50 protein-coding genes, 1 tRNA gene, 1 other RNA gene and 1 pseudogene (1 of these 53 running past the window's edge) are annotated in these 57,671 nt (G+C 48.0%); 34 read left to right on the top strand and 19 right to left on the bottom strand.

Features of this window, described 5'->3' with window-relative positions:
- The 7 genes from CMR00_04375 to CMR00_04345 form a co-directional block, all read left to right on the top strand.
- Nucleotides 1–1,513, top strand: the 3' portion of a protein-coding gene (locus tag CMR00_04375; protein PIO48537.1) for a hypothetical protein. It extends 23 nt beyond the left edge of the window; only the last 1,513 of its 1,536 coding nucleotides appear in the window; its start codon lies off the left edge, out of view; it ends in the stop codon at nucleotides 1,511–1,513.
- Nucleotides 1,514–1,869: 356 nt separating this feature from the next.
- Nucleotides 1,870–3,765 (top strand): hypothetical protein, encoded by a 1,896-nt coding sequence (locus CMR00_04370; protein PIO48536.1) that lies wholly within the window; start codon nucleotides 1,870–1,872, stop codon nucleotides 3,763–3,765.
- A complete protein-coding gene (locus tag CMR00_04365; GenBank protein ID PIO48535.1) occupies nucleotides 3,657–4,742 on the top strand; it encodes a hypothetical protein in 1,086 nt (361 codons plus the stop codon). Before CMR00_04370 ends, CMR00_04365 begins: the two co-directional genes overlap by 109 nt.
- Nucleotides 4,743–4,749: 7 nt before the next feature.
- A complete protein-coding gene (locus CMR00_04360) occupies nucleotides 4,750–5,511 on the top strand; it encodes a hypothetical protein (GenBank protein PIO48534.1) in 762 nt (253 codons plus the stop codon).
- Entirely contained in the window at nucleotides 5,492–6,322 is an 831-nt protein-coding gene (locus tag CMR00_04355) for a hypothetical protein (protein ID PIO48533.1), read from the top strand. The genes CMR00_04360 and CMR00_04355 overlap by 20 nt, the downstream gene beginning before the upstream one ends.
- Nucleotides 6,323–6,350: 28 nt before the next feature.
- Nucleotides 6,351–7,163: a hypothetical protein gene (locus CMR00_04350; GenBank protein PIO48532.1), complete on the top strand. Its 813-nt coding sequence runs from the start codon at nucleotides 6,351–6,353 to the stop codon at nucleotides 7,161–7,163.
- Nucleotides 7,164–7,424: 261 nt separating this feature from the next.
- Nucleotides 7,425–8,699 (top strand): hypothetical protein, encoded by a 1,275-nt coding sequence (locus tag CMR00_04345; GenBank protein PIO48531.1) that lies wholly within the window; start codon nucleotides 7,425–7,427, stop codon nucleotides 8,697–8,699.
- Here CMR00_04345 and CMR00_04340 read toward each other — a convergent pair.
- Nucleotides 8,696–9,564: pseudogene (locus CMR00_04340) on the bottom strand (ubiquinone biosynthesis protein UbiA). The gene CMR00_04345 and the pseudogene CMR00_04340 sit on opposite strands and share 4 nt — an antisense overlap.
- A 187-nt stretch (nucleotides 9,565–9,751) precedes the next feature.
- On the opposite strand from CMR00_04340, the gene CMR00_04335 reads away from it, so the two are divergent.
- The 5 genes from CMR00_04335 to CMR00_04315 all read left to right on the top strand — a co-directional run bounded on the left by CMR00_04335 (nucleotide 9,752) and on the right by CMR00_04315 (nucleotide 14,315).
- Nucleotides 9,752–10,078, top strand: coding sequence for a Clp protease ClpS (locus CMR00_04335; GenBank protein ID PIO48571.1), 327 nt, complete (start codon nucleotides 9,752–9,754; stop codon nucleotides 10,076–10,078).
- A 31-nt stretch (nucleotides 10,079–10,109) separates the two neighbouring features.
- Nucleotides 10,110–10,901 carry an alpha/beta hydrolase gene (locus CMR00_04330; protein PIO48530.1) on the top strand — a complete coding sequence of 264 codons (792 nt, stop codon included), beginning with the start codon at nucleotides 10,110–10,112 and terminating at the stop codon, nucleotides 10,899–10,901.
- Between the two features lie 193 nt (nucleotides 10,902–11,094).
- A complete protein-coding gene (locus tag CMR00_04325) occupies nucleotides 11,095–11,562 on the top strand; it encodes a tRNA (adenosine(37)-N6)-threonylcarbamoyltransferase complex ATPase subunit type 1 TsaE (protein PIO48529.1) in 468 nt (155 codons plus the stop codon).
- 227 nt (nucleotides 11,563–11,789) lie between these two features.
- Entirely contained in the window at nucleotides 11,790–13,703 is a 1,914-nt protein-coding gene (locus tag CMR00_04320) for a phosphoenolpyruvate carboxykinase (GTP) (protein PIO48528.1), read from the top strand.
- A gap of 87 nt (nucleotides 13,704–13,790) precedes the next feature.
- Nucleotides 13,791–14,315 carry a DoxX family protein gene (locus CMR00_04315; GenBank protein ID PIO48527.1) on the top strand — a complete coding sequence of 175 codons (525 nt, stop codon included), beginning with the start codon at nucleotides 13,791–13,793 and terminating at the stop codon, nucleotides 14,313–14,315.
- A 16-nt stretch (nucleotides 14,316–14,331) separates the two neighbouring features.
- Here CMR00_04315 and CMR00_04310 read toward each other — a convergent pair whose 3' ends face one another.
- A complete protein-coding gene (locus tag CMR00_04310; protein ID PIO48570.1) occupies nucleotides 14,332–15,975 on the bottom strand; it encodes a transporter in 1,644 nt (547 codons plus the stop codon).
- A gap of 167 nt (nucleotides 15,976–16,142) precedes the next feature.
- Here CMR00_04310 and hpt point away from each other — a divergent pair, with 167 nt between their 5' ends.
- The 4 genes from hpt (at nucleotide 16,143) to CMR00_04290 (ending at nucleotide 20,211) form a co-directional block, all read left to right on the top strand.
- The gene (gene hpt, locus CMR00_04305) at nucleotides 16,143–16,718 is read left to right on the top strand and encodes a hypoxanthine phosphoribosyltransferase (protein ID PIO48526.1); all 576 of its coding nucleotides are present in this window, start codon (nucleotides 16,143–16,145) and stop codon (nucleotides 16,716–16,718) included.
- A 228-nt stretch (nucleotides 16,719–16,946) separates the two neighbouring features.
- Nucleotides 16,947–18,941 carry a cell division protein FtsH gene (locus CMR00_04300; protein PIO48525.1) on the top strand — a complete coding sequence of 665 codons (1,995 nt, stop codon included), beginning with the start codon at nucleotides 16,947–16,949 and terminating at the stop codon, nucleotides 18,939–18,941.
- Between the two features lie 27 nt (nucleotides 18,942–18,968).
- A complete protein-coding gene (locus CMR00_04295) occupies nucleotides 18,969–19,277 on the top strand; it encodes an integration host factor subunit beta (GenBank protein PIO48524.1) in 309 nt (102 codons plus the stop codon).
- Entirely contained in the window at nucleotides 19,270–20,211 is a 942-nt protein-coding gene (locus CMR00_04290) for a hypothetical protein (protein ID PIO48523.1), read from the top strand. Before CMR00_04295 ends, CMR00_04290 begins: the two co-directional genes overlap by 8 nt.
- Before the next feature lie 86 nt (nucleotides 20,212–20,297).
- On the opposite strand, the gene CMR00_04285 is transcribed toward CMR00_04290, so the two are convergent.
- Nucleotides 20,298–20,912, bottom strand: a complete 615-nt coding sequence (locus tag CMR00_04285) for a hypothetical protein (protein ID PIO48522.1) — start codon at nucleotides 20,910–20,912, stop codon at nucleotides 20,298–20,300.
- A 329-nt stretch (nucleotides 20,913–21,241) separates the two neighbouring features.
- On the opposite strand from CMR00_04285, the gene CMR00_04280 reads away from it, so the two are divergent.
- Genes CMR00_04280 through CMR00_04270 form a run of 3 tightly spaced genes read left to right on the top strand, consistent with a single transcriptional unit; the run spans nucleotide 21,242 to nucleotide 24,863 of the window.
- Nucleotides 21,242–23,107: a hypothetical protein gene (locus CMR00_04280; protein PIO48521.1), complete on the top strand. Its 1,866-nt coding sequence runs from the start codon at nucleotides 21,242–21,244 to the stop codon at nucleotides 23,105–23,107.
- Entirely contained in the window at nucleotides 23,073–23,834 is a 762-nt protein-coding gene (locus CMR00_04275; GenBank protein PIO48520.1) for a hypothetical protein, read from the top strand. Before CMR00_04280 ends, CMR00_04275 begins: the two co-directional genes overlap by 35 nt.
- 27 nt (nucleotides 23,835–23,861) lie before the next feature.
- Entirely contained in the window at nucleotides 23,862–24,863 is a 1,002-nt protein-coding gene (locus tag CMR00_04270; protein PIO48519.1) for a glycosyl hydrolase, read from the top strand.
- On the opposite strand, the gene CMR00_04265 is transcribed toward CMR00_04270, so the two are convergent.
- Nucleotides 24,844–25,077, bottom strand: a complete 234-nt coding sequence (locus CMR00_04265) for a hypothetical protein (protein ID PIO48518.1) — start codon at nucleotides 25,075–25,077, stop codon at nucleotides 24,844–24,846. The genes CMR00_04270 and CMR00_04265 overlap by 20 nt on opposite strands.
- Complete coding sequence (locus CMR00_04260) at nucleotides 25,074–25,754, bottom strand: hypothetical protein (GenBank protein ID PIO48517.1); 681 nt, start codon at nucleotides 25,752–25,754, stop codon at nucleotides 25,074–25,076. The genes CMR00_04265 and CMR00_04260 overlap by 4 nt, the downstream gene beginning before the upstream one ends.
- Before the next feature lie 328 nt (nucleotides 25,755–26,082).
- Between CMR00_04260 and CMR00_04255 the strand changes: the two genes are divergently transcribed.
- The 6 genes from CMR00_04255 (at nucleotide 26,083) to CMR00_04230 (ending at nucleotide 35,455) form a co-directional block, all read left to right on the top strand.
- Nucleotides 26,083–26,946 carry a hypothetical protein gene (locus tag CMR00_04255; GenBank protein PIO48516.1) on the top strand — a complete coding sequence of 288 codons (864 nt, stop codon included), beginning with the start codon at nucleotides 26,083–26,085 and terminating at the stop codon, nucleotides 26,944–26,946.
- Between the two features lie 49 nt (nucleotides 26,947–26,995).
- The gene (locus CMR00_04250) at nucleotides 26,996–28,441 is read left to right on the top strand and encodes a hypothetical protein (GenBank protein ID PIO48515.1); all 1,446 of its coding nucleotides are present in this window, start codon (nucleotides 26,996–26,998) and stop codon (nucleotides 28,439–28,441) included.
- Between the two features lie 92 nt (nucleotides 28,442–28,533).
- Nucleotides 28,534–29,544: an oxidoreductase gene (locus tag CMR00_04245; protein ID PIO48514.1), complete on the top strand. Its 1,011-nt coding sequence runs from the start codon at nucleotides 28,534–28,536 to the stop codon at nucleotides 29,542–29,544.
- A gap of 33 nt (nucleotides 29,545–29,577) precedes the next feature.
- On the top strand, nucleotides 29,578–30,057 hold the full coding sequence (locus tag CMR00_04240; protein PIO48513.1) for an N-acetyltransferase: 480 nt from the start codon (nucleotides 29,578–29,580) through the stop codon (nucleotides 30,055–30,057).
- 148 nt (nucleotides 30,058–30,205) lie between these two features.
- Nucleotides 30,206–33,781, top strand: a complete 3,576-nt coding sequence (locus tag CMR00_04235) for a peptidase S9 (GenBank protein PIO48512.1) — start codon at nucleotides 30,206–30,208, stop codon at nucleotides 33,779–33,781.
- Nucleotides 33,782–33,943: 162 nt separating this feature from the next.
- On the top strand, nucleotides 33,944–35,455 hold the full coding sequence (locus tag CMR00_04230) for a molybdenum cofactor biosynthesis protein MoeB (GenBank protein ID PIO48511.1): 1,512 nt from the start codon (nucleotides 33,944–33,946) through the stop codon (nucleotides 35,453–35,455).
- A gap of 200 nt (nucleotides 35,456–35,655) precedes the next feature.
- On the opposite strand, the gene CMR00_04225 is transcribed toward CMR00_04230, so the two are convergent.
- Entirely contained in the window at nucleotides 35,656–36,369 is a 714-nt protein-coding gene (locus CMR00_04225; GenBank protein PIO48510.1) for an esterase, read from the bottom strand.
- 184 nt (nucleotides 36,370–36,553) lie between these two features.
- Between CMR00_04225 and CMR00_04220 the strand changes: the two genes are divergently transcribed.
- The 5 genes from CMR00_04220 to CMR00_04200 all read left to right on the top strand — a co-directional run bounded on the left by CMR00_04220 (nucleotide 36,554) and on the right by CMR00_04200 (nucleotide 41,585).
- A complete protein-coding gene (locus tag CMR00_04220) occupies nucleotides 36,554–37,708 on the top strand; it encodes a hypothetical protein (GenBank protein ID PIO48509.1) in 1,155 nt (384 codons plus the stop codon).
- Nucleotides 37,709–37,836: 128 nt separating this feature from the next.
- A complete protein-coding gene (locus tag CMR00_04215) occupies nucleotides 37,837–38,505 on the top strand; it encodes a transcriptional regulator (protein PIO48508.1) in 669 nt (222 codons plus the stop codon).
- 204 nt (nucleotides 38,506–38,709) lie between these two features.
- Nucleotides 38,710–39,109, top strand: a transfer-messenger RNA (tmRNA) gene (gene ssrA, locus CMR00_04210).
- Nucleotides 39,110–39,189: 80 nt separating this feature from the next.
- Nucleotides 39,190–40,095, top strand: a complete 906-nt coding sequence (locus tag CMR00_04205) for a hypothetical protein (GenBank protein ID PIO48507.1) — start codon at nucleotides 39,190–39,192, stop codon at nucleotides 40,093–40,095.
- Between the two features lie 227 nt (nucleotides 40,096–40,322).
- Complete coding sequence (locus CMR00_04200) at nucleotides 40,323–41,585, top strand: hypothetical protein (protein PIO48506.1); 1,263 nt, start codon at nucleotides 40,323–40,325, stop codon at nucleotides 41,583–41,585.
- 31 nt (nucleotides 41,586–41,616) lie between these two features.
- Here CMR00_04200 and CMR00_04195 read toward each other — a convergent pair whose 3' ends face one another.
- The 13 genes from CMR00_04195 to CMR00_04135 form a co-directional block, all read right to left on the bottom strand.
- Nucleotides 41,617–42,699 carry a peptide chain release factor 1 gene (locus tag CMR00_04195; protein ID PIO48505.1) on the bottom strand — a complete coding sequence of 361 codons (1,083 nt, stop codon included), beginning with the start codon at nucleotides 42,697–42,699 and terminating at the stop codon, nucleotides 41,617–41,619.
- 76 nt (nucleotides 42,700–42,775) lie between these two features.
- On the bottom strand, nucleotides 42,776–44,536 hold the full coding sequence (locus CMR00_04190) for an amino acid transporter (GenBank protein ID PIO48504.1): 1,761 nt from the start codon (nucleotides 44,534–44,536) through the stop codon (nucleotides 42,776–42,778).
- A 208-nt stretch (nucleotides 44,537–44,744) separates the two neighbouring features.
- Nucleotides 44,745–45,614, bottom strand: a complete 870-nt coding sequence (locus tag CMR00_04185; GenBank protein PIO48503.1) for a hypothetical protein — start codon at nucleotides 45,612–45,614, stop codon at nucleotides 44,745–44,747.
- A gap of 63 nt (nucleotides 45,615–45,677) precedes the next feature.
- A complete protein-coding gene (locus CMR00_04180) occupies nucleotides 45,678–45,893 on the bottom strand; it encodes a hypothetical protein (protein PIO48502.1) in 216 nt (71 codons plus the stop codon).
- Nucleotides 45,890–46,816 (bottom strand): DNA polymerase III subunit delta, encoded by a 927-nt coding sequence (gene holA / locus CMR00_04175; GenBank protein PIO48501.1) that lies wholly within the window; start codon nucleotides 46,814–46,816, stop codon nucleotides 45,890–45,892. Before holA ends, CMR00_04180 begins: the two co-directional genes overlap by 4 nt.
- Nucleotides 46,810–46,883 (bottom strand) — tRNA-Val (locus CMR00_04170). Before CMR00_04170 ends, holA begins: the two co-directional genes overlap by 7 nt.
- Nucleotides 46,884–46,995: 112 nt before the next feature.
- Nucleotides 46,996–50,139 (bottom strand): hypothetical protein, encoded by a 3,144-nt coding sequence (locus CMR00_04165; GenBank protein PIO48500.1) that lies wholly within the window; start codon nucleotides 50,137–50,139, stop codon nucleotides 46,996–46,998.
- The gene (locus tag CMR00_04160) at nucleotides 50,139–51,302 is read right to left on the bottom strand and encodes a hypothetical protein (GenBank protein ID PIO48499.1); all 1,164 of its coding nucleotides are present in this window, start codon (nucleotides 51,300–51,302) and stop codon (nucleotides 50,139–50,141) included. Before CMR00_04160 ends, CMR00_04165 begins: the two co-directional genes overlap by 1 nt.
- An 86-nt stretch (nucleotides 51,303–51,388) precedes the next feature.
- Nucleotides 51,389–52,342 (bottom strand): alcohol dehydrogenase, encoded by a 954-nt coding sequence (locus tag CMR00_04155; protein ID PIO48569.1) that lies wholly within the window; start codon nucleotides 52,340–52,342, stop codon nucleotides 51,389–51,391.
- Nucleotides 52,343–52,434: 92 nt separating this feature from the next.
- On the bottom strand, nucleotides 52,435–53,121 hold the full coding sequence (locus CMR00_04150) for a hypothetical protein (protein PIO48498.1): 687 nt from the start codon (nucleotides 53,119–53,121) through the stop codon (nucleotides 52,435–52,437).
- The gene (locus CMR00_04145) at nucleotides 53,018–53,209 is read right to left on the bottom strand and encodes a hypothetical protein (GenBank protein ID PIO48497.1); all 192 of its coding nucleotides are present in this window, start codon (nucleotides 53,207–53,209) and stop codon (nucleotides 53,018–53,020) included. Before CMR00_04145 ends, CMR00_04150 begins: the two co-directional genes overlap by 104 nt.
- A gap of 212 nt (nucleotides 53,210–53,421) precedes the next feature.
- Nucleotides 53,422–53,739: an iron donor protein CyaY gene (gene cyaY / locus CMR00_04140; protein ID PIO48496.1), complete on the bottom strand. Its 318-nt coding sequence runs from the start codon at nucleotides 53,737–53,739 to the stop codon at nucleotides 53,422–53,424.
- 50 nt (nucleotides 53,740–53,789) lie between these two features.
- Nucleotides 53,790–54,200, bottom strand: coding sequence for a hypothetical protein (locus CMR00_04135; protein ID PIO48495.1), 411 nt, complete (start codon nucleotides 54,198–54,200; stop codon nucleotides 53,790–53,792).
- 369 nt (nucleotides 54,201–54,569) lie between these two features.
- Between CMR00_04135 and CMR00_04130 the strand changes: the two genes are divergently transcribed.
- The 4 genes from CMR00_04130 to CMR00_04115 all read left to right on the top strand — a co-directional run.
- Nucleotides 54,570–54,944: a hypothetical protein gene (locus CMR00_04130; GenBank protein PIO48494.1), complete on the top strand. Its 375-nt coding sequence runs from the start codon at nucleotides 54,570–54,572 to the stop codon at nucleotides 54,942–54,944.
- 37 nt (nucleotides 54,945–54,981) lie between these two features.
- Nucleotides 54,982–55,677: a lipase gene (locus CMR00_04125; protein ID PIO48493.1), complete on the top strand. Its 696-nt coding sequence runs from the start codon at nucleotides 54,982–54,984 to the stop codon at nucleotides 55,675–55,677.
- Between the two features lie 587 nt (nucleotides 55,678–56,264).
- Nucleotides 56,265–56,894: a hypothetical protein gene (locus CMR00_04120; GenBank protein PIO48492.1), complete on the top strand. Its 630-nt coding sequence runs from the start codon at nucleotides 56,265–56,267 to the stop codon at nucleotides 56,892–56,894.
- Between the two features lie 224 nt (nucleotides 56,895–57,118).
- Nucleotides 57,119–57,671: hypothetical protein (locus CMR00_04115; GenBank protein PIO48491.1), on the top strand; the 553-nt coding region annotated here is incomplete at its 3' end.

The following is a 57,671-nucleotide window of genomic DNA, read 5'->3' as shown; positions in this document are numbered from 1 at the left end:
CCTTGCTGCGGCAACCTTGCTCACGATGGCAAGTTGCGCTGACCTAAACGTCAATAACCCGAACAACCCTGATACACGCAGAGTGCTGGCAACACCTCAAGATTTGCAAGGTATTGTGGCGGGTGCGTTCGTAACACTCTATAACCCTTGGCAAGGCTACCAGCACAATGTCCACATGGAATGGACTGCAGACTATGTTACAATGACTAATGCGTTCCGAGGGTTCTGGAATTTCTTTAAAGTAGAGCCACGCGTACCATGGGATAATACGCTTGCAAATAGCAGTGGAGACATTACAAGCATTCCGTTCCAACGCTGGCATGCTGCCATCTCTAATGCGAATGATGTGATTCGCGCAATTGAAGTTGAAAGAAAAAGTGCAGGAACGCCAGCCGTCAATGCTGCAACACTCGCTGGGGCATGGTTTGTACGTGCAATGGCTCTGGGCTACCTTGCTACCTCCTTCGACAAAGCCTACATCGTCTCGCCAACTCAAGACCTAGGGCAACGGCTGGATTTTTCAAACTACCGAGAAGTTATGGCAGAGGCACAGAGAAGTTTTGATCGTGTCATAAAAATTTGTGACAGCGTGCAGTTTACTCTGCCAGCCTCTTTCATCAATACGCCAGTACCCTATAGCAATGTAAAGCTAGTTCGGCTGGCCAGAACATATGCAGCGAACTTCCTTGTGCAAAATGCTCGCAACAGTGCAGAAAATAGACAAACAAACTGGGCACGCGTGCTGGAACTCACGGCTCAGGGGATGACGGAAGATTATGTCATCAATCTTGATGGCAATAACTGGCAAAATTGGTTTGTAGAAATCGCAGGACTATCCTGGTATTGGCGTACCGATCATCGCGTGATTCGTCATATGGATCCGACCTATCCTACAGGCTATCCCTCCACAGGAACACTGGGACGAGCAGATACTACAAGGGATGCACGTGCGCGAGAGGCAACTGGATACTTCAAATATGAAAGCAGCTTAGCGTTCTTCCGCTTAGATAGAGGTCCTCAACTGCGTAGCCATTACCGTTTCAGCCGATACGATGACCTATATCTCTCAGATGGTATTGGACCATGCGTATTTCTCTATGCAGAAACGAATCGACTCTTGCGTGCAGAAGCCCTTGTCATGCAAGCTACACCAAACATTGGAGCAGCTGTTGAACTGCTGAATGCAGGTCGTAGGACAACAGTAGGTCGGTTGGCGCCGCTGCCAACAAATGCAACACGCGAAGAGGTACTCAACGCGATTTTCGTTGAGCGAGATCTTGAGCTGATGATGACCGATTTTGGTATCCACTTTAAGGACATGCGTCGTAGAGATGCTTTGCAGCGCGGGACGATCTTGCACTTCCCTGTCCCTGCTGTTGAACTTGCAGCACGTCAAGAAGCCCTTTACACGTATGGTGGCGGAGCTGGTGATGGAACAAACACCGCAAACGGCTCAAACTCTTGGCTCGGACCAACAGGTACACGCTTTACTGGTGGACAAACGCAGCCATAAGCCATCTAATCCTGATGTTAAAAAAGCCAGTCTAACTCAGACTGGCTTTTTCTTTCACTTTGCTGTTTGAAAGAAGTTAGTAACTAACTCCCAACAAAGTATAACTAAATCAGTCAAGACAAGAACGATAGCAAGTTTTTCGTTGAGTGATTTACCACCCCATGTGATTGCAGAATATCAATGATTTACTTTATATTAAAAAAACATTTTTCTGTCGCAACGCAAGAATAAAACAACCAAGGTCAGTTAAGAACATTTTCAGATTCATGTCATTCAACTTGCCGATATCCAAAGGCTGGACACGCTGAATTCCAGAGATAATTCAGGCTTTGAGCAACTAAAACCTTAAAAAAAGTATGAGAAGACAAACTACAAAAAGCTTGTTTGTGCTTGGCATGATAATGCTCTGTGTAGGTCTTGTGAGCGCACAAGCACAAACAGAAACAGGAGAAATTAGAGGTGTCGTTACAGATGCAAACGATGCGCAGAAGTTAATCGGTGCACAGATAACGATTTTAGATACGAGGATTGGAGCGGTAACAAATGTAAATGGTGAATATGTGCTGCGTCGAGTACCGCCTGGTGAATACACAGTTGTGGCAAAATATATTGGATATAAGTCTGCAACGAAGCAAGTTACTGTGGAGGCGGGAAAGACAGTAGAAGTAAATTTTGAACTTGTGCCTTCAGCGGTGAGTGCAGAAGAAGTGGTGGTAACAGGTCTAGCAGCAGCAACAGAAAAACGTAAGCTCTCTGCACCAGTTCAGTCAATCACCCCACAAATGATTCAAAATATAACGGTGCAGTCAATTGATCAGTTGTTGCAAGGGCAAATTGCTGGTGTCTCTGTTGGCATGGCTTCAGGACTGCCGGGCACGGGTTCGCGCATTCAATCTCGTGGGGTCAAAAGTGCTGCCAATAATTCCACGCCCGTGTTTTATGTGGATAATGTACGCGTTGATGTAGGCGATAACTTTGGGATTGGTACAGGCGGCACAGTCAGTTCCTCTATGGCACAGTTGGTAACAGGAGAAATTGAACGTGTGGAAGTTGCCTTAGGGGGCTCTGCTGCAACACTTTATGGCACACAGGCGGCAAACGGTGTTACACAAATTTTCACGAAAAAAGGCGTTCCGGGCACGCCAACCGTGAGGGTAGTGGCAACACTGGGTGCTGACAATCCTGAAACAAAATTTGTTCAAGAAGAGGTAACGCGCCGTCTCTTCTTCCAAACTGGCTTTTTCCAGAACTATACACTGAACCTCAATGGCGGTGGGGACATTTTTACCTATAACATTTCTGCAATGGCGCGCAGCACAAATGGATTTATCACCAGAAATCAAGCGCGTGATGATCTCTACAACATCGCTTTTGGGGCGCGTGCGATTTTCAACGATAAGTTAGATGCTGAAATCTCCACAACATTTATCCGCAATGGCTTTAGCCGTCTCAATCAGGGCAATAACATCTTTGCCCCACTGGGTGCAATGGAAACGGGCGTCGCATTCCGGGAACGGCGATTCACACCAGCAGGTACAGACAATCCAGATAGCCTACTTGCACTCTGGATGTTGCCTGAATACGATGAGAATGTCAACCGTATTATTACCTCGCTGACACTCAACTATGTGCCATTCAAATGGTTTACGAATCGAGTGACGATAGGCTTTGACTACAACAAGCGCGAAGCACGGTTCCTTACACCTATTGAAGCAAGCATTGCATTTGGCTCAGCCGTGCTGGGCAGCATCACGCGCGCTGACCGTGAGTTTATGCAGCCTATCATTAACTATGCAGGAAGTATCCGGCTACCGGAATTAGAAGTCGCAACCATTTCATTGAACTTCGGTGGTGAAGCGTTCCGTCAAGATATCCGCTCGATATTTGGCTCAGGTCAAAACCTGGCAGCAGGCACGCGTACCTTTAACCAAGCAGGTATTGTTACAGGCTCTGAAGGGGTCGGTTCGATTTTCTTAGCCGGTGCTTTTGCTGAAGTACGCGCAGAACTCTTAAAGCATATCTTCATTGATGGAGGAATGCGCTTTGACGGCAGTACCGCGTTTGGACGAAATGTGTCTTTCATACCACTGGCACGTGGCGGTATCGCTGCTATTCTCTCCGATTTTGAGTTTTATCCCTCAGAATGGAAAAATACGTCTCGTTTGTCAAACTGCGAGGCGCGCTCGGTCAAACAGGTAACTTCCCAGCCCCATTCCTCAGAGACCGCACGTTTAGCGCTCCGTCATTCTTAGGCTCAGCGGCGATCGCACCAGCAAACCCAGGAAATCCCGACATCAAGCCTGAGTTTGTAACCTCCCTCGAAGGCGGTGTAGAACTCGGTTTTCTTGAGGACCGAATCTCCTTCTCGGTAACATACAGTGCCACACAAACGACAGACGGACTGTTTGCCGTACCGAGTGATCCTGTAACAGGATTTGGGCTGGTACAGCGTAATGTCGGTTCGGTGTTCAATGGTGTGTGGGAACTCTCTCTGTCTGGGAATGTGATAAAAATTACAGACTTCGAGCTAAATGCGCGACTGAATATGGCGTTTGTAAGAAATGAAGTAACGGATATCGGTACGGTTGGCGGTAGACCCATTCCAGAATTTGGTGTCGGTGGCTTTGCGTTCTCAGGTCTGTTTGTGTCAAATGGACGACCGATTGGTGCTATTCGTGCTAATCGCTTAGCGCAAGAAGCTGACGGGACATATCGTGGGCGCTTTATTCCAAACCAGTTCAACGGTGCACAGTCCATTCCAACCTACTTTGGCTCTCTTACCCTGGAGGCGGTTGTCATAAGAGACATTACCGTCAGTGCGCTGTTTGAATACTCGGGCGGTAATGCCCTGATCAATACGCTACAAGTGCTTAGAATTGCCAATGGCTACCCCGACGCACGGGCGCGGATCCCCGGCTATGTGTCATTTAGCCAGAACTCTGTAGTAAATCCAGCGAACTTTGCTGCCTATGGCGCCTTCTTTGTCGAAGATGCGCGCTGGATTAAATGGCGTGATGTAACCGTGCGCTACCGCAATGCGTTTGGATTCCGAGGCGCAAACCTTAGCGCAGCAATTCGTAATCCGCTGGTGATTTCAACCGCTGCAGCAGGCGTCGACCCAGAAATCAACTGGGCACGCTCAGCAGGGGCACTGGATTTGGGATCAACAGGTGGAGCAAACCTTTCAGCGGCGCGACAAATTCGCTTCACACTCGAGTATAACTTCTAAGTGTAAAGTGGAGCGACTTTGGGAAAGCGATTTGCAAAAAATTTTAACCTTCAAAAGTATGAATAAAACAAAACAGAGCTTCAAAGCACGTCTATGGATGGCAGTGCTTACACTGACATCGTCAAGCCTAATGCTTTTGAACGCATGCCAGACCAATCCCACTGAGGTGATTAACCCAACCATTACGGACGAAGCACTTCGTGCCTTCCCAGGAGGCAGCGCAAACCAAGTGCTGCAGGGCGTGCGCAATCAATTCTCGGCAATGATTGCAAATGTAACGCTCTACAATGCCTATGTCAGTGACGACTATGTAAATATCTCAACCTTTCTCTCCCCTATTGCAGATAACCCGCGCAACATCAATGCTGATGATATCAGCTTGCCGGCGTCTTACTCCAGCGCGCAAACACTTCGAGCTCAAGCAGAATTTGCCATTACACAAATTCCGCTGGATAGAACACTCAATCCGACGCAGCAAGCAAACGCTATTGCCCAAGCCCGATTTTTTAGAGGTATGGCGCTGCTGGTCTTGGCTGAAAACTTCGCAAACATTCCGCTTGTGGAAGGCGGACCTGGGCTTACATCAAGTCAGGTGCTGAGAGAAGCTATAAATAGTTTTCTTGCCGCACTCCCCGGTTTGGCTTCACCTTCTGTATTGCCACCCGGTAGCGATCCACGGTTAGCGATTAACCAAATTGCGCCACGTATTGCCATAGCACGTGCATATCGCTTACTTGGGCGAGCCGATAGTGCAGCATTTTTATGCTAATGCGGCACTGAATACACCGGGCAGTGCAGGCTATGTCTATCGAGCCCTCTATGACCCACAGAACTTTACCAACGGCGTCATCCCATTTCTTATCACACGTGTAACACGTGATTTACAACCACTGCCACGACTGGATTTTCTTGATCCAAAATACACTGCAATAGATGCTCCAATCCCAGTGCTGAAAATAGAGGAAGCTCACCTGATTTTAGCAGAAGTAGCTATTGCAGAAGGTAACTTTGCTGAAGCTAAAACACGACTGAAGAATGCAATTACGGCAGCGTTGCGCCCCGATTCTATTATTGGCTTCAATAGCACAAATACCCGTCCAGCTGTACCAGCTGTCGGTGGATTCCGTCCACGCTCCAATACACTGAGCGTCCGAGCAGATGCCAACTCGCCAGCTATTCCAGGCCTGATTCGCACACGACCCGGTCCAGTCAATGTCTATCCGACTTCCTTCACAAGCCTGCGACCTGCAGATATTGACTCACTACAAGACAATGAAGAAGAACTGGTCCGCACCCTCTTTTTGCTGCGTCAAGAGATTTTCTTCTTAGAAGGGCGACGCCTTAGCGATCTGGGCATACGCTTACCACTCTGGCGCAGACAACTCGATGTAAATCCAATTGGTACAGGTCCAGGCTTCGATTTGCCTATCGTACCAACTTACATCCCGGGGTTTGCAAACTTCAATCCGGGCACACATGATATGGATGCCTTTACAGTATCAGGAAGTGTCGTAACCTGCAGTGTCGACATGAACCGCGTACTGGCAAGAAACCGCGCCTATCCGCTGAGACGTCCATAACTTTTCGGAACTTTAAAAACGTGAGAAAATGCTCAAACAAAAATACCTGCTTGTTGTAGCAATTGCACTAACGCTTTCCGTAGCGGCAACATCATGCTCAAATCTGCCGACAACAGGTGAGACACCTGAAATCGGAAGCATTCGCGTCCTGCATCTATCTGCAAATGCTGGTACAGTAGATTTGCTTTTGGATAATCGTATCGTTGGCGATTCAGTCTTTGCGTTTTTGAACCGCAGCATTCCAGGAGCAGTTCCACGCTTTACTGGACCTGCAGTGCCCTATTTAGGCAATACAGGCTATATTGGTGTGGAGGCAGGCAACAGAAACCTGAAAGTCTTTGCAGCGCCCGGTGGCGTAGCGGCACGCCCACCCTTGGCTTCCCCAGATCCACGTGTCGTGGCGCAAGCCGATATCAGTGTCGCAGCAAACCGTGCCTACACCATCTTCATCTCAGACACAGTGGGAACTGCTGGAGGCATTCAACCAAAAGTAGTGCAAGACGATGTTCCAAGTTTTCCAGATCTGACGGTCTTTCGTGGCAGCATTCGCTTTGGACATTTCTCGCCAAATGCACCCGGCGTGCGTGTGCTGATTACACGAACCAGTAGCCCCGGCATCACCAATCAAGAACTCTTTGGTGAAACGCGCTACAAAGATGTGCGCGAGTTTGTGCCGATTGATACAGGCACCTTCCGCATTGATATTGTGGCAGGCACTCAAACTGTAACAAGTGCAACACTGACCGTGGCGCCTCGCCGTGTCTATACAGTACTGGCAAGGGGATTGGTGGGTGCAAGTGGTGCAGCAGCGTTGGGCGTAACATCATATTTGAATAACTAAGCTAAAAAACCATAAGCGCTCAACTGAGAAACGCCAACTTTTCGTTGGCGTTCTCTCTTTCTAAGAAGATGAAACTGGTGAGTAAAATCTAAGATAGAACATGCAAGAGATGATGATGAAAAAAGTATGGATACTGCTTCTTGTAAGTGTGCTCTTGCCGTTTGCAGTGTGTGCACAGTCTAAGCAAATCACAAGTAAAGACAAACAAAAAGAGCTAAGTTACACGATAGGCGATAGCTTTATGCCGAGGGAATTAGTGCTATGCGTCGTGCGGAATTTGCGCGCGCCGTGAAGTTGTTTTCAGACGCCATACATTATGACTCTCTCAACCTACGTGCCTACTTGATGCGCGGCTACGCCAAACAGTTCATCAACGACACGATAGGTGCATTTGCTGATTACAACAAAGCGTTGGCATTAGAGCCGACGAACTTCGAGGCATACATTTTCCGTGGTCAGTTAGCCAGAGCCGCACGCAATTTCTCACGAGCCAATGCAGATTTTACTGCAGCCCTTAGCCTTGTGCCTGATAGTGTGCAAGTGTATTTCTACCGAGCTATGGTAAGAATTGAACTCGGTGCAATCGAGGAAGCAATTAAAGATTTGACAACCGTGATCAACAGTCGCACACCATTCGATGAAGCCTACTCACAGCGTGCCGCATGTTACGCCATGCTTGGAAAAAATGAGCTTGCTCTAAAAGACTATGCCGAGTTGATTCGTCGCCGCAACGATGCTGATGCCTACCGATTACGTGCGGCATTCTACCGACGCCAAAAACAATACGCACTTGCTCTAGCTGATTTTGAGCGCGCTATAGAACTGAACCCCGATTATCCAGAGTTGCTCTTCGAAAGTGGCACACTCAAACTCGGCATGGGACTCAAAGACAAAGGCTTGTCAGATGTCGTTAAAGCACAAAGTCTTGGGTATAGACCGGCAACAGAGTTTCTGAACAAATACTACAAAAATGATAAAACCGTCGACTCGCTGCGCCTCTACTATGCACCGCAGATTGTGGTAACTGCCTTAGCGCCTGAGCAGCTTGCAGCTGTGAGGGAAATCAAGCTAATGTCGCAAGCGGGAACCAGTGTAGCGCGGTCAAATCTTACCTCTCTGCGTTCAGGACGAGCGCAGGATCTTTTCAATCATCCCGTCTTCAAAGCAGCGCGCGTCGGAGGTATCAACATGTTTGGCTGCAATGAAAATGCGTTGCTTGCTATGATGGCAACAGATAATAGTCAAACCATGGGCGTCTTAGAAGGAAGTCGATTGCGCGATGTGCCGATTCAATGTGTGGTCATTCTGCTGCAGCGCCGCGCACAAATTCTGCAAGATCAAGTCGTGATACAACTGGTGCAAGAAATGGCATTTTTGGTTGATCGAATCAATAATCAGATGCAGATGGCGCAAACCACACTTACCATAGATGATTCACGGCGCGAAGCTGAAAATGCCATCCGAGAAATAGAGGAAAAAATTCAACAATTGCGTGAGTATATGCAGGCGAGAACGTATCAGGAAAAGCAAGACTAACGCACAAAATACGCCAGCGCCGCAAAGGAAGTGAAAAGTAAAAGTGCAAGCATGATGGTCATATCGCTAAGCCAGCGCCCTGCATCAGGTAAATCGTCATCATAAGAACTTGCAATTACCATGACCGCAAGATTGTTAGAGAGCAAAAAGTAAGACACACTGGGCAGGATGCCAAAATAGGTCGCAAGGAACAATCCTAAACCAGAAAGGGAACTTGAAATGACTAAAAACGCTTTCGTGCGATAAAGCGAGAGCGTATTTGCAATGGTCTTGATACCTGAGAGCAAATCACCGTGCCGATCGCGAATATCCCACATGACCTCAATGAAAAAGGCACAGGTAAAAATATATCCCCAGCAAATCCAGGCTTGCAAGCTCAAGGGTTCGTCTGCGAAAATGAGCGGCAGAAAAATCATGGCTGTAGCCCAATCTACCGGCGGCGCAAGATTTTTGATGATGTAGAGATCTTTAAGTCGCCGTGCCCCACCGAGTCTACGAGCAAGCCAATCAGGAAAACACCTCTGGTTATAGACAAAACCGACAACTTCAAGAAAAAGTGTGATGCCAAACGCTGACCAGCTAACTGATGCCGCTAAGGCAAGACAAAACAGAGAGACCAAGTAGAAAAAACATAGGTAATGAGAAATCCAGAACGCTGCGCAGCCTGTAAATTTTCAGGCTGGTTGATAGTGTCTTCTATATCATCGGTGAGACGATTATATTGATAGATAGAAAATGTAACGAGAAAGACGATTAACAAAGATTGCCATAGAACGGGAATGCCGAAGAAAACTGACCATGCTGCTGCGCCCAAAGTAGAGAGTGCAGAAAGATGAATCTTGTTGCGAAACAGGTATCCAAGCATGCGATTAAATTTGAATGCTGGTCATCGTGCAGCTTGGGGCGAAGAATACACAAATCTGCCCTTGCAAGCAAGTGCGCAAACGTTTCGACCTACATTAACGGTTTTCAAATACACGGTTTAGAATTATCTTCCTGAAAAACGACTCAACTTAACAGCAACAATGAAACATCTCAGTGCAATGACGGCAATGAAGAAAGACCTGCAACAGATATACCATACCTTGCTCCAAATTCAGGCGTCAATCTTGACGCAAGAACGCGAGGAGGATACGGACACAATTACCGATGAGCCCTATAAAGTCGTGCTGTTCAACGACGATTATCACACCTTTGAGGAAGTGATTAATCAAATCATCAAAGCTACAGGCTGCAGCCGTGCAAAAGCTGAAGCCTGCACTTGGGAAGTGCATAACAAAGGTAAAGCGATTGTCTATGACGGTGAGATTACGGAGTGTTTGCGTGTGAGCGCAATTCTTGAAGAAATCAACTTGAAGACTGAGATTCAGACCTGCTAAGTCTGAAGCGGCTTTGTCAACGGGAACAACGATGGGGTTGCTGGCGAACTTAGAGCGATATTTTATTTATGCACCACAGAAGTCGCTGATCACCACGCCGGCTGAACACGGCATGGAGTTTGAGAGTGTCAAATTTCATGCAAGTGACAACACACTACTGCATGGATGGTTTGTCCCAAAGCCAAATGCATGGGCTACTGTGCTCTTGTGCCACGGCAATTCAGGCAATATCTCTTACCAAATTGATCAAATCCGACTGTTTCAAGAGTTAGGACTAAATGTTCTGACCTTCGACTACCGTGGCTATGGACAGAGCGAAGGTGAACCAACTGAAATGGGTCTCTACCGTGATGGCGAGGCGGCATGGCAATACCTGACACAGACAAAAAAAATCTCACCGGAGCGTATTGTGATCTTTGGACATTCACTCGGCGGAAGTATCGCAGCGTGGCTTGGCAAAGAAGTGAAAGCTGGCGCCTTAATCATACAAGCCGCCTTTACTACGATGCGGCAAATTGCAAAATGGTTCTATCCTTACTTTCCACTGCGTAAAATTATGCGCTCACGCTACGACAATCTCGAGAACGTTGCACAAGCCAAATCACCCGTGCTGGTCATTCATAGCCGTGATGATGAGATTATTCCCTTTGAGCATGGCAAGCGACTCTTCGAGGCGGCAAAGGAGCCCAAAGAGTTTCTGCAAATCCAGTATGGACACAACGACGCGTTGCATAGCCCCAACTACCGTGCAGGTATCAAAGCCTTCCTGAATAAGTATCTCCCGGCTACACCTCCACAAGCAAATTGTCCGAGCGTCGCCTAAAGCGGCATGGTGATAATGCCAACGTTGCTAACATGCAAAAGAAAAGTGCTGACAGAATCGAGGCTCGAGAGCCATAAATTTTAGTCAGAAATGATTGTAACTTCTAATCCAACACATGTAGTCAAGAACCTTGCTACGTGGTATGGGTAGCACAGTATCTGAAGAAGTCTATTTACACAAAACAATTTGAAGTTTGACTAAAGAATGTCTCACTCGCTCCTGTGAAGAGACACGCGAACTGGCACGGCAATTTGCAACCACGCTGCAACGTGGTGATATTGTTACGCTAATAGGTGGCCTTGGAGCAGGTAAAACCGAATTCACGCGTGGCATTGCGGATGTCTTCAACGTCAGTGTGGAGATTAGCAGCCCGACATTTTCACTGCTTAACATTTACGAAGGTAGTGTAAGAGGGCAGCCCGTCTGGCTTTATCACTTCGATTGGTATCGACTCAACGATGAGGAAGAATTGTACAACATTGGCTACGAGGAGTATCTCTATGGCGACGGCGTTTCTGTGATTGAATGGGCGGATCGATTCCCTAACATGGTGCCTAAACACGCACGCCGTGTGAGCATTGAACGCACAGGTGAAAAGGAGCGTCGCATTGTGATCGAGGGCGGTCTGCCAATTGCACGCGCCATGTCATTCTGGAGATAAGATTTACTTGGCACTTGTATCTAACGATGGTTGAATGACAAGAGTACCTGAGCTTGGAGAGCGGGCTGCAAAATTGCGCATGAGATTTAAACTGCATGGTGCATGACCATAGTTTTAGTACAAGCCTTTTCTTCGTAAATTGTTGTGTTACCTGTTTTGAGTTTTGAAGAATGATGCCCTAACATTAGGGGACTTGTAAAATAAACTTTAACGCAAGGAGAAGTAAAATGAGCGAAGTAGTTTCCGAAACAATGCCGTGGGTGCAGAGTTTGAATGCTCCACCGAATGTCAAAAACCGTCGTTTGCTAGAGTGGGTAAAAGAAGTTGCTGAACTTTGCGAACCTGACAGTATTTATTGGTGCGATGGCTCCCAAGAAGAATATGACCGCCTTTGCGAGCAGATGGTGCAAAGTGGCACGTTCATTCGCCTGAACCCAGAGAAACGTCCAAATAGTTACTACGCAAAATCTGACCCAAGTGATGTCGCTCGTGTTGAAGATCGCACCTTTATTTGTAGCCAACGCCGTGAGGATGCTGGACCGACGAACAACTGGATGCATCCGAAGGAAATGAAAGCTATTTTACGCGGGCTCTTCAAAGGTGCGATGCGAGGGCGAACGATGTATGTCATTCCCTTCAGCATGGGACCTATTGGCTCACCGATTTCAAGAATTGGTGTAGAGATTTCGGATTCGCCCTATGTGGTGGTCAATATGCGAATTATGACGCGAATGGGCAGTGCCGTGCTCGATGCGCTCGGCGATGGTGAATTTGTCGAGTGCCTGCACTCTGTGGGCATGCCCCTTGTGAATGGTCAGAAAGATGTACCGTGGCCATGTAATAAAGAGCATAAGTACATTGTGCATTTCCCCGAAGAGCGCACGATTTGGTCGTTTGGTTCAGGATACGGTGGCAATGCCCTGTTAGGCAAAAAGTGCTATGCGCTGCGCATTGCATCGGTGATGGCACGCGAAGAAGGCTGGCTGGCTGAACATATGCTCATCATGGGTGTGGAATCGCCCACAGGCGAAAAGACTTATGTTGCGGCGGCATTTCCAAGTGCGTGCGGCAAAACGAACTTTGCAATGCTGATTCCACCACCGGCTTTCAAAGGTTGGAAAATCACGACAGTTGGCGATGATATTGCATGGATTAAGCCGGGTAAAGATGGCAGACTCTATGCAATCAACCCTGAAGCAGGGTTCTTTGGTGTCGCACCAGGGACATCGTACAAATCCAACCCCAATGCGATGGAGACGCTCAAAGCCAACTGTATTTTCACGAATGTGGCGCTTACTCCTGATGGGGATGTATGGTGGGAAGAAATGACCGACACGCCACCTGAACGCCTGATTGATTGGCAAGGTCAAGAATGGACACCAGAAATTGCAAAAGCCACAGGACGCAAAGCGGCGCACCCGAATGCGCGTTTCACGGCGCCAGCTGCACAGTGCCCATCTATGGACCCTGAATGGGAAAATCCAAACGGCGTGCCGATTTCTGCTTTTATCTTCGGCGGTCGCCGCGCCACAACCGTGCCACTGGTCTATCAAGCTGTGAACTGGAACTATGGCGTCTATCTTGCCGCCACAATTGGCTCAGAGATGACGGCAGCGGCTGTAGGCGGTGCAGGACAAGTCCGACGCGATCCCTTCGCGATGCTGCCCTTCTGCGGTTACCACATGGGCGATTACTTCAATCACTGGCTTCAAATTGGACGCCAACTGCCTGACCCGCCAAGAATCTTCTGTGTCAACTGGTTCAGAAAAGATAAGAACGGCAAATTCCTCTGGCCCGGCTTTGGTGAAAACATGCGCGTGCTGAAATGGATTATCGATAGAGTGCACGGACGTGCACATGCTACTGAAAGTCCTCTCGGCTGGATGCCCAACTACCACGACATCGACTTTACAGGTCTTCCCTTCTCCGAAGAAACCTTCAAAGAGTTGATGGAAGTAGATCGTGAGAGTTGGAAACAGGAAGTGCTCGCTCACGAAGAATTCTTTGAAAAAATCTACGACCGCTTACCCAAAGAATTTCACTGGATGCGTCAACTTCTGCTCTCCAGTCTCTGGCGCTCACCAGCGCGCTGGGAACTTGCGCCCGAACGTCCAAATCTGGAAGAAACCGAAAAAGTCTAACCGGAATCCAACACAAACGGCTGAACCGCAAGTTCAGCCGTTTGCATTCACCACTTTCTACACATTTCAACATTTCAGGAGAACACTATGAACACCACCTCAATCTCTTCACCAGTATCCTTTTCTTGGACATGGTCATACATATCAACCCATCCGTTCAAGACACTTGGCATTACACTGATTCTTGCAATGCGGTACTTCTTTGCCATATTCTTTATCTATGGCTTCTGGCATAAACTGGTGCAAGAATGGATGTGGACCGACATTTTGAAACTGCACTTTATTGACCGCCTCAGCGAGATTCATCCCGAGACATTTCAAGCTGCGTATTTGCACCATTTTGCAATTCCATTCTATTTGCCCATTGCGTGGATTGTAACCGTTGGTGAGCTAATTATTGGGCTTGCACTTGTCTTTGGAGTTACAACGCGCCTCAATGCGGCATTTGGACTATTTATGCTGCTTAACTTTGCAGCGGGTGCCTTCTACAACATCTGGATTGACATTCTCTCCGTCATGGCTGCACTGTTCATCATTTTCCCAACAGGGCACTGGCTCGGCTTCGATAAGATGCTAAGTCAGAAATATCCGAACTCAATTTGGTTCAAGTAACACCCCGTGCGGCGTCTCAGAGCAGGGAAATAAGCAGTTGCGCAATTAAAATTTTCGTAATCGTCACTAAGGGAAAGACAGCCGTATAGCCCATGTTCGGCATATCATTACCGGTTTGCTCATTAGCGAAAGCAAGCGCTGCTGGCTGAGTGTGAATGCCAGAGACAATGCCAATCAAGCGCCCCATGGGAATGCGCAGAAGTTTATAGCCAATAAAAAGTGCACCCATCGCTGAAAAGGTGGTAGCAATAGCACCAGAGAGAATCACGAGCAGGCTGCTTGGATCGCTAACCTGCGAAGCAAATTCGTAGCCCGAGCGTGTACCAACGCCAGCAAGAAACATTACTAAACCAATCTGTCGCAGTGTGAGATTGGCGCTATAAGGAATGCTCCAGATGATTGTGCCAGAGCGACCGATTGCCCCTAAGACAAGTCCAGCAACAAGCGGTCCACCTGCAATGCCTAACTTGAAGGTGCCGCCGCCGGGCAGGGGCACAGGCAAGAGCCCTAACAAAAGTCCCAGCGTGATGCCGACCCCAAGTGAAATAATATCAACTTCACTAAGTGCTTTATAGGAGTCGCCGAAAAATTTACTGACTTCTTCCATCCGATCTTTTGGAGCTACGACACGTACGCGGTCGCCGAGCAAGAGCATCGTGTTGCCATTCGGCAAAAAGTCGTGATCTCCGCGGCGCACGCGCGCCACACGTGCTTCAAATCTTTCTCTCAGACCCAACTGCGCTAGGGTTTTGCCGACCACTTCTGGATTAGAGACAAATATGCGTCTGAAATCAAGGTTGGAGCGGTCATCTTCAAGTGGGCGTGGTGCAACTTCGCCCAAGAACGCAGCGACACGGCGAGTTTCTTCTGGAGAGCCAATCATATTGACGAAATCACCTGGCTGCAGACGTGCATCGTCAAATGCCAGCTGCAGATGCCCGTGATGCAACCAACGCACAAATCGCACACCCCAGTGATGCTGCTGACGCAATGCACCGAGTGTGGTATCAGCCACCGTGGGATTGGTGATTTTCACAGTAAGCGTGGTCAGCGTACCAGTCTCACCTGTTTCCTGTGCAAGCGTCTGCATTTCAGCTTTGTAGTCGACTCTCCAAGCACGCTGCAAAACATAGATAGCACCAATAACACACAAGACCCCACCCGGATAACAGAGTGAATAAGCAATGACAGGTTCAGAAAAGAGTTTTACAGCAGTCTCACTGTTGGCACTGATGTGCTCGCGCAGGTATTGAATCACATTTGCAAGTGCTGGGGTATTGGTCGTGCTGCCTGCAAATATGCCAGCTGCTATACCTGCAGAAAATTCGAAGAGCTCCTTCAATCCGACAACAAGCAAGCCGACACTGATGAGCACTGAAATCGCAAACAGGTTTTCTCTTAAGCCACCGCTGCGCAACGACGCAATGAAACTTGGTCCACTTGAGAGTCCAATAGTATAGACAAAGAGCACGAGCCCAAAGAGATGACAAAACTCGGGCAGTTCCACGCTTGGTGCAAGCGCTCCAAAGGCAAGTCCTACAAACAAGACCGCAGCAATACCCAGACTAAAACCTTTGATGCGAATTTTCCCAATCAAATACCCAATACCTGCAACGAGAAAAAGTAGAAGCAAAAAGTTTTCGGAGAGCAGATGAATCAGAAAAGGCATAGCGATACTCCAAGTTGGCGGTTGCAAAAGTGCGCAAGCAAATTTACGCATTCGGCGTGGAAGTGTCGTATTGTCGAGATTATTTATATTAAATGTATCCAGAAGACTTTGCATGGCATAGCCAAGCAGAGAGTTAAGAAACTTTTTTGAGCATCAATATGTCGCGCTTGCTGACACCAGCCTTAGATACCCCAAGCCATATTACCATCGGTTCAGATACGTTCGAGCTTTATCTCTCGGAGAGCGTTATCGCTGAGCGTGTTGAACAACTTGGCAAACAGATTGAGCAAGATTATGCAGGCAAAAGTCCAATCTTTATTGGGGTACTCAATGGAGCCTTCATTTTTATGGCTGATCTTGTGCGCGCAGTGCAAACGATTGATCTGGAGGTGGATTTCTACAAACTCTCGAGCTATGGCAACCGCAAAATTTCATCTGGCAATGTTAAAGAACTCAAATCCGTTGATGCATCACTAGCTGGACGTGATGTTATTGTGGTCGAGGATATTGTCGATTCAGGAATCTCACTGACTTATATCCGCAACGAGATTCTTAAACTGCAGCCAAGCAGTTTGCGCTTGTGTGCACTATTTTTCAAAGAAGAAATGGCGCAGTTAGACTTCAAGGTCGACTACATTGGCTTTACAATACCGAAACAATTTGTAATTGGCTACGGTTTAGATTTAGCACAGAAGAAGCGCAACCTGCGTGCCGTCTATAAATTGCGAGAATAGACAACACAAGAGAGTTGCAAGAGCCATAAACATTTCTATATTGATATATCAAGATGCAACTCTAAGTAAGACTTGAAGCACTTTTGAGTCTGAGGTACTTAAGTCTAATTAGCGGCAAGAAGCATCAACTGATGAAGGCAGAGGTGAGCGTATGCAACTTTTACGCTTCAGCAGAGTTGAACCTTTATTGCTTAGCAGTTTCAAGCAACTATCAAAGGCAGTAAGAATATGGCGGATAATCCATTTGTTAAGAATCGTGAAGGCGGGCGCCCCAAGAGTACAAGAGACCGATTCAAACCTGTGAGAGATAATGACTCGCCATTTGCAGGCTTCGGCGGCAGTGGCGACCCCGACGACAACTTCAAGCGTACCTTTCGCATTCTGCTCTATGCCTTAGCCATGATCTTGCTGTTCATTTTTCTACAAAGGCTGTTCACAGCAGGCGAACAAACACTTCCCGAAATCTCTTACAATGAATATCACCGCTTGGTCTCACAATCAATGATCAAAGAAATTGTGGTAGAAAAGCGTGATGGCGGTGCAGTGCTAACAGGACTGTTGCACAAATACGAGCCAATTGAACTTGTTGACGGACGCGGTGAAAAGAAAATAGATCGCTTTGTTGTCAAACTGCCTGACTTTGATCGCACAATGGCGGATGAACTTGTCGCTAAGAACGTCAAAATCAAAGTCGAGCAGCGCGATGACAGTTCCGTGATGCAGTTCCTCATCATTTTCGGACCTTGGATTGTTATTGGAATTATCTACTTCGTCATTATTCGTCGGCTAACTGCACAAAATGGTGCGGCGCGCAACGTCTTTAACTTTGGCAAGAGCCGCGCCAAAATGATTACGGAATTCGACACGAAGGTCTCTTTTGCTGATGTAGCTGGCTGCGATGAAGCCAAGATGGAACTTAAAGAGGTTGTAGATTTTCTGCGCGAGCCCGATAAGTTTAAGCAGCTCGGTGCAAAGATTCCGAAAGGCGTCTTGCTCTTGGGCTCACCAGGCACAGGAAAAACACTGCTGGCTAAAGCTGTGGCTGGTGAAGCGGGTGTGCCCTTCTTTTCGATGTCAGGTGCAGATTTCGTGGAGATGTTTGTGGGGGTGGGTGCCTCACGCGTGCGCGACCTCTTTGAGCAGGCAAAACGCAACGCGCCGTGCATTGTCTTTATCGATGAAATCGATGCCGTTGGGCGATCGCGCGGAGCGGGTTTAGGCGGCGGACACGATGAACGCGAACAGACACTCAATCAACTCTTGGTGGAAATGGATGGCTTTGACACCACCGACCAAGTAGTGCTCATTGCTGCAACCAACCGTCCTGATGTTCTAGACTCTGCGCTTCTGCGCCCCGGGCGCTTTGATAGACAAGTGGTGGTGGATAAACCCGATGTACGCGGCAGGGAAGCAATTCTGAAAATTCATGCGCGTAAAGTCCCACTTGCTAGCGATGTCAATTTGCAACTGATTGCACAAGGCACACCGGGTTTTGCTGGTGCCGATCTTGCCAATCTCATCAATGAAGCTGCACTGCTAGCAGCACGTGCTAATCGTAATGAAGTTACAATGCAAGACCTCGAAGATGCACGTGATAAAGTGCTCATGGGACCGGAGCGTAAAAGTGTCTACATTTCGCCAAGGGAAAAAGAGATTACAAGTTATCACGAAAGCGGACATGTGCTCGTGGCAAAATTCACGGAAGGCTCTGACCCTGTGCATAAAGTTACGATTATTCCGAGAGGTCGGGCTTTAGGTTTGACATCCTACCTGCCACTTGAAGATCGACACACGTATTCGCGCCAATACATTTTAGCCATGATTACCTACGCCCTGGGCGGACGTGCCGCTGAAGAAATTATCTTCAATGAGATTAGCACAGGTGCAGGCAACGACATCGAGCGCGCAACCGAATTGGCACGTAAAATGGTGTGCGAATGGGGCATGAGCGAGCGCCTTGGACCCTTGAACTATGGGTCCAAACAACAAGAGGTATTCTTAGGACGCGATTTCGGGCGCGTACGCGATTATAGCGAAGAAACTGCTGTTGCAATTGACAGCGAAGTGCGCCATATCGTCTCCGAGTGTATGGCAAGTGCGCGTCGCATCTTGACCGATCATCTCGATATTTTGCATCGCTTGGCAAAAACGCTCATTGAGCGCGAAACCCTAAGCGGCGCAGAAATCGACCGTATCATCGCAGGGGAAGCCCTGACAGTGTAACTTTCACTAACTAAAGTAGTATCAGCAGTGACCAAAGCCGACATTGTCAATATCATTGCCAGTCGCACTGGCTTAACTAAGCAAGAGACTGAAACGGTCGTCGATGGTTTCATTGAAACGGTGATTGAATCGCTCAAATCGGGTGAGCGTATCGAGATTCGAGGCTTCGGTACATTTAATGTGCGCAAAAAGAATAAACGCATCGCACATAACCCTCGTACAGGTGAAAAGGTTATCATTAAAGAAAAGTATGTCCCGACTTTCAAAATCTCACGTGAATTTAAGACCGCTGTGAGCGAACAATTAAAGCGACTGCCCAAAGAAAAAGATGAGTAACCCAGCTGTGCCCCCTCAAGTTCAACTTTCGTGTCCACACTGCGGCGCTGCTGTAGCTCACGAAGATATAACTTGCCCCAACTGTGGCAACGACCTAAAATTTGCAACGCCAGCGACGCCAGCGCCATCTGAACCGACTGTAGCGAAGCGCTCAAGCCAAGCCTCGGCACTCGTACGTGCTCAAAAACTGATTTTACTTGCTAGCGCAGCGTTTCTGCTGGCACTCCTTGCAGCCTTTGGCTATCAAGGAATGACGGCACGTGTAGCCTTCAAAAAGTCAGGTGCTGCAGGTGAAGGTGCAAAACCGATTGGCGAAGAAACTGCCCCAGCACAAAATCCAGCTGTCAATTCGCGCGCATCGCAGCCTGTGTTGGTCGATACGGCTGTCATCAATCGCCTTGAGGCGCTGCACACACGCTTTTCTGCTGAAAAAGACTCAGCAAAAAAAGTTGAACTTGCACTGGTGCTCTCAAAGGAATACCTTGATTTAGGTCAATTAGATCGAGCGGGTTTTTATGTGAAGGCAGCGGCTGAACTTGCGGGCACAAAGGTGCCACAGCTGTGGCTACGCGCAGCCAATCTTTATGATGATGCAGAAGACTACACAACCGCCAAATCACTCTACGAAAAATATCTCTCACTTCAGCCGAAGAATGTGGATGCACGTGTCGACTACGCTATCGTGCTTCTAAAACTTGGCGAACAGGGCGATGCGACGCTCTCCCAACGCGCAGTAGCTGAAATGCGTCGTGCAGTGGAGGATGATCCCAAACACCAAAAGGCAAATGTCAATTTGGGGATTCTGTACATGCAAATCGGCAAAGTGGAAGAGGCACACAAACTTTGGCAGCATGCAGTGTCGCTCGACGCACAAAGTGAAGCAGGACGCAAAGCACGCGAACTCATGGATCGATTCCCACTCTCAAGACCGTGAACGTGTGATGCCCTCATGTTTGGCAGAACCTAAACTCAACCCTGCTGACACAACGCAATTGTCTACGCTTTGATATACTAATGCTCTCATTTCTGCTCTTCGTTATCTGGCTCTGCTGAATTGGCAATGGCAGTCATTTTTTGATTGAAAGCGTTATAGATCACATCAGCAATCATAAAGTCTAAGCCATTGACAGCATGCAACATGATTGACCAACCTAGTCCACCGATGCCACTTACACTTGTAGAATTATAGCGTGCAAAATCATGCGATTCAGCGCGAGAGATAAACCGAGAGCCGGCGTTGCCAGATTTAAATGCAAGTGAGATATCATAGAACGCATTGGGATTTGTGGTGGCACTGAACGGTGTAGAAAGGTAGTCACTGGTTGTGTTTGAAAGTGAACGATTACGTGCCACTGTGGTTGGCGCTGAGACCGTAGAGGCACGAGAGGGCGTAATGACAACGATGAGGTAATCATTTTGGTCATTATCAGTTGAATATTGTTGCGTTTGAATCCCAGCGTCATTGAAGCGGCTCAGAATACGTTGCATCATTTGCTCTCGCTGCGTGATATTGAGGCAAGGGGCAACGATGCGCACAACCAAATGCTCGGATTGAGTTGCAGCATTTAGCGTTTGGGCGGAGAGTAGGGTAGGCAGTGCCGAAAGCATCGCAAAAACAACAAGTAGGCGGCTCATCGTTCGAAAATTGTTGAATTATTGAAAATCTATCACTCAATTCAAACTCTCTGGTTTATGTATCAGAAAGGCTTTTTGACGTTGGCTTAGCGTCGCAAGGTATCGGCATTATGTTGCCAACCGGCTGCTGCAGCGTGTCAAGTCTTGAAGCCCGTCTTTTTTGTTGGCTGATGTAAGATAGCTTGAGTATAAAAAAAGCGCAGCTAAAAAAACGAAATATGCAATTCATGCCTATTCATATTTCACATGGTCTAAAGAGCCAAATGTGTGCGCGAAAGATTCATTCAACATATTGGCACTGAAATGTGTATTTTTGCCAAACGATAAAAATGGACAACCTATTTTCTCGCCATACGTTGCTGTTTCGTATCCTGCTGGTAGGCTTGGCACTACTGATAGCGACGGGCAAGATTATTGAAGTGGTGAGCATTTTTACGTCGCCAACTGACGAGAATCTTTTTCAAGACACGCAGGACGGGGTACGCATCATGCAAGTGATGCCTGGCGGAGCGTCTGACCAAGCTGGTATTCGGGTTGGGGATATCTTGACAGCAATTAACGAACAGAGCTTTGCTAATGCCCGTGAAGCCAACGTAATTCTTAAGCAAACGAAACCCGGCGATGTGATCACCTACACGGTTCGGCGCGGTGATGAGGTGCTTTCGCTGAAGGTAACGATTGCCCGTGTCGGGATTAATTGGGCAATTTTGCTCTCGCTCTTTGTGATGGGGGCGACGCTTGTGGTAGGGCTGTTCGTAGGAATGCTTCGCCCCTCACTTAAATGTGCACAACTCTTCTCACTGGCACTTGTCTTGATGAGTCCTCTCTTTGTCATCACAGGGGTCGGCAAAAGTGGCTATGGCGGTGTGCTGTGGTGGATAAGCCTGTTTTTTGCTCTGCCAATGATGTTGCATGCAGGGCTGCACTATCCGCGTCCTAGCTCATTGCAATCGACGCAACTGCGCTTTGTGCGAGCCGCTTACTTCATCGGCAGTGCAACAGGACTCATGCTTATCTTGGTCAAACCGTCACTTCTCATTGCGATCGGCACAATTTCTATCTACGGTGCATCACTTGCCATGCTTCAGCGCGAAATTCTGTTGCGTCACGATGCTGAGACACGAAAAGTGCAGCGTTGGATTTGGCGCGCACTCTCGGTCGTGGCAATCACTTATCCCTTAGGCTGGCTACTGTTTAGTTTCTATGGCAGAGAATTTTTATACCTGCTGCTGCTCAGCGTAGTAGTCCCCGTAGCTTGTTTTTACAGTGTGACCAAATACCGCCTCTTTGGCATCACACGTATCATGAAGCGTGGGCTGACCTACAATGTGGCTTTAACGGTGCTGATTTTTGCTACAGGTGTGCTCTTTATTAATCTGGTGGCTATCCTCGTAAGCTTAGATTTTGCTCATCAAATTAGTGTCAAGTTCACGCCCGTCAGTGTTAAGGTCTTCATTGATCAAAGCAATCCTGCTGGGAATAGAGAAGGTGAGCGGTTTCTCTACATTTTGTTTGGCGTGGCACTCAGTGCCGGCTTTGGACTCATCATGCGTAGGGTGAAGTCAACATTAGATCGCTGGTTTCACCGACAGCAGTACGATTACAAACGTGCGCTGACAGAGTTATCCGAAATCTTTGCCGAGAAAATCACGGCGCCAGACCTTGCCGAGTCACTCTGCCACGACATCATGACTTATATGCAACTTAAAGGTGTGGCGATTTTCCTGCGTTATCAAAACAAGTATCGACTCATGAGTGCAAAAGGCAGTTGTGAAGTGCTTGCTACACGTGATGCTGCCGGACTTTCTCTAATTGGCTCAGAGCTGATGTTCCCTATTCCATTAAGCGAGTTGCTGGCGCCGAACGAACCGCATTTTCTCAAAGGGCTACAAGAGGCAGAAGTTCAACTGCTGGTACCGCTCGTGATCAAGAACAAGCAAATCGGAATTATCCTGTTAGCAGAAAAACGCTCCGAAGAAATTTACCGTGAAGACGATGTGCATTTCATTGAATCGCTGGCTAAACAAGCTGCTGTCGCATTCGAAAATGCACGCTTAAACAAAGAAGCGAGCGACAAACGACGGCTGCGGCGCGAATTAGAGTTTGCCAAAAAAAGTTCAGCAAGAGCTTCTACCTCCGGGAACTCTGGCTTCTGCGGACTTGCAAATTGCACACAGTTACATCTCGGCAGGTGAAGTCGGTGGGGATTACTACGACTTGCTCTACGATATCGACCCTGAGCAGCCTAACAAACTACGCTATTTTACTGCACTCGTTGGCGATGTAGCTGGCAAAGGTATTTCTGCAGCGATGCACATGGCGCGCGTGCAAGGTATCGTGCGCACACTCTATCAAAGCGGTGTCACAGACCCTAAAGAGTTGCTAGAAAAAGTCAACACGGTGCTCTTCTCACGCGATTTGCGTCGCTCATTTGTAACCATGATTTGCGGTCGCTTCGATACACAAGAAAAAACGCTCTCGCTGGTGCGTGCAGGACACTTGCCGCTGATTTGGTATTCCTCGCGCGATCAAGCGATGCACATTGTCAAACCTTCTGGCATTGCCATTGGACTCGATGCAGGTGAACGGTTCGCACATTTGCTGCAAACCGAAACGATTCACTACGATGAGGGCGATATTTTTGCATGCTTCTCCGATGGCGTTACCGAAGCCAAGAATGCTGCAGATGAAGAATTTGGGATTGAGCGATTGATGGATTTGATCAAGCGCAACAAGTCTTTTACAGCCGCAGACATGCGCTCTGCTATCGAGGGGGCACTCATTGATTTTGTTGGCAATCGCGACCAGTTTGACGATATCACACTGCTGATTATCAAAGCAGATCCTATGCTTCCCACCCCGACACCAGAGCACAGCAGGCACAATGCGCTAGCAGATACAGCTGAAAAATTTTCAGTGTGATTTTTCTAAATACTGACACGCAAGGCTATGGCAATAGAGCGCATCCTCATCATTCGCTTAAGCTCGATTGGCGACATTGTGCTCACAACACCGATTATTCGCCAAGTGCGTATGCGATTCCCAACAGCCCAAATTGATTTTCTCACACGTGCTAATTTTGTCGAACTGCTGCGCTACAATCCCTATCTCTCGCAGGTCTATGCCGTAGAAGAGTTTCAACCAAAGAAGTACGATTTATGCATCGACTTGCAAAATAGCCGTCGCTCACGCTGGCTACGACGCAAATCTGCCACGCAGATTGCACAATACCGCAAAGAAAATTGGAAAAAATTTCTGCTCGTCAAGTTCAAATGGAATCTGCTCTCTGATGCCGTGCCTGTAGCGCTGCGCTACCTTGAGGCTTGCCGTGCTTTTGGAATTGAAGACGATGGCAAAGGATGCGACATCTTTTTGAGTGATGCGGAACGACACATGGCAGCACAAGCCCTTAAACCCAAAACGACTTTAGCAGTGTGTTATGGCGCCAAACATTTCACAAAGCGGTTCCCAATTGAAAAAACAGCAGCGGTGCTCAACGCCCTTCTTGCTAAGCACGATGTTCAAATTCTGCTGCTAGGAGGCAAAGACGATGCAGCACTCGGAGAAAAGTTGCGCTCAATGCTTTCACCAGCGTCATTGGTGCATGATTTTTCCGGCAAATGCTCACTGCTTGAGACAGCGGCACTGCTCGAGCGAGCCGATGCAGTTTTCACAAACGATACAGGACTGATGCATATTGCAGCAGCATTTCAAAAACCGATTGTGGTTGTATTTGGCTCATCAGTCAAAGAGTTCGGTTTTTTACCCTTTCGAGCCCCCTATCAACTTTTGGAATGCAAGGGCTTAAAGTGTCGTCCATGTTCGCACATTGGGCGAGCACGTTGTCCCGAGAAACATTTCAAGTGCATGCAAGAGCTTGACACGCATGCGGTCTTGCAAGCGGTTGTATCGGCTTTGCATGTGCGCCCGTTTACGCCAGCCTCCGTCTGAAACGCAAGTCTAACCAGCGGTTTTTCATGACACCTTCACCGCGCACAATGAGTTTGTCAGCATAAACCTCCACGACCCCGAAAGCATTACTTGCTGCGGGAGCTTCAACTAAGGCTTCAAGCGAGATAAAATGCACGCCTTGCTCTACAGTATCACGACCTTTATGGAAATGACCATTAAACCAAGCGACCGTATTGGGCGAGGAGAAGATCAACTCTTGAATGCACTGGTAATTCCAAAGGATGCCGTGTGCTTCATCAGTCGTGTGCCAATGGGTAGGAAAGTGACAGAAAAAATAACTGGCTCAGAGCGCATTTCAGCAAGGCGCAGTTGCGCCTCGAGCCACGAGAGTTGCGCTTCACCAAGTGCGCCGCACCACTCGCGCATTGTTGGATTTGCGACAAGGAACGCTTGCGCAGTTTGCTTGGCTTCACCTTCACTTTCGACACTGACATCCATGCCGTAAAGCGTAATAAACTTAAATCCATTGTGAGAGAAGGCATAGTAAGGTAAATCCATTCGAAACCATCTGAGCAAACGCTCCAGCGGTACGCTCAGGCAGTGATTGCCAATGACATGAAACTGTGGGGCATGCGTTTCTGCTAAGAGTGAGACGATGGTATTCAATTCATTTGGGGTGTTTTCACCATTGCCATGCACAATATCGCCAAGTTGAATGACAAAGGCGAGCGACTGCTGATTCCAACTTGCCACTGCAGCGCGCAGTTTTTCAGGCACTTCACGAAAGCGCAGCCTGCCGATTTGCTCACGGTCGGCATACTGAATGTCAGTAACAATTCCGAAGGAGAAGAGCGGTTGAGGCATAAATTCATGCTTTACAGGCCCAAATGTCGGACGGCAAGCATAACGTTTCACTGTGACGAAGCTCAAGCTCTGTGCGCAACGTTTGAAAGAATTTTCTTATCTTTATACCCCTGCGTACCCAAATAGTTTCGTAACGAAATGCAGTACTAAAAAACTAGGAGAAACTCTCTTGTGAATTTCACGGGTGCCATTTGGATAGATGTCGATAACTCTCCACATGTGCCACTTTTCGTGCCTATCGTCAAGCGTTGTCAGCAGATGGGGCGCCCTGTGGTGTTGACAGCGCGCAATCATGCACAAACGGTAGAGTTGCTTCACAACGCAGGGTTATCTGGGGCGTTTGAGGTCATCGGTGAGCATGGAGGTAAAAGTAAAGTAAAAAAAGATTCTAGGCTTGCTTCAAAGAGCGGCAGCCCTTGCTGCATATGTTGAAGCGCAGCAAAAACGAGGGCTACGCATCTCGGTTGCGCTCAGTCATGGCTCGCGCACGATGGTGTTAGCTGCAAAACGGCTGCGCATCCCAGTCATCACTATGTACGACTATGAATACACAGAGACATTCATTTTTAACACGCTCTCTGATCGTGTGCTAATCCCACATCGTATTCCAGATGTTACGCTTGACAAAATCGGGCTCAAGGCGCATAAACGGCTCAAATATGAGGGCTTCAAAGAGGAACTTTATTTGAATTACTACGAACCTGATGCAGCATTTTGGCAAAAAGTAGAGTCTGAAAACAGCATAACGATTGACCAAAGCAAAGTAATTGTCACACTGCGTCCGCCAGCTTCAAGTGCAAATTACCACAACGAGCAAAGTGACAAACTCCTTTTTGCCTTGCTCAAAAAACTGCTTTCGCGTGCGGACGTCTTTACTGTGATTCTACCACGTACGCACGATCAACAAGCTGAAATCGAGCATGTCATTCAATCTGCTGGGCTGGATAGAACGCGTGCTCTCATTCCTAAGCGTGCTGTCAATGGGCTGGATTTGGCGCACCACTCCGACCTGCTCATCTCAGGTGGCGGGACCATGAACCGAGAAGCGGCTCTCTTAGGAGTGCCGGTCTACAGCATTTTTGCCGGCAAGCAGGGCGCCTTAGATGCTGACATGGAAGCGCATGGAATGATACGCTTTATTCGTGCAATTTCAGATATTGAAAAGATCGAACTTTGCAAACGGACTCCTGCCTCATCACCATACCGCATTACGACCAAAGTAGAAGACACTGTGATGCAAGAACTTAATCGATGGTGAAAAAAACTATGTTCAGACAAATACCCAAGCATAAGTACTTAGTGGCAATTTGCGACTATGTTCTGTTGCTACTGTCATTTTTGCGGCAGTCGCGTTGCGATACAGTAACCTCTCATGGCAAGAGATACTTGCAATCGAGGACTTTTTTTCACAGACACTATTTGTTGCCTCATACAGCGTGATTTGGATAGCGATTTTGCACCACTTCAATCTCTACAAGATCAATGTCTTTCTGACCATCGTTGAGCAGTCTATCGCCATTTTTAAGTCTGTTGGATATGGTATTCTTGGGCTCATTATTGCAGCGTTCTTTTTCAAGGGCAATTCGCTGGTCGATAGCCGCTTGATTATTGGCTACTTCGGTTTATTTGCTCTCATAGGTCTGATACTTTTTCGTGTGATGGTATTTCGTGCACTCTATATATTCCTTGCACGCAAGCAAATTCTTCATCGAAAGGTCTTGATTGTGGGTGCTGGTAAGAGTGGTAGAATGATGGCGGCTAACTTGATGCTCGATAATACGCACGGGTTTGAAGTCGTAGGGTTTGCTGATGATACACAGCCTGTAGGCTCACGCGTCTTTGAAAATACTTACGTGTTAGGCACATCTAACGACATTCCTAAGCTCGTCGAGCACTATCATATTGATGAAGTCCTAATTGTGATAGACAATATCTCTTACCAGCGGCTAATGGAAATCATAGATGTTGCGCGCAACACCACAGCAGCAGTCAAAGTCTCTTCTGAACTCTACGACATTATTCCAAACAAACTCTTCATTGAGAGTTATTTAGGCATCCCGGTCATCTCAATGATGAAAAATCATAACTATATGGCATTTTTACTCTACAAACGTGTGTTTGATATCGTCATGTCGCTCATTGGTCTGCTGCTGCTGGCTGTGCCTTTTGCAATTATTGCCGTGCTGATCAAACTTACTTCAAAAGGTCCCGTGTTTTTTAAGCAAACGCGCATTGGGAAGGATGGAAAGCCATTTAGTTTCTACAAATTCCGCACGATGTATGTCAATAACGATGATGCAATTCACCGTGAGTTTACAAAAAAACTCATTGCCGAAGCCAAACATACAAATCCAGAAATTTCAAAGACGATTGTCAACGAAAGTGGAGAAATTCAACAAGTCAAGAAAATTGTCAATGACCCGCGTGTAACTTCAATTGGGCGCTTTCTTAGAAAAACGAGCCTGGATGAATTGCCCCAACTCTTCAATGTGCTCAAAGGCGATATGAGTCTAGTTGGTCCAAGACCCTGCCTGCCTTACGAGTGGGAAGAATACGAGGCATGGCACAAACGCCGCCTCTCGGTTACACCAGGCTGCACGGGTCTCTGGCAAGTCTCTGGCAGAAGTGCTGTCGGCTTCAACGATATGGTCATCTTAGATCTCTACTATATCGAGAATATGTCGCCTCTGATGGATTTGAAACTGATTTTCAAAACCCTGCCTGTGATGCTCTTAGCCAAAGGTGGATACTGATAATCTCACTACTCGAAGACAAAGCAATCCCGCTCATCTTACCATAACAAAACATAGCTGCGAAAACTTATGCAACTCAAACGACATTCAAAATGAAAGCTGCTGTCATTGGATTGGGCTACTGGGGACCTAATCTAGTTCGAAATTTTCTCGGTGTAGAGGACATCCACGGCGTGATTGGCTGCGATAAAGATCCGAAGCGTCTTGAGAACATCAAGCGCAAATTTCCTGAGGTTGAACTGTCAGATTCCTACGAGGAAATTTTGCGCCGTGATGATGTAGAGATTGTAGCTCTAGCAACACCAGTGTCCATGCATTTCAAACTGGCTCATGCAGCGCTTGAAGCAGGCAAACACTGCTGGGTAGAAAAACCCTTTACGGCAACGGTAGCTGAAGCGGAAATCCTGATTAACCTTGCCGAAAAGAAAAATCTCAAAATTATGGTCGACCATACCTTCATTTACACAGGCGCCGTGCGCAAAATGAAGGAGCTAATGGATAAAGGAGTGATTGGCGACCTGTACTACTTTGATTCTGTGCGTGTGAATTTGGGACTCTTTCAGCATGATGTCAATGTCGTTTGGGATTTGGCGCCCCATGATCTTTCCATTATGGACTATTTGATTGAGCGCCGACCTGTATCTGTCTCTGCGGTGGGCAGTTGCCATGTCGGGAATGGCTTAGAGAACATCGCCTATCTTACGGTGAATTTTGACAACGATGTCATTGCGCATTTTCATGTCAATTGGCTGGCGCCAGTCAAGATTCGTACAGTGATGATTGGTGGCACAAAATCAATGATTCTCTACGACGATATGGAGACAAGCGAAAAAGTTAAAGTCTACGACAAAGGCATTGAGGTCAAAACCAAAGAAGGGGTCTATGAAACCTTGGTACAGTATCGCACTGGCGATATGTATGCGCCGAAGCTTGACCAAACCGAAGCGCTTACAATTGCAGCCCACCACTTTGTGGAGTGCATCAAAGAAAACAAAACACCCATTACCGATGGAATTGCAGGGTTGAATGTGGTGCGTATCTTGGAAGCATCGGAGTATTCTATCAAGCAGCAGGGTAAAATCATTCCACTTCATCGGGACTAAAGCTATGGATGAGGCTATCTCAAAGAAAATTTTATTCGCCTTAACCAAGTCAAGTTAGGCAAAGATGTTAAGTTATTTGCCTTTGTCAATGCCTATGGCTGCCAAATCGGTGACGGCACGAAAATTGGCACCTTCGTTGAAATCCAAAAGAATGCATTCATCGGTAAGAATTGTAAAATTTCAAGTCACACTTTTATCTGTGAAGGTGTAACAATTGAAGATGAATGTTTCATTGGACACGGCGTGATGTTCATCAACGACAAGTATCCGCGTGCCGCCAATCCTGACGGCTCGATGCAAACTGAAGCGGATTGGCAAGTCGTGCCGACACGCGTCAAAAAAGGGGCAAGCATTGGCAGCGGGGCAACTATTCTTGCAGGAATCACAATTGGTGAAGGCGCAATTATTGGTGCCGGCGCAGTGGTAACCAAAAACGTTGACCCCTACACTGTCGTGGCAGGTGTGCCCGCTCGTCTCTTACGCCGACTGGATACTCTGCAAAAATTTACCTGATGCTGTGCTGCATTGTGCATCGTGCGCGTATCGGCACCTGAGCCAGAAGACTGCTTCTTAAACCCTGATATCCCCTCACTCGTCGATGTCGTAGCATGCGCTTAAGTCCGCAAAAGAGTAACTTGAAATTTTACATTTCTTTTTTAAGTTGAACTCTATGCATCATAGCAAATCTTTTCAAGTGGTGAGGGATATTATGAGCGCTCGTCGTCTCAGTTCATATCTACTAATTTTCTTTGCGCTAAACACCTTTTCGCTCGAAGCAATAGCACAGTACTTTGCATTCGGTCGAAATAAGGTGCAGTATCGTAACTTCGAGTGGTATTACATCCAGTCTGAGCACTTTGATGTCTACTTTACAGAGGGCGGAGAGTATTTGGGCAAATTTACTGCTGATGCGGCCGAAGCAGCCTATGCGACCATTCGTAAAGACTTCCGCTATGAGATCAATAACCGCATCGCCTTCATTGTCTACAAGTCTCACAACGATTTCCAGCAGAACAACGTCATCAGTGAGTATCTCGAGGAAGGGGTTGGCGGCGTAACCGAACTCTACAAAAACCGCATCGTTATTCCCTACGACGGCGACTACCGGCGTTTTCGCCATGTGATTCATCACGAACTTATTCACGCTGTGGTCAATGATATGATTTACGGCGGCTCGGTGCAATCCGCGATTGCAAACAACATCAGAATTCAAATTCCGCTCTGGTTCAATGAAGGTATCGCTGAGTATCAATCCTTGGAGTGGGATACAAACTCGGACATGTTCATCAGCGACGCTATTATCAATAACTACCTGCCCCCAATTCCTTACCTCTACGGCTACTTTGCGTATCGCGGCGGACAGTCGGTCTGGAAGTTCATTTCTGAAAAGTACGGACGTGAAAAGATTGCAGAGATTATGACGCGCCTGCGTGCCACACGCAATCTGGACGCCACGTTTCGTGGCTCGCTCGGGCTCTCCGTTGAAGAACTTTCCGAAAAATGGCTGCGTGAGCAGAAAGTAAACTACTGGCCTGAAATTGCACGCCGTGAAGATATTAACACAATCATGAAGCGACTGACTGACCACCGCAAAGACGGGAGCAACTACAATACTTCACCTGCAATTTCACCGCAAGGCGACAAGTTCGCATTTATTAGCGACCGTAGCGGTTACTTTGATATTTATGTTGCTTCGACTTTGAATCCGAAGGAACAACGTCGCCTAGTGGCTGGACAGAAAAGCCCTGACTTCGAGGAACTGAAAATTCTCACGCCCGGCATAACCTGGTCGCCAGACGGCAAAAAAATCGCGCTGGCAACCAAAGCAGGTGAGCAAGACGCTATTATGTTTATTGATGTGGAGACAGGCAAGACTGAAAAACTGTCTTTTGGTCTCGATGGCATCTTCTCTGTGGATTGGTCGCCTGATGGAGAAAAACTGGCGTTTATCGGCAATCAAGACTACAAGAGCGATATCTATGTCTATAACTTGAAGACGGGTGAACTCATCAATGTAACCAACGATGTCTTTAGCGACGCTGACCCGAGCTGGTCGCCAGACGGCAAAAAAATTTACTTCTCATCAGACCGACAAAATTACACCTTGATTTCGTCCGTCGTACTGCCAAAAGAAAAGGGATATCGCATTGCACAAGGCTCGACGAAAGACGTCTTCAAGATGCGCTTGCACGACTACTCACAGTACGACCTTTATGAGTTAAATCTGGAGACCACGACCTTACGCCGCCTCACCTCAACTGAAGGTGTAGATGAATCCTCTCCTGTAATCAGTCCAGATGGCAAGCGCATGCTGTTTGTCTCTGATCGAAATGGAGTCTATAACATCTACGAGATGATACTTGAAGGCATTGAATCGTTTGGACCCCTGGCGGGTGCAACGGCATCACTTGAGGCGTTGCCAGCGACATTGCCGCAGCCGAAAGTTCGCCCGATTACCGATTTGCTGTCAGGTATTCGCCACATTTCACTCTCGCGTGATGGCACAAAACTCTTGGGTGTTGGCTTGGATTACGGCGGATTTGATATTTACATGCTGCGCATGCCCTTTGAGCGACAAGTCAAAACAACGCTGAAAAATGGCGAACTCGAACCGACCAATTGGGGCAAAGTGATGGTCAAGACACAGAGCACGAAGTTTGCCGAAAACACAGGCTTGCTCAAGAATAAGGGCGCACAGTATCAAGCCATGATTTTTGGTGACCAGAAAATTCAAGTTGCACAACAATCAGGACAACTGCCAAAAGCGACTGGATTGACAGGCATAGATACGGCAAAGTCTTCTGGCACGAAAGCACAAAGCACAGAGGGCTCTTCCGAAAACAAACTGGGCTTCAACCCAAGAAAATATGTATTTGTAGAAGGTTTCGATAACTCTGTGCTAAACACGGCAGCAAGCAAACCTTCGAAGGTAGATTCTAGTGCGCTGATGGCAGATGCACCAAAAGACTCTATTATCATTTCTGAACCGCGCATCAATGTAAAGAACTTTGTCTTTGATCGCACTAACCTTAGTAGCCTTTCCGAAAAGCTAAAGGAAAGTGAGAAACGTGCAGTAGCTGAAAACAAGCCGAGAAATGCGCTAGATGAAGATGGTGACTATAAAGTCAAACGCTACCGACTGAGTTTTTCGCCAGACATTGTCTATGGCGGCGCAGGATATGATGCAATTTGGGGGGCGCGTGGCTCTGGAATCTTTGCATTCAGCGATCTGCTTGGCAATCACCAAATAAGCATTTTCACGAACCTACAATTCGATTTGCAGAACAGCGATTACGGTATCACTTATGCTTACCTTGCCAATCGAATGGACTATGCTTTCAGCGCATTTCACCAAGCGCGCTTCTTGGGTTTGCAAAATCCAACTAATCCGAATTTCATTGATTTCTTCCGATTCAGACTTTATGGTGCAACACTCAGCGCACAGTATCCGCTCACACGCTTTGATCGATTTGATTTCAGCTTAGGCTATCTGACACTGTCTAAGGAGAACCTCGATGGCTCATTTGGCAATGAAAGCGTAGGATTCTTCTATCCTGCAATTACATTCACACACGATGACTCGCGTCCCTTTCTCTATGCACCGATTGCAGGGACACGCTATGCGATTAGCCTGTCTGGTACAGCAGGCAGTCGAGTCAGTTTTGCATCAGTGCTGTTTGACTACCGTACCTACTTTGATTTTGCGCGCTACTATTCATTTGTTGTCCGCTTCTCTGGCGCAGCAAGCGTTGGTAGCACCCCACAAAATTACTTCATTGGCGGCACGGAAAACTGGATCAATCGGCAGTTTGAGAATAACACGATCCCCATCAACTCAGTGCAAGATTTCATCTTCACAACACCAGCAATTCCTCTGCGCGGGCATAACTTCAACGCACAGAATGGAACGCGTTTTGCACTCCTCAATACAGAGTTTCGTTTCCCATTTTTGCAAGCGCTACCACTCGGACCAATTCCTATTCCGCTCTACTATATCATGGGAACCTTCTTTGCCGATGTCGGCGTAGCGTGGTCTGACGAGAGCCGCCTGCGCTTTCGCTTCCGAGATACCCCAAACGGAACAATGCCATACTACAACGACCTCCTAGCAGGCGTTGGCTGGGGTATCAGAACAGTATTCTTAGGGTTTGTCGTGCGTTTCGATATGGCTTGGGCATACTACAGCCAAGGATTTTCAGAACCGAAATACTACATCTCACTCGGCAGCGACTTCTAAAAACGCCAGTGCGCATAATCTTGTTTGAGGGTCTGCATGAGTGTGCAGACCTTCTTTATTTTTGGGGCTTGGGACAAATTGTGTGCTTAGAACGAAGAGAGACATGCAACGCAGCAATGATGTAAGAGTTTTTTTTCAATCATCAAACTTTCAACTTGGATTATGCCAACAAAAGTCATTATTCCAACGGCTTTGCGCCAGTATGCTGAAGGACATGATACCGTCGAAGTTTCAGCGTCAAATGTCAAAGAGGCATTGGAGCAATTGAGCGCCCGCTATCCTGCGCTGAAAAAAAATCTTTATACCGAAGATGGCGCGCTGCGCTCTTTCATCAACATCTACAAAGGTGATGAGGACATTCGCAGTTTGCAAAACTTGCAGACAGCGATTTCCGATGGCGATGAGCTAATCATTGTGCCGTCTATTGCAGGTGGTGCAATGATTGGCGAAATGGAAGTAGAAAGCAGTGTTGAACTTTCGAACGATGAAATTAAACGCTATGCACGTCATCTTATCATTCCAGAGTTTGGTGTGGAAGGACAGAAGAAATTGAAACGTGCAAGCGTGCTCATGGTTGGTGCAGGCGGTTTAGGCTCGCCATTTGCCATGTATCTTGCTGCTGCTGGCATTGGACGGCTGGGTATTGTCGATTACGACACCGTTGATTTTTCAAACTTACAGCGCCAATTGCTGCATGGCACACCAGATGTCGGCAAACCAAAAACGCTCTCTGCTAAAGAGACCATTCAGCGCCTGAACCCACACGTGGAAGTAACACTTTACGACACGCCACTCACGTCCGCCAATGCCTTAGAGATTTTCAAGGACTATGATGTGATTGTCGATGGCACAGATAATTTCCCAACGCGCTATCTTGTCAATGATGCATGCGTGCTTCTGGGCAAACCAAATGTCTATGGCAGCATCTTTCGCTTTGAAGGTCAGCTCAGCGTGTTCTGGGCAAATAGCCATGAAGCCACTGATGGACGACTCCCCAAAGGGGCTTGCTACCGATGCCTGTATCCAGAACCGCCGACCCCTGGGCTCGTACCAAGTTGCGCGGAAGGCGGGGTGTTAGGAGTCTTGCCCGGCGTGATTGGGACATTGCAAGCAATTGAAACCATCAAACTGATTACCGGCATTGGCGAACCGATGCTAAATCGGCTCTTGCTCTTCGATGCTCTCAAAATGAAATTCCGCGAACTCAAACTGCGCAAGAATCCAGACTGCGTGGTCTGCTCCGACCATCCTACCGTGACCACGCTTATTGATTATGAGCAGTTCTGCGGCATGCCAGCCCATGATCGCACTGAACACGTAAGCGCTGCGCAAAAGGGCACAACCCTGTCAAGCCGTCCAGATGAAATTACCGTGCATGAACTGAAAGCACGTTTAGATAGAGGAGAAAAACTGTTCATTTTGGATGTACGCAACCCAAATGAATACCAAATCTCTCGGCTAAATGGCTCGATGCTCATTCCATTGCCTGAACTGCCAAACCGCTTGCATGAAGTCCCAAAAGACCAAGAAGTGATTGTGTATTGCAAAATGGGCGGACGCTCAGCACAAGCTATTGAGATAATGAAGCAATATGGATTTACGCGACTGAAAAATTTGGTCGGTGGCATCAATGCGTGGGCAGCAGAAATCGATAAATCCATGCCAACATACTGACCAAGCTAGCAAGTCTCATAAGGCTGAAATCGGCAAGGGCGAGCAAAATAGAGGAGCAAGGACTCATCTGCTGAAAAGTAAGTAGCATGAGAACTTGCTCCAACTTAAATCACCGTGCCTGATGTACTAATGGAGAGACAGCTATCGTGCGAACACTGTCAAGGTATGTTGCTTAGTATATTGCACAATCATCAGAAGTCTCAAAGATAGACACGAGCCATGCGACGCCATGCAGGCCAATCGTGTTCTGCATCTTCCCACACATCGCATTGATTCCAGATGCCTTTGTCCCAAAGTTTCGTTGAAAGTTCGCGCGTCGTGTGGTAGCAGGTTGGAATGTCCCGAGTGCTGGTAATCAGTTTGTAGTCAATTTGGCGCAGGCGTTCAAGTTCGTTGTGGTCGTGTAAGTTTGGCACAAAATCCAACGGCGAGTTGAAATAGACATCTTCATCGTAATAGCCGTCGAAGAACGACTTGGTGGAGTATCCACCCGACATAGCGACAACTTTGTTAGCATACCACGGATGTTTGAGGGCAAAGAGCATCGCTAAGAATGCACCAAAACTTGTGCCAGTCAGAATGGTAAAAGTATTGGGGTTTTTGTGGCGCATGAGCGGATAGACTTCGTGCATCACATAACTTTCCCATTGATTATGTCGCTTCATGCGCCAGTTGGGATGTGCCTGGGTGTTATACCAACTCTCCGTGCTGCAGCTATCAATGCAATAAAATTGCAGGTAGCCTGCATCAATTTTGTCGGTAAGCGTGTCAATCATCTGAAAATCTTTCCATTCATAAAATCGAGAGTAAGAGGTTGGGAAAACGAGAACGGGCGCGCCAGCATGTCCAAAGATGAGCAGTTCCATATCGCGCTGCAAATGCGGACTGAACCACTTGTGATATTCTGTATGCATGGTGTGTTGTGGTTTTTAAACGAAACAGTTAGATTGTAAAAATTACACTTTTGGCATCGGTCAGGCAATTATTTCCAAACAAATTTTTTTGAACATCGTGTTATTTTGTACCTTATTTTTTCCTTTTCAAGCTTTTGTGTATTTTGGGCGCAGTTAGGCAAAAAATCCAGACTAACTCCAACAAATGCCTAAGTATTTACTTATCCTCTTGACGATATGGGCTATCTCGTTTTACGGCTGCGGAGGGGCTCAAGAAGCCGCAAAGACAGATGAGCTAAAAGTCGATACAACTGCTGCTGCTCCTGATACTTCCAAAATTGATGTGTCTCAACTCCGAGATACCTCGAAGGTTGAGGAACTGGATTATGTTGCCGTTACCACCGACGAGCGCATTAACCCCGTGCGGCTAATTCGGCTTGGGCAAATTACTGACGGCGGTCTAGCCATGGAAATTGTGCAAGATGATACGCTCGGCTGCCGCTATGTGATACCGAAAGCGTGGCTAGCGTCACAACGACGCTACAAAAATCTCGTCAATTACTACGGCAACGATAAAATCTCCGTCATTATCTCTGTGGCACGCCCAACATTTGATTCAGTCAATATCTGGGCGCAGGTGCAAGAAGCTATTGCATTTGGTAAAAATCAGCTGCCCAGAGAAGATTGGGCAATGACCGCCGAACTCAATACAGCGCGCACAAACACAACGCAAAATTATTTTGGTCGCTACGAGTTCCGAGGAAAGCAATATAACCTGGCCTTTTTCAAGGCTGGGGAACTGCAGTATAATCTGCTGGTTGAGCACCCGCTGAATTCTCTTACTGACCAAGAAGCCAAAGCCATCAACTACATCTTTGCGAATTTTTCTGCAACAGGGAAGCCCAAAGCAGAAATCCCGTTGCCTGTCAAAACCACATTCAGTGATGCGGCAGCAGAACTGAGAAATGTTGGCGACTCGCGCAGTGTTGATGTGCCTTTTGCGAAAGGCTCTGATAAAATGCCCAGTAATGTCGGTGGATTGGACATTGTCATAGAACTCTTGCAAGCAGAGAAAGGTACAACCGTTGGCATTTATGCTTATGCAGACGATGTAAAGCTAGAGCAACGAAAAAATGAAAAAGACCGAGACTTCAAGAAGCGTGAGGAGGATGCACGCCGACGCATCGGTCTCAACCGCTCCAAAGCGATTGTGAACTATCTCAAAAGTAAAGGCATTGCAGCAAGTCGTTTGCGCGCAGAATATGACCCGAAAGTTACGGGTCTTGTTACCATCAAGGTGCTGGCTAAAAAAGTCGATAAACCCACAGCAAAAGCAGCAACTGGCAAAAAGAAAAAATGAGAGGCTACAAAACAGGCAAGCCTTTTCTTCCGTTCTTTGATAAGCAGAGTCTTGAAGCGCGAGACTGTTTTTTTTGATGCTCGTGCGTCTGTACAGGTCTTGCGCGTAATTCCCAAACTCTATGACCGATGCGAGAAGAATTAGAATTGCTCCAACTGATTGAAACTGGTGAAGACGCTCATACGGAATTCAAGCGTCTGGTACATTCTCCAGAAAAAATTGCTAAATCCATCTGCGCATTTGCAAATACTTCGGGTGGGATTATTCTCATCGGTGTCGATGACGACAAACGCATCGTGGGCATAGAGAGCGAAAAAGAAACTTTTGAGATTCTACACGAAGCCGCAACACGCCATATCAGCCCAACGGTATCGTTTGAAATTGAAGTCTTGGAGTATAGAGGGCGTGATGTCTTGGCTGTGATCGTTGAAGCCAGTGACCAAAAACCGCACTATCATCTCTCGGAAGTACGAGACCCAAAAACACTCAAGAAAATTCAAGATCGAAAAGTCTATCTGCGGCAGGGCAGTCAAAATGTTGCAGCAACACGAGAGATGGTGCAGTTGATGCAAGCCGAGAAACGACCCATTCGCATTTCATATAGCGACAATGAACGCACACTCTTGCGTTACCTTACAGCTTACCACCGCATTACACTGCATGAATACAGCAAACTGGTCAATATCTCAAACCGTCGTGCAGCACGTATCTTGATTTCACTGGTGCGAGCCGGCGTGATTGTGCTGCATACAGAAGGTAAGCATAACTACTATACGCTTGCGCTGACCACGTCGTAATATCATATTGCAGATAGGAATTGCTAGTGAATGGCTACGACCCAGAGACGGCTAGCAAACGATGCATGCTCATCTGTGCATTTTGTCTGTTCTGTTGAGTGCGCTTGCGGTGGTGCTACTGCAACTTTTCCCTGCGTCTTCCCATATAAAGACTCGCCAGAAATGTGAGTGTTTGTTATATTCTCAGCCTTGCTCTTTGAAATCGGGGATGACAGGTTTCGACAGGGCATGCGGAGAAAGCGGTTGCACTCCGAGTTTCCGCACGGACGGACTCGTTAAAGAAGTCTGTGCAACAGTAAATGCGGAAGATTATTCTTACGCAATGGCTGCCTAATTAGCACAAGTTAATTAGTCACGCCACGTTTGCAAGTTGAAGCGCCTACACGGAGACTTGCAAATGTCATAACCCTGCGCTTGAGCATTGCTCGCGCCGTAGGCGTCGTAGGCGTTTTTCTCAACGGCGCCTGCGACTACCAAGTTGAGATAGCAACATGAACCGTGTCAATGCGGTCGCTTGTTGCGAATGCCTAAACATTGAAGATGAGTGTGGGAGCCGATTTTGACGCTGCTCTGGACGCGGGTTCGAGTCCCGCCATCTCCACCAAGTTTAACCGCGCTCAACCCGTTGCATGTAAGTGGGTTACAGCGCGCATCTATTCAAGACCCACGACGATAACAACCACAATGGAACAGTTATTTTCGCCCTGGCGCTCCAAATATATGGAATCCTTCAAGGAGAATACGCGAAAAACCGATAGCAAGTCCATTTTCGCTGATATTCCACCCGAAGAAGATGAAATGCGTATGGTGGTCTATCGCGGAAAAACCAGTTTTATCATCATGAACCTGTATCCCTACAACGCCGGGCATCTGATGATTATCCCCTACAAACAAACGCCAAACTTCTCCGACCTCGATAGCGAGACCCGACTTGAAATTATGAACCTGATTGATCTTTCCATGAAAGCGCTGACCGAGATACTCTCCCCGCATGGCTTTAACGTCGGGCTGAATTTAGGTAGCGTTGCAGGCGGCAGTGTGGATTCGCATATTCATTTTCATGTCGTGCCACGCTGGCATGGCGACACAAACTTTATGCCTGTGCTCGCAGATACAAAAGTGATTAGCAACGATATGCGCGAGCTCTACTACAAACTGCGTGATACGATGCAAAAACTCTCAAAACCACAGTTACCAATGAACACCCAAGAACTTGTCGAGCAACTCAGAGAAGTCTCAAAAGATTTACTGATGCCGAGCGAATCAGACTATCCCTTTGAAATTTTTCAGTGGAACGATGCCATGCCAACCATGGACGAAGTGTTACAACGTGGCGGGTACGCAGAAGATACTCCTGTCGAGAGCGTTGACTTAGATTATCTCTTTCAAAACTTGGCTGAAGAAAAAGACTGGCACGACGATGTGCAAAAAGCACAGGTCCCAAAATTCCGCCAATTTGCTGACCTTATGAAAACACATCTGAAAGGCCTGCAAGTCTATCGCGTGGGCACAGTTGAAATTGATGTATATGCCGTCGGCAGAATCGGCAACGATGTCGTAGGTTTTAAGACCAAAGTAATTGAGACCTAAACGCCACAGCAAAAACTGAGAACTGAATTACATCCATCGTTCTTAAGTAAATAAAAGAGGCGCATAAAGACTTTGCCTGTCCATCGTTGTGGAATCAGTTGCTGCTTGAAGTGAAGTAAGAACAGCCCCTTTGGAAATCTGTATCACCTCCACTTAGTTTTACATAGGATGAATCCCTAAGTTCAACCTGCACTATCTTAGCTAATGCATCACAAATGAGGTAAGCAATGAGCGCTATCATACCTTCCGTTAGACAGGTAGACTACCTTGAGACGATCATCAAGATCCAGCATGGTCTGCTGCAAGCCAAAGAGTTGTCCGCATTCTATGATGCTATGCTCTCTGATATTCGTCAAGCTACAGGAGCAAGCCGTGCGTACTTTTTTAGTTCTCAGTTGCACGATACAATCCAAGTCTATGCGCTCGTTGCTGAGTCTTGCGAACCATCACTCTCGCCACGAACAGATATAACGCTTCTGCAAGCTTTGCCGCACAGCTATGTACCACACTGGACAGTAACCTTGATGCACAATGGACTTGTCTATGGCACACAAAACAGCTTTGCAAGCGAAGAGAGGTTTTTTATGTCTGCGCAAAATATCCAATCGATATTGCTTGCCCCAGTCATTGCAGAGCAACGCTTCTTAGGCTTTTTAGGTCTTGATGATTGCAAGAATGCACATGAATGGAACACGATGGATAAGGAAATGCTGCAGCGTCTTGCCGCTGCATTAGCCTATGCGCTCTTGCGCGAGCAAACCATGCGAGACTTAATGTATGCAAGACAGGAGCAGCTTGAGCTAATGGAAATGTTAGCCCACGACCTCAAGAACCCACTGTCTGCAATTTTGCTTACAGCTGAAGTGCTGATTAAAAACCAAGATAAACTCTCGCAAGAAGAGGTGGAGAAACGGGTGACGAACATTAAGCGGAGTGTGCTTAGGATGAAAGATATCTCCGACACAATGTTGCAGAGTCATAGATCGACTCAAATTATGTCAATGACGCTCTGTCTCGAGCCGATTGGTCTTACAACTGTGATTGAAACGGTTGTAGACGCACTTCGCATGCAAGCGGCAGCAAAAGGTCAGCAATTGGTGGTAGAAGCAAGTAAAGAAGTACCTAAAGTATTGGGAGATAGAATTGCAGTGATGCAGGTTTTGGAAAATCTTATCTCGAATGCAATTAAGTTTTCGCCGTTGGGCAAAACGATTTGGATACGGCTGAGCAAACATGATAAGTGGATTCACATTGAGGTTGCTGATGAAGGTCCGGGAGTTAAGGAAGAAGATCGCCATAGGCTGTTTCAGAAGCGTGCAAAACTTTCTATCAAACCAACAGGTGGTGAGAGTACCACAGGCTATGGACTTTGGATTTGCAAAACGCTTATTGAGGCGATGCACGCAAAAATCTGGTATGAAGAGCGGCAGGGGTATGGGGCAACCTTCGTTGTAGCTTTGCGTAGCACCACAGAAGTGAACGAAAGCTAAGTGTAGCGCGTTAGTGCCTTTTGTTAAGTTGTTACAAGCTGGTCTGAGCTTTGAGACGTTCAGCTTGGTCTTGTACTTTCAAGGCCTCGATTAAGCCCTCTAAATTGCCATCAAGGATTTCTTGGAGTGGCCAATTTTTGACATCACCTTCTAAGCGGTGGTCAGTAACGCGGTTTTGCGGGAAATTATAGGTGCGGATTTTGTCGCTGCGGTCGCCGCTGCCAACCATAGAGCGACGCATATCGGTGCGCTGTTGTTGCTGTTCTTGCAGTTTGGCATCGTAGAGTTTAGAGCGTAGCATTTTCATTGCGCGCTCGCGATTTTGCAATTGTGAGCGTTCTTCTTGACAAGCCACGACAACGCCTGTCGGAATATGCCGAATGCGCACGGCGGTTTCAACTTTATTGACATTTTGTCCGCCCTTGCCGCCGCTGCGATACGTAGTAATCTCTAAATCTTCCTTGCGAATCTCGACATCGACCTCTTCAGCTTCAGGCAGCACGGCAACGGATGCGGCTGAAGTATGGACACGACCCTGCGATTCTGTCTCAGGTACACGCTGCACGCGATGCACGCCGCTTTCGAATTTCATAGTGCCATAGACATCTTCGCCAGTGAGGCTAAAGATAATTTCTTTGAAGCCGCCCATGCCACCAGTGTCGTTGTAGTCAAGCACTTGAAGCAACCAGCCTTTGCGCTCAGCGTAGCGTTGATACATTCGGAAAAGGTCAGCGGCAAAGAGTGCTGCTTCATCGCCACCTGTACCTGCGCGAATTTCGACAATTGCGTTGCGCGAATCGGCTTCATCTTTCGGCAGAAGTAGCAGTTTGAGTTTTGCTTCAAGCATCGGGAGTTGTTGCGCAAGTGTGTCATACTCTTGCTGTGCAAGCGCATGCATATCGGGGTCTTTTTCCGAATAAAGCATGTCCTTTGCCGCAGCAAAATCCGATTTGGCGCGCTTGTATTCCGAATAGGCTTTGACGACTTCACCCAGCGAGCGATACTCTTTACTGAGTTTTCGAAAAAGGTCTTGATTAGCCACAGTTTCGGGCAGTGCCAGCTGGGCTTCAATTTCTTTGTATCGCTCAGTCAGTTGCTCAAGTTTATCAAACATAATATGTTAGAGAATCGCGGAGTTTATGCCGTGCAAATGGTACAGAAAAACATAATGAGAAAGGTGATAAGGTTTGTTAATGCGTCGCGTGATTCAATTTGCTTTTACGGTAGCCATAAAGAAAATAAATGCCAAGCCCTAATGCGACCCAGACCCCAAAGCGCATCCAGTTTGCAGCGCCGAGTTCGGTCATCAGGTAGCCAACCGACAGCACAGCGAGTGCTGGAATCAGCGAGAACTCACGTTTGAAGCAAAAATAAGCTAAGACCACAGTGCCAATGAAATAGGTTGTCATAGGGATACGATGCGCAACTTGTGCCCAAAGGGATTCACTGCTGGAGGACAAGGTGAAAAAGGCTTGAACGCCCTCAGGGTTCAGTACGATAACGCTGGACCAAATAAACAGCACAATCAGCGGCACGAGATACTTGCCATTGACAAACGGGATTTTGAACTTACGTTCGGCTAGCGGCTCAGATTTTTCCAGTACCATGATACCGCCAGAGACAAGCAAGAATGCAAAGAGTGTCCCAATGCTGGTCAGGTCAGTTACGACGGTCATGTTTGCAAACAGTGATGGAATGCCAACAATAAGTCCAGTAACAAGCGTTGAGAAGCCGGGTGTTTTGAAGCGCGGGTGAATGGTGGCAAAGCGTTTAGGCAAGAGCCCATCACGGCTCATTGCCATCCAGATGCGTGGTTGCCCAAGTTGAAAGACGAGCATCACGGATGCCATTGCAATGACAGCACTCAATGCAATAATGCCTGAAATCCATTGCAAGTTAGCACCTTCGGGTCCGAAGACAAACGCCAGTGGGTCGCCCACATTGAGCAGTTTGTAGTGGCTCATGCCCGTGAGCACGAGTGCAACAGCAATGTAGAGCAGCGTGCAAATCAGTAGTGAATACATCATGCCGCGTGGCAAATCGCGCTGTGCGTCTTTGCATTCTTCGGCAGTTGTGGAGATGGCATCGAAGCCGATGTAGGCAAAAAACACAGCCGAGACACCTTGCATCACGCCTGACAAACCATTCGGTGCAAAAGGTGTCCAGTTGCTCGGTTTGACATAGAATGCGCCCAAAATAATAACTAGCAAGACGACCCCGACTTTTAGAATCACCATTAGGTTTGTGGTGGTGCGTGATTCTTTGATACCGATGTAGACGATAGCGGTAATCAACGCATTGATGAGGAAGGCAGGCAAATCGCATATCAAACGAAAGCCCGCGATGACAGGAGCATTGAGCCAAGTTCGGTAGGCATCAAGCGTAGTGGCAAAGTCCAAGTTCTGTGAAAGGCTCTCGAGCGTTGTGCCACGTGCCAGTTCTGCTTCAATTGTCGCTGCAGCTTGCGACGCCGTGAAGTAGTCCATAGAGAGATAGTCAGGAAAGTGGATGCCGTAACCAGCCAGAAGTGCTGTGAAGTAGTCGCTCCAAGAAATTGCAACGACGATATTGCCGACAGCATACTCCATAATTAAGCCCCAGCCGATAATCCAGGCAAAGAGTTCGCCAAATGAGGCATAGGCGTAGGTATAGGCTGAGCCAGAGACAGGAATAAGCGAAGCAAATTCTGCATAGCAGAGCACGGAGAAACCGCAGGCAATTGCGGTAAAGACAAAGAGCAACGACACTGCAGGTCCGCCTGAATAAGCCGCATTACCGATAGTCGAGAAGATACCGGCACCAACAACGGCAGCAATGCCCAGCATCGTGAGATCAAAGACGCTGAGCGTTTTGACAAGCGTGTGAGTTTTTTCACCATCACCAAAACCGTGTGCTATATCGCTCTGAATTTGCTGAATGGATTTTTTCCGAAAGAAAGATCCGTTTGGCATCGCTGAATTATCGCATCGGTTTTGCAGCGGTGCACATCATATTGCTGCGTTTGTTGATAGTGTCTGTGCCATAGTGGAACGCAGAACGCAGTATATCTTGCAAGCTCGAAAGCATTGTATCAATCTAAATTTTTTTCAGTCATTTGCAAATATCAGGTAAAATCAGTCGAGGGGTTAAAATCAACGCACACAAGCATGCAGCGAGATATCAGAGCAACCAATCAATTTTGCGCACCACCAAGACGGGGTTCTCACTGCGGCTTGAGACTTCAACGGCAGTCGAGCCCAAAAAAAACTGTTTGAATCCACCTGCGCCGTGTGCGGAGATAACCGTCAAGTCAATGGCGTTTTCTTTGCTATACTTCAAGATAGCATTGCCTGGAGAAACTCCCTTGATGTCATCATTGATGAAGAGGCGTTTAATGCCATTCAAAGTGAAAAGACGTTTGACGGCATCCATTTCTGTTTTTGGGTCGCGTATCATTGAGGTTTGAGTGGAGCGATAGTGCACGACATGCACATCGGAGTCATATTCTTTGGCAAACTTCATCAAGTAAGGTAAGGCTTGCTGCGAGAGTTCAGAAAAATCTGTCGGGAAGAGCAGGCGAATCGGACGGAATTTTTGTTCAGGTCGTGAAAAGACCATCAGCGGGCATGGTGCTGTACGGATAACGCGGTATGTGGTGCTGCCTAAAATGAACTGATTGGTAATGCCCATGCTGCGCGTCGCCATCATAATCAGTCCGACATGTTGCTCTTTGCCAACGCGTGCAATCATGTCAGTAGGTTTGCCAAAAGCCGTGAGCGTGGTAACATTTTGGGTATTTCGCAACTTGGGCTGAATGTGCAGTTTCATGCGATTTTGAGAATCCTGCTCTAAGGTACGGCGCAGCGTTTGCACATCGGCGTTGCTCTTGCGATAAGGGGCATATTCCGGTGCAAGATCGTCCACAACATTCAGCACAATGATAGAAGAATTGAAAACTTCAGCCACTTTCGTAGCGTGCTCTACCACCGATTGCGACTGCAGCGAAAAATCCACTGGGCAGAGAATTTTGCGAATAATAGCTTGCTGCATGATCTGAAATCAGGTTTTTAATCTTTTTGCGATACAAGATCACAACGTTGCAATATAAAGGCTTTATGAGACAAGTTGTTGGATTAAGTGCAAAACAAGCAACGGTTCATCTTGTTTGGGCAAAATACCTTTGAGTGATAAATCGGCGCGGTGCAGAGCAAGCAGGGCGCGTTCAATATCGCGCTGTGAAAAGACTTCAGCGTGACGCCGGTATTCTTTGAGAAAGTAGACCTGTGCGCCGAACAGTCCAAGTTCTTTTGCCGCATCTTGATCGCTCATGCGCAGTGCAGCAGGCGTTTTGAGTTTCCAGAGGCGCGTAAAAAAAGCGTGAAGTAATTCACAATAGGCGCAAGACTACCTTCCCGCTCAAGAATTTTCAGGGCAATGCCAGAGGCTTGGCGCAGATTGCGCTCAGCAACCGCTTTCTGAAGGGCGAAAACATCATATTCTCTCAGTACAGCAACAGCATCTAAGACATCTTGTCCTGTAATGGTTTTGTCGGCGCGTGTGCCGGCATAGCTGATGAGTTTTTGAATTTCGTTGCTAAGTTCGCGTGCAGAATTGCCTACGAAGATCTCAAGATTGCGCAGGGCATCGGGCGTCAGGCGCCAGCCTAAACGTGCAGCATAGCGCTCTGCAAACTCAGCCTCAGATTTGAGCGGCACACATTCGTAACTAACTGTTTCTAACCACACAAATGGCTCTTTTTTCAGGTCTTGTTTTTCCAATGCACCTGCCGCAAGTACAAGGGTTGTCGTGCTGAGAGGATGTCTCAGATACTGCTCAAATTCTGCAAGGTGTGCAGCTTGTTTTTCTTTTGAAGACTCTTTTCGGACTTTGTCAAATTGCTTGACTATCACCAGCCGCCGTTCTGCAAACATAGAGTACTCTGAGGCTGCCGAGACAATTGCGCCCAGAGTGGTCTCAGCACCATAGAGCGTTACGGTGTTAGCGGCTTGCTCCACTTCATCTTTGAACAAGAGAGACTTAAGGGCACGCAGTACTTCTTCAATAAGAAACTCTTCTTCGCCATAGAAAAAGTAAATGGGCGCTGTGTGCTTGGAGCGAAGCAGTGTATCTAAGTCAGAGAGAGTGAGACGTTTTGCCACAGGGTACCAAAGATGTCGCAGGCTTTCAGCAATAACAATTGCCTGCGCTTGCTTTCGGCTGGTGCCGCCGCAGTGCAGAGGCACTGTGGGCAATACTAGATTCGAACTAGTGACCTTTCGCGTGTGAAGCGAACGCTCTAACCAACTGAGCTAATTGCCCGCGTGTTTCAAAATCAACTTGCAAAGAGCAAAAATAACGCGTCTGCAGATTTCTTCAAAATGTTATGTGTGGCTAAATGACAGCAAGCTGTACTCAAAAAGTTGCAATTAAGCTACTTGACGACCGCAATTTTAAGGCGCACACTTTCCGACTCGCGCTGCTCTGGCGTGATGATGCCGTAATAAATCCCACTCTGCACATTTGAGAGATTCCAGACAACTTCATTATCGGTGCCGCCACGTCCTTCAACGGTTTGCTCCCAGACTTTAGCGCCAGTGAGAGAAAAGACTTTAATTGTAACGCGTGCATTTTCACGCAAATAAAAACGAAAACGCGTTTCCTCGCGCGCAGGATTAGGATAGTTGTAAGCTAATTTTGCAGGGAAAAATTCGCTAATGCTCACTTGCTGCCAATTCGGCGTGCGTTGCACCTGCAGCACATTACGATTCTGTGCATCGGCATAAAGCGATAACCATGCCACATTAGGCGACGACGCCAGCAATTCAAAGCCCTGCAAGAATCCAGCCCGATCAATGCTGTAAAGATGAAGACGTGTCTGACTTGAAACAAGCGCTACACTTGGCGTGGTCTCCGTGTTTTCTGCCACTGCTATAGTGAAAAGCATTTGACCGAGGCGAGTGTAACCTGCAAGCCGACCGTCAGGCGTGTGAATGATCAAATCTTCAAATGTGTCGCCATCAAGGTCTGCAACAATAGGGCTCGAGGCAAGGGGCTTTTCAGAGAAAAGCTGAATCGGAAAGTTCGTAATCAGTACCCCACTGGGATTGTAAGCAAAAATTTTATCGTCAGCAGCAATTACTGTTGCCACTTCGCCACGATGTTGCAAGTCAGCAAAAACTGGTGAGGCTCGAATCGGATTTTTGCATGGCACAGCCACACGCACAAGCTCACCGCCTTCACGCAGCAGCAGGAGCGTTTTGTCTTGCAAGACGACAGCCCCAATTAAGCCACGCGTGAAGCCTGTAGCTGCAGCAGCTGTAGCAGGAACATCGCCGAAGAGCCAGCGCGTGGCGCCAAACTGCGCACGATCTTCAGCCACGTGAAGCGTTTCAGTAGCACTGACGATGGCACGCGAAGAAATTTGCGAAGAATCCGTAAGGCTAATGCCGGTAGGAGAAATGGTGCCACGAAAGACTATCCCCGAGGCTGTGCCAATGCGATAAATTGCGCTCGATGTGGCACTACTGCGTTCCAAACTGAGCGTGGTGATGCGGGAGCCGAAGCGACGCAGCAGCGTCTGTGAAGAAGCGCGAAGGAAGGCTATGAGTGAATCGCCGGACGCTCCGAGAATTACACTCGAGTTAGCGGCAGGTTTCAACTGACTCGAAAACTCACCAAGCCGCTGTGCTGTTGTGAAAACGTCGCCACGGGTGTTTTGAACAAGAACGAGCGTGTCGAGCACTGTGGGAGAGGCACGCATGTCGAAGTCTCCAGAGAGTTGAATAGGAAAGTTAGGCAAGGGTTGTAAGAATGCAGAGCCGCGTTGAACCTGAGCGGTCATGATGGGCGCAGGTTGTGAAAAGGCACTGAAACGAATTTGTGTAGGTGCACCGCGCGCAGAACGCGTGTTAGGGATGGTGTTGTCATCGATTTGGTTTCGGTAAAACGGCGCGATATTGCCTTGAAAGAAAGCATCGAACACGACGCCAGACTGTGTGCCACTGCCAGCATCTTGAATGCCGTAGTTTTGTCCGATGTCTTGCGATCCATCCGCTTCTAAGAGAAAGACCGCGCGCGGCTCGAGTGCGTTAATGCGATTCGAATCGCGCCGTTCGGCAATAAGGTCTTCGCTGATGCGCCAAATTAACACGCCACCATCGAAGCGGCGATTATTTACGGTGGCGCTAGGCAAGCTCCATTCGTAATTATCGCAGGCAACAACTTGTCCGTTAAGGCGTGAGATGTTGCCGAAAGAAAAGCCGGCTTCATCGCGTGTGAAAGTAAGCAGCGTAGGTGTGCCGCGCTGAACAAGGGTCAGCGTAACGCCTGTAGCGCGTGCATCGCGTTGACGATTTTCGAGCAGGAAATACTCGCGTGAAGAAATTGGCACGCGGTAAATCACCGAATCGGAATTTTGGTGCAAGCCTTGTGCAGAAAGTCGCAGGGTTTGTGCAGAGGCACGAACCTCGACGGGACGTGCCCAGCCCAGAATCAGACGTTCCCAAGCTGAAGGTTCAGGCGGCAAGACACCGTTGTAGTTGAAGAAGCCTTCGCCATCGAGCAACCCAAAGCGTCCAATACCGCTGCGTCCATTCGTGGTGTTGAAAAGGTCAGGTACACCAAGGAAACTTGCAAAACTGGCGCAGAGCAATCCATTTGTGGACAGTTCAAGCAAGGCGCGTCCGCCGATGGCGTCAATCTCGCGTGTTTCTGTAGCAGGCAAAAGTGAGGTGTTGGTAATTCTTACGCCGCCACGTACGGCAAAGCCGTTGAAGGCGGGACCAAAGACACGCCGAAACGACCCAAGGTTGAAGGTCAGTGAGGGCAAATCAAAGGGGGTGGGGTCGGCGCCGCCAAGCGCAACAAGGTCAATGTCGCGTCCGACACCAGCATGAAAAATGATGAAGCAATCGAACTGCGAGAAATCTAATTCGGGACTTTGGGCATCGACAAGTGTCCAGACTTCGCGAATGAGTTCAGCCAGTCGCTCATTGCCTTCGCCTCGGCGCGGTGAATACTCCGACATCACTTTTGAGACACGGTAAATGCGTGCAGGTACAGTGTAAGTGATGCGTGTTTTGCCGTCGCTGCAGGTCTCAAAATAATTTTTAAGAAAATCAAGTTTGCGCTGAAAGTAAGCGCGATCATGCGGCAACGGGTCAATGACCGTATCGCCTGCAGCAACAAGGTAGGGCAAGCCCCCGAATTGTCCTGTGCCTGTCGTGCGCGAATCGGTATCGGCTTGAAATTCTACCATAACGGCTAAAATGCGAAACGTGCCAACACCTAAGTTTTGAAGACGTGAGGGTCTGTCACTGCCTTCTGCAACAAGGCGATGTGAGGCATGCAGCACATTGAAGGTGGCTTGCGCATAGAGCCCCGCATGCAAGAGAGGACAGCTAAAAAAGAGAATAAGAAGAAAAATGCCAGTGCGCATAAGTTTAGTGCGAAGGCTTGGAGCGCGCAAAATAAAACAAGCACACAAAGGTGAAATCGTCATGAAAAGAAAAGACAAGCAAAGTGTGAGACAAAAAAGGGGCTTGCGCAACAAGCCCCGTGAGAGACTCAAGAACATCATTGCCGTGAGGCTTGACCGAGCGTCGGAAAGTTAAGCACGAGCGAGATTCTGACTGTCCCTGCCAGTGGATGATTTTGTTCGACAGCTTGCAGATAACTGAAATCAACTCCTAAGAAGTTGTAGCGCAACCCAGCACCGAAGGTTAGGAATTGCCGTCCGCCTGTGCGTTGATCTTCATAGAAATAGCCGGCACGCAGCGCAAGGAGTGAAGGTTTGCCATACCAATACTCGATGCCGACGCCGGTGGTAAAAGTGCGAAGCACAGCTTCGACGCCCCAAGAAGTAAAAAGCGCTTGCAGGAATCCATCGGTTTTCAGTCGTGGCAGCAGCGTGTCGCCGCGTGGTTCAAATTCTACAGTGCGGCGCACCAGTAAGCGACTGACATCAGCGGTAACGGTCATTTTGTTGTAGTCATCGTTGAGCAAACGAAAGGCAAAGCCAGCACGAAAGTTGGTCGGCAGGGGGTCGGCTTGTGCAGCATCAACATAGGTCATGGCTGGACCGATGTTCGAGATATTCAACCCGAAGCTAAGCCGATCGCTGAGCCAGCCACCAAATTGCGGACGCCAGAGTGTGGCAAGGTCAAACGAGATGCTATTACCCTGACCAGCGCTGCGCTCATTGCCGACTTGCACACTAGCAGGCGAAAGTGAGCTATTGATGTAGCGAATAGAGGTGCCCAGCGAAAGTTCAGGCAATACGCGCACGCCATAGTGCAGACCAACGGCAAACTCATAACTGCGAAATGCGCCCAGGTCATTGCCCGCTCCGTCTGTAAAACGGCTTTCACCAAGGTTGAGATAAATGAGGCTAAGGCCAAAGGTGCCCCAGCCCGGCACATAGTATTTCCCCGTAAGAAAATTGTAGAAAAGATCGGCGTTGAATGCAGGCAGCCAGTTTGAGTAAGTCAGATTGACATCAAATCCTTTTTGATAGCCTAATCCAGCAGGATTCCAGAACACCGCGCTGGCGTTGTCAGCAATAGCGACATTGGCGTCACCCATGCCCGCGGCACGAGAATCGGGACTAATAAGCAAAAACGGAACAGCAGTGGTAACCACAGTCGATGGCGCTTGAGCCATAGCGCGCTGTGCTGCAAAAACTGTGAGCACAGCAAGCAAAATCGAGCGTGAAAGAGAAAAAAGGCGATTGAAGTTCATCACAAGTTGCTATTAGTTATCAAAAATGAGAGCCGAATATACTTCCCAACCATGCACAAACCAAGAGCCGCACCTGTCCCCTTGCCCTACCAGACGAGCACGGTTTTGATGGCATCGGCGCGGTTCAAAGCTACATCGTAGGCTTGCTCATATTCTGAGACAGGGAAACGGTGCGTAAGAAATTTCTCTACAGGCAACGCATCTTCAGAAAGCAAATACTTAGCTTCAAAAAAATCATCATCACTGGTGCGAATGGAGGTAACGAAAATCGGCTCTTTATCTTGAATGAGCCGATAGTCAAGTTTCATCTCATCATAGTTTCCCACCAAAAGAAACGTGCCACGCGGCTTGAGCAATTTCATGGCTTGCTCGAGGATTAAGAGGCGACCAGTCGTTTCAATAATCACATCGTAGCGCTCAAGGTAATCCGAAGGAAAATCTAAGATATCAAAAGCAATGTCTTTTGCCGCTGCCAGCAGCCCACGCGTCTGATATTTCTCACAGGCATCGACGGCACTGAAGCCCTTGTAGTTCAAATACTCTGCAAGCATTAACCCCACTGAGCCTAAGCCAACAATCAAGATGCGCTCTATGGCTTCAAGATTAAGTTTTTTGACAGCGGAAATCGCATAGGCGACTAAGCCAATCAAGATATCTTTTTCTTCGGGTTGCCTGCGAATCGGAATCACATTGGCTTGATTGGTAACGACATACTCAGCTTGGCAACCAAAGAGCGGCGTCAGCTCAAGCCAATTGTCCACACGATGCACAAACACATAATCGCCAACTTCTACATCAATCACATTTGAGCCAATCTCGACAACCTCACCAACTAATTCACTGCCCGAAAGCACAGGAAACTTGATTTCTTTTGACGTGATGGATTTGCCCGTAAGCACAAAACGCTCCACACCGGGCGTGATGGAGGTGGCAAGCGTGCGCACACGTACATCGCTGGGACCAAGCGGCAAAGGGGTCAGTTCCACAAAATTGATGCGGTTAGCTTTCGGATAAATAATACCTTTGGGTTTGCGGTTCATCTCCACAGCAAGTGTTCGATACCACTCAACGTTAAGTGTTGCAAAAATAATGCAATTGCAACAGGCTACAAATGTCAAACCTGTGCAGGGCGTCATGGCGCAAATCGGCGCAGTGTCCGCTCAATAGCAGACCAGTAAGAACGACCAAACAAATTTAGATGCACCAGAAGCGGATAAAGATTGAACACCTCAAGACGGGCACGCCACTCTGGCACAAGTGGAAACACAGCATGATAGACCTCAAAGAGTCGCTCACTAAAGCCCCCAAAAAGATGCATGAAAGCAATCTCAGCTTCACGGTGTCCGAAATACACGGCAGGGTCGAAGAGCACCGGCAAGCCCTCAGAACCGACCAGAAAATTGCCGCTCCACAAATCGCCATGCAAGAGTGCCGGTGGCTCATCAGGGAAAAACGACTCAAGCGCAGGAAAAAGTCGCTCAACGCGCTTTACCTCGTGCACTGAAAGCAAAGACGCCTGACGGGCACGCTTAAGCATGGGACGAAGTCGCTCCTCAATAAAAAATTCTGACCAACGCCGATGCCATGTATTCTGCTGCGGAAGAGCGCCGATAAAATTATGCTGCTTGTAGCCAAATTGTGCTGCACTATGACGGTGCAAAAGCGCAAGACGCTCACCGAAGGTGTCCCAAAACGCCGAAGATGCTGCACCTTGCTCAACATAGTGCAAGACCAAAAAAAGCCTCATGGTCCGTTGCGCCCACAAGAAGTGTTTCAGGCACAGCAAAGGTGTGCGTGGCACGCAGACAAGCCAGACCATCGGCTTCAGCAAGAAAGTTCTCGTGATGCTGCACGGTGTTATGCTTAACAAAAAAATGTCCCGACGCTGGTCTCAACTTTTGCAGCATGGTGAATTGAGCCGCCAGAAAGATGCGTGCACTTCAAAATCGTTATGCGCTGTCCAAAGTGAGACGACAGCGCAGTGTCTAACCATGACAATGTCTTGGAATGCATAACAAAGCCTCATGTTTGCAGCTCAGCAAACAGCTACCATCCAACAAAATCAAAATGCCCCATGGCACGACGTCGCAAAGCGTAAGGCGTAGCGATGGCAAGGCAATTATGTCAAGGAAATAGGCCGACCAAGTTTGGCGCTAACAAGCTCAGAGAGCACAGCTGAGAGCTCAAGTCCCCGCTTGTCGTCGAGCCACTTGTGGTCTTTGAAATCAAATCGCCAGCCGCCTTGCGGTTCGGCTAACCAAATTTGATTGGTTGCGCTCTGACGATTGATGATAAGTTTTGTGCCATCCTCAAACTCAATGACCAGTTTGCCATCGGCAAGGTCAAGCTCTAAGTCGTCAGAGCCCAGCGCATCGAGTGCACGAAAAAGCCGTTGAAGTTCTTTGTCAATTTCTAAAAGCAGGTGTTGTTCTTGCATCGCAATGCATGTTTGACTGCAGCGCCTTGAGACGCTGCATGGTTGAAAAATTATGTCGCACGCTCTGAGCAGGGCGTCGGTGCAGGGTTGAGCCGCATGCCCTCAATGCCAAGCGCAGCGATACGGCAGAGCAGCGTGGTCATAAGTTCGAGAAATTCAGCCAGTTCAGCCTCTGTGTGCCAGCGCGCCAAATCGCTGACATCGCCTGCACCTAAATGCTTGTCATGCAATTCATCATGAAAAAGATGCACCAAAAAATCAGGCTTGAAGCGGCTATCGCCAACTTCCCAATCTAGCGAGTCGACAAACGCTGAGCGGTGCGCCGCAATGGTCTCTGCTACCAACTGGCGCAGCGTCTCATAAAGCTCGACTTTCTCTTCAAGCTCAATTTCAATCAACAGACCACGAATGCGCTCCTGTTTGAAGCGCGCCAAAGCGCGCAGCAGTTCTGTTTTGGTCATGCGTGTCTAACCAAAGCAAAATTTGAGACAAAATTAGCGAAAACCTCACGAGCGCCAAGCATAACTCAACAACAAAGAAGCAACATGAAAGAAAAGCGCAGCGCACAAACATGCAACCTGCACAAAGAAAATGTTGCGCGCAAAACGGCGCCGATGTAACTTGCTGCAAAAGACAACAAAACCTGCGTATGGAGATTTTCAAAGATTTATTTCAATTTTTAGCAGAGCGCAAAAAGTGGTGGCTGGCACCAATTGTGGTGGTCTTACTGTGTATTGGTCTTCTGGTGGTCATCGGCGGCGGCACAGCAATTGCACCATTTATCTATACGCTGTTCTAAGCAATTGAGAGTAAGCTAAAAACTAGGAGCAATGAAAACTGCATCTCATGCCAAGCAAGATGCCAAATCGGAACTTGCAATTGTCGTCGGGTTTCTTGTGCTTTTTGTCATCTTTCAGAAGATGTGGCTGCTTTATTTAGCCTGTGGGCTCGGCGTAGTCTTTCTTGGCTCTGAAAATTTGAGCAGGTTCATACTTGCAGTGTGGTTTAAATTTGCGCAAGCTATTGGATACATCAACACTCGGCTCTTGCTGTCGCTGGTGTATGTGGGAGTGCTATGGCCCGTGGCACTCTTGCGTCGACTGACACAGCCCGACCCGCTCTGGCTAAAGGCACCGCCAAGAGAGACCATGTTCAAGACCTTGGAGCGCAGCTACGAAAAAAAAGATTTTGAAAAACTTTGGTAGCAACTCCAGTAGAACACTCCGCTGAGCCAATCTAAAGATGTCAAATCCGATTGTCATTATGCCCGGCACAGCGATGTGGGGCGGCATTTTTGAGGAAATGCGCTGGCATCTGGGTAAGGCATTTGGACAAGAGAAAATCTTTATTGTGCCGCTAACCGTGCTCGATTGGATTGGCGTTCCACCCTCGCCAGAGCGTTCCACCGTGCGTGTCATGCGGCGGCTGCACGAGACCGTGCTTGAAGCGCAAAAACGCTACCCCAATGAGCCGATTAGTATTATCGGACATAGCGGCGGCGGCACTGCCGCAATGATTTATTTGCTTGGCAAGCCTTTCCAAGGTGAAGTCTATCCTGAAGTGCCTGTTCGGCAACTTATCACCCTAGGCTCACCTTTTCAGAGCGTAGAGCAATATGGAAAAATTAAATCTGACTTCATTGCCCAGCATCTTAACCAGCAATTCTTTGCACGCATCAACGTGGTGAGTGTGGCAGGCAAAACCCGTTTTGGCAATCCAAAAGGATCACTGGCAGAGCGCACCGCATTTGAATGCTACAAGAATACGATAGGATGCGGCGACGTGTGGGGCGATGGCGTCGTGCCTACGCAAGCCTGCTGGCTGGACGGCGCAACCAACCTCGAAGTGCACGACGTGGAGCACCTGCCTACACCATTCAGACTGTGGTATGGCTCACAGAGTGTGATAAAAATCTGGCAAGAGAGCTTAAAGATTTAGCGCGGAATTTGGTTTTCTCAAAATTATCCCGTAATATCGCACTCAAAGTTTGTACGCGAACTAAAAAAACCAATGTCTCTCGAGGATAGAGTTGCAGATTTAGCCGTAGCGGTCGCAGCAGATGATGCTTCCAAGTATGGAAGAGCAAACACGACACGAATGCTACACATGTACAAAACGCAGCGTACAGGCTGCTCTCTCTACTCGAGAAAAAAAACCAGAACATTGCCACGGTTTCTAAAAGCACACATCAGAGCTTTCCCAGCAGCTTTTTTCAGAAGAAGCTTGACTACCTCGTTGCTATCGTTCTGCGGTAGAGCGAAGTACTGCTTGTTCAATTAACACTAAAACGACAATGCTCATGCAAAAACGTCTCTCCTTAAAAGCGCTTTACCTTGCGCTGACAGTCTTGGTTCTGTGTGTGGGCAGCGCATCGGCGCAGAACCCAAGCATGCGGGGACCGCTACTCAAGGTAAAAATCTACAGCGGCGCCGCTATCCTGCCCTACTTTACCACTGGGTTCAAGGATGCGCATATCACATCTTTCCCAGGGGGAATCTTTGGTATAACCGAAGAGCGCTTAAAACTTGCCACTCTCAAAAGGCACCAGCGAAAACATTCGCTTCGGTGGGCTCTTGGGTCTGGAAGTCTCCAACCTCGGCGGCTACAAGCGACTGTCTCTGAATGTCGAAGCACAAGGCATGCCCGGCGAAAATAGCCGCTACTTCAACATCGCCGCTGGCTTTGGCTACAAATTCTTTGACCTCAAAGAAGATGCAAAGCAAGATTTCCCGATGACCATCGGCTTGCTCGTCAAAGGTGGATACTCCTTCGGGCTCTCAACCTTTGCTAATGTGGAAGCCTTGGCTGACCGCCCCTTCGCTAGCACTGTCGTAACCGATGGCGGGCTGTTCCAAGTCGGTGACCGCGTACAAGCCGATATTCTGGGTGCAACCATCCAAGCCGCTGTAACCGTCAATATCGAGATAATTAAGAATGTCGACGTGGGCCTGCAACTGGGCTATAGCGGTGCTTGGCTCAACTCCATTAACATCACCTCAAGCAGCGGCGGTACACTTAATCCGCTTTCGCCACATGTTGTTAATCCCAATACGACAGACCGCACACAGGGTTTCACCAGAGCCTATACCGAAGCCCCAAGCATCTCGCTGAATGGCTTCTTTGCGGCGCTGCAGTTTGGCTTAACGCTGTACTAAGTGACGGCTAACTGAATTTCAATCGGCACATGGGTAGTTAAAATGGGTTGCGACCTGCCTCTGTGCCACAGACTTAACTTAAAACAAACGCAACCTTCAAAATAACGCTAAACCAGAAGAAAGCCATGAATAGACCAAACACATCATTCATCGCGTCTCTTCTGCTCCTCGTGCTCTTCGGAGTCCTAGCGGGGTGCCGAGAAACGCCGATAAACAACAACCCCGTGCCGCGCGGGCGCCAATTCGTTGGCGAAATCAACGGTGTTGTCCGCAATGGCAATACCGGCGCGCCGCTCTCGGGGGTCACACTGCGCCTCATCGGTCCAGATGGAGACCAAACCGCAACCACCAACGCCGATGGGATTTATATCTTCCGTAACCTGCAAGCGGGTGTCTACAAAATTGCAGCTGTAGCCCCAGCAGGATTTGCGCCAACCCGCGTCCAAGATGTCGAACTGCGCGATGATGCCAATACCAGCACTGGCGTCGCTGTCGTGCGTATCGCTCGCGATGTGCGCTTCTACCTAGCAAATGCGAGCGTCGCCGGCTTGATCCAATTGCGCACACCCAGCGGTCAGCTCCTGCGCGCCCCTGTCGGCTCACCTGTCTTTATTGACTTTACCAGACGTGGTAGCCCAGAGGCCAGAACCATCGGTGATGTGCAAGTTGCCGAAGTCTCTGGCACGGTGCGCGCCGATACCGTGATTGGCGGACAAGTTGCAAACATCATCTTCACAGGATTGCCAGCCGTAGGCTCGTTAGCCGATGTAGAAGGTC

This window comes from [Chlorobium] sp. 445 (assembly GCA_002763895.1).
Lineage (GTDB): Bacteria > Bacteroidota > Chlorobiia > Chlorobiales > Thermochlorobacteraceae > Thermochlorobacter.
Note: the sequence above shows the minus strand (reverse complement) of the source record. Positions and strands in the feature narration are given on the sequence as shown.

Coding starts and splice junctions, on each gene's coding strand:
- CMR00_04370 (PIO48536.1), top strand. CDS start 1,870: ATGAGAAGACAAACTACAAAAAGCTTGTTTGTGCTTGGCATGATAATG.
- CMR00_04365 (PIO48535.1), top strand. CDS start 3,657: ATGGAAAAATACGTCTCGTTTGTCAAACTGCGAGGCGCGCTCGGTCAA.
- CMR00_04350 (PIO48532.1), top strand. CDS start 6,351: ATGCTCAAACAAAAATACCTGCTTGTTGTAGCAATTGCACTAACGCTT.
- CMR00_04345 (PIO48531.1), top strand. CDS start 7,425: ATGCGTCGTGCGGAATTTGCGCGCGCCGTGAAGTTGTTTTCAGACGCC.
- CMR00_04335 (PIO48571.1), top strand. CDS start 9,752: ATGAAGAAAGACCTGCAACAGATATACCATACCTTGCTCCAAATTCAG.
- CMR00_04330 (PIO48530.1), top strand. CDS start 10,110: ATGGGGTTGCTGGCGAACTTAGAGCGATATTTTATTTATGCACCACAG.
- CMR00_04320 (PIO48528.1), top strand. CDS start 11,790: ATGAGCGAAGTAGTTTCCGAAACAATGCCGTGGGTGCAGAGTTTGAAT.
- CMR00_04315 (PIO48527.1), top strand. CDS start 13,791: ATGAACACCACCTCAATCTCTTCACCAGTATCCTTTTCTTGGACATGG.
- hpt (PIO48526.1), top strand. CDS start 16,143: ATGTCGCGCTTGCTGACACCAGCCTTAGATACCCCAAGCCATATTACC.
- CMR00_04300 (PIO48525.1), top strand. CDS start 16,947: ATGGCGGATAATCCATTTGTTAAGAATCGTGAAGGCGGGCGCCCCAAG.
- CMR00_04290 (PIO48523.1), top strand. CDS start 19,270: ATGAGTAACCCAGCTGTGCCCCCTCAAGTTCAACTTTCGTGTCCACAC.
- CMR00_04285 (PIO48522.1), bottom strand. CDS start 20,912: ATGAGCCGCCTACTTGTTGTTTTTGCGATGCTTTCGGCACTGCCTACC.
- CMR00_04280 (PIO48521.1), top strand. CDS start 21,242: ATGGACAACCTATTTTCTCGCCATACGTTGCTGTTTCGTATCCTGCTG.
- CMR00_04270 (PIO48519.1), top strand. CDS start 23,862: ATGGCAATAGAGCGCATCCTCATCATTCGCTTAAGCTCGATTGGCGAC.
- CMR00_04245 (PIO48514.1), top strand. CDS start 28,534: ATGAAAGCTGCTGTCATTGGATTGGGCTACTGGGGACCTAATCTAGTT.
- CMR00_04230 (PIO48511.1), top strand. CDS start 33,944: ATGCCAACAAAAGTCATTATTCCAACGGCTTTGCGCCAGTATGCTGAA.
- CMR00_04225 (PIO48510.1), bottom strand. CDS start 36,369: ATGCATACAGAATATCACAAGTGGTTCAGTCCGCATTTGCAGCGCGAT.
- CMR00_04220 (PIO48509.1), top strand. CDS start 36,554: ATGCCTAAGTATTTACTTATCCTCTTGACGATATGGGCTATCTCGTTT.
- CMR00_04215 (PIO48508.1), top strand. CDS start 37,837: ATGCGAGAAGAATTAGAATTGCTCCAACTGATTGAAACTGGTGAAGAC.
- CMR00_04205 (PIO48507.1), top strand. CDS start 39,190: ATGGAACAGTTATTTTCGCCCTGGCGCTCCAAATATATGGAATCCTTC.
- CMR00_04200 (PIO48506.1), top strand. CDS start 40,323: ATGAGCGCTATCATACCTTCCGTTAGACAGGTAGACTACCTTGAGACG.
- CMR00_04195 (PIO48505.1), bottom strand. CDS start 42,699: ATGTTTGATAAACTTGAGCAACTGACTGAGCGATACAAAGAAATTGAA.
- CMR00_04190 (PIO48504.1), bottom strand. CDS start 44,536: ATGCCAAACGGATCTTTCTTTCGGAAAAAATCCATTCAGCAAATTCAG.
- CMR00_04185 (PIO48503.1), bottom strand. CDS start 45,614: ATGCAGCAAGCTATTATTCGCAAAATTCTCTGCCCAGTGGATTTTTCG.
- CMR00_04180 (PIO48502.1), bottom strand. CDS start 45,893: ATGAGCGATCAAGATGCGGCAAAAGAACTTGGACTGTTCGGCGCACAG.
- CMR00_04165 (PIO48500.1), bottom strand. CDS start 50,139: ATGTTCTTGAGTCTCTCACGGGGCTTGTTGCGCAAGCCCCTTTTTTGT.
- CMR00_04160 (PIO48499.1), bottom strand. CDS start 51,302: ATGAACTTCAATCGCCTTTTTTCTCTTTCACGCTCGATTTTGCTTGCT.
- CMR00_04155 (PIO48569.1), bottom strand. CDS start 52,342: ATGAACCGCAAACCCAAAGGTATTATTTATCCGAAAGCTAACCGCATC.
- CMR00_04150 (PIO48498.1), bottom strand. CDS start 53,121: ATGGTCTGGCTTGTCTGCGTGCCACGCACACCTTTGCTGTGCCTGAAA.
- CMR00_04145 (PIO48497.1), bottom strand. CDS start 53,209: ATGCTGCAAAAGTTGAGACCAGCGTCGGGACATTTTTTTGTTAAGCAT.
- cyaY (PIO48496.1), bottom strand. CDS start 53,739: ATGCAAGAACAACACCTGCTTTTAGAAATTGACAAAGAACTTCAACGG.
- CMR00_04135 (PIO48495.1), bottom strand. CDS start 54,200: ATGACCAAAACAGAACTGCTGCGCGCTTTGGCGCGCTTCAAACAGGAG.
- CMR00_04130 (PIO48494.1), top strand. CDS start 54,570: ATGAAAACTGCATCTCATGCCAAGCAAGATGCCAAATCGGAACTTGCA.
- CMR00_04125 (PIO48493.1), top strand. CDS start 54,982: ATGTCAAATCCGATTGTCATTATGCCCGGCACAGCGATGTGGGGCGGC.